Raw genomic sequence first — 52802 nt, 5'->3', positions numbered from 1 at the left:
TGCTTGGCCAGCTTGGCGCACTCGACAAGGACGGAGCGCTGACAGCGCGCGGCAAGGTGATGCGCGATCTGGCTTTGCCGCCGCGGCTTGCCGCCATGGTCGTCTCGGCGGGAGAAGCGGGACACGCTCGGGATGCGGCGATGATCGCCGTGCTTCTCACCGAACAGGGGCTTGGCGGAACGAGTGTCGATATCGAGGAGCGGCTGCGACGTTTCAAGGCCGAGCGGGGCGAGAGAGCAGAGGCCTCGCGGCGGCTGGCGGGGCGGCTGGCGAGTGGCCTCGACAGGGTTGCCTCAGCGGCGCCGGCGCTTGCCGGCCAGATGCTGCTGCATGCATTCCCGGATCGAATCGCACTTCAGCGCGGCGGGCGCGGCCGGTTCGTGATGGCGAACGGGCGCGGAGCAGAACTGCCGGAAACCGAGAGGCTGGCCGGCAGCCAGATGCTGGTGATTGCCGACCTGACCGGACGGGCGGCGCAGGCGCGGGTTCTGGCGGCAGCCGAGGTGACACGCGGCCACATCGAAGCCGAGTTGCCTGGTGAGATCCAAACCGGCGACCAGATATTCTTCGACCGGCAAAGCCGGCAAATCCGGGCGCGGCGAGCAACCCGGCTCGGCGCGATCGTCTTCGAAGAGACGCCCTTGCCGCGCCCTTCCGGGGCAGCGGTCACCCAGGCCCTGATGGAGGGAGTGCGCGAACTGGGGCTCGATCAGCTTGCCTTCTCGAAGGAAGCCATTCAGCTTCGCGAGCGGATCGGCTTCCTCCACAGGACGATCGGCGAGCCCTGGCCCGATGTCAGCGACGATGCCCTGCTTTCCCGGCTGGACGACTGGTTCGCACCCTTCCAGACGGAGGCGCGCGGCCTTTCGGAGATTTCCGCGGCCGGGCTTTCGAACGGACTGATGTCGCTGGTGCCGCACGAATTGCAACGCGACCTTAGCCGGCTTGCGCCGACCCATTTCGAATCGCCGACCGGCCAAAGGCATCCGATCCAATATGAGGGCGAGGAGCCGGTTCTGACGATCCGCGTGCAGGAGCTGTTTGGACTGAAGCAGCATCCGGCCATTGCCGGTGGCCGCCTGCCGCTGCTGCTCGAGCTCACCTCGCCGGCGCACCGGCCGATCCAAACGACACGCGACCTGCCGGGCTTCTGGGCCGGCTCCTGGAAGGATGTGCGTGCCGATATGCGCGGGCGCTATCCCCGGCATCCCTGGCCGGAGCGGCCGGAGGATGCGTTGCCGACGACACGGGCAAAACCGCGTGGTACATGAGGGCCATTCAAGGAGCCCTCGGCATGATCGATAAGCCTGACATGATCGACAAGACGGAAGGCTATACGCTGGAGGATCGGCATAATAGCCGCAGGCTGCGCCTGCAGACGCTGGTGCGGCTGCGCTGGCTTGCCGTCGGCGGACAGGCGCTGACGGTTTTCATCGTTGCCTTCTGGCTCAAATTTCCCCTGCCGCTGATTGCCAGCTCTTCGTTGATCGCCGCCCTGGCCTGGGTGAATTTCTACCTGACGATTCGTTATCCGCCGACGCATCGGCTGGAGCCGCCGGCCGCCTTTGCGCTGCTCGGCTTCGACCTTTTGCAGCTCTGCGCGCTGCTTTTCATCACCGGCGGCCTTGCCAATCCTTTCGCAGCGCTCGTCTGCGTGCCAGTCATCATCTCTTTTGCCTCACAGCCGATCCGCTATAGCACCGCGCTGATCGGCGTTGCGATGGTCTGCATTACGGTGCTTGCCTTTTCGCCCTTTCCGCTGCCCTGGTTCGACGGGGCCGAGATCAACGTGCACAACGTCATGCAGTTCGGTGTCTGGTGCTCGATCGCCTCGACCATGGCATTCGCCGCTTTCTATGCCTATCGGGTCTCGATGGAAGCGAGCCAGCTTGCCGATGCGCTGGCTGCGACCGAACTGGTGCTGCAGCGGGAAAAGCATCTGTCGCAGCTCGACGGACTGGCGGCGGCGGCGGCCCATGAACTCGGAACGCCGCTTGCGACGATCAGCGTCGTCGCCAAGGAAATGGAGCGGGAACTCAAGAATGACGATCGTTTCCGCGAGGATGTGATGCTGCTTCGTAGCCAGAGCGAACGCTGCCGCGACATCCTGCGGCGGCTGACGACGCTTTCTTCCGAAGGCGAGGCGCATATGCGCCGGCTGCCGCTTTCCTCGATGATCGAGGAGATCGTCGCCCCGCACCGGGAATTCGGCATCAGATTGGAGCTTATCGAAAAGAGCCCGCGCAAGGGCGAGCCGGTCACCGACCGCAATGCCGGCATCATGTACGGGCTCGGCAATCTGATCGAAAATGCCGTCGATTATGCGCGAGAGAAAGTGATCGTTACCGTCGAGCACGATCACGACAAAGTGCTGATCGTCATCGAGGACGACGGCAACGGTTATGCGCCCGATATTCTGACGCGGATCGGCGAACCCTATGTGACGAAGCGGCAGAAGGAGGATACGGCAGGCGGCCTCGGGCTCGGGCTTTTCATCGCCAAGACGCTGCTGGAGCGCTCCGGCGCATCGCTGGTTTTCGAGAACCGCGACCCGGAAAATGCGGGCGCACGCATCCGGATCGAATGGCCGCGCATGCTGATCGACGCAAATTCGACAAAATGACTTTGTCGGCATAAACAGGATATAAGCGGTTGACGCAGATCGGGCGCTCAACCGCCAGGACCGAGACGATGACAGAACAGAATCATGACAATTTCACCGCGTCGGACGAGGACCATATCGGTCCCGACGCCAGCCTGCTGATCGTCGACGACGACGGGCCGTTCCTGCGCCGCCTAGCGCGGGCGATGGAGACACGCGGCTTCCAGGTAGAGACGGCCGAATCAGTGGCGGAGGGCGTTGCGAAATCGAAAGGCCGGCCGCCGAAATATGCGGTGGTCGACCTTCGGCTCGGCGACGGCAATGGGCTCGACGTCATCGAGGCGATCCGCCAGCGGCGCGACGACACCAGGATCATCGTGCTGACCGGCTATGGCAATATCGCAACGGCGGTCACGGCCGTGAAGCTCGGCGCCGTCGATTATCTTGCAAAGCCTGCGGATGCCGACGACGTGTTTTCGGCGCTGACACAGCGGCCGGGCGAGAAGGCGGAGCTTCCCGAAAACCCGATGTCGGCCGACCGAGTGCGCTGGGAGCACATCCAGCGGGTCTATGAAATGTGCGAACGCAATGTTTCCGAAACGGCGCGCCGGCTCAACATGCACCGGCGGACGCTGCAGCGCATTCTTGCCAAACGCGCGCCGAAATAGACAAGCCATCTATTAAACGTCATCCACGGTGAACGGCTTTCCATTTGCCCACTCGGCGATCATCAGCCTTTGCGCGGCGGCGCGCGAGAAGTTGAGGGTGACGGATTTGCGCGTTGCCGGCGCCATGCGGTGTTCCGGCGCTTCGCGAATCATGTGGGCGCCATAACCATCCGACAGGAACAATCCGCATTCCTCGGGAAAGATCTCCAACGGCACATCCTGGTGAGTCGCGAAGAACAGGCGATCGCAATGCAGCCTGTATTCCGGCCATTTGCGATCCACCCTGAAATCTTCGATCGAGGTCTTGATTTCGATGATCCAGACCTCGCCCTTTTCCGAAAGCGTGATCAGATCGGCACGGCGGCCGCTGGCCAGCGGCAGTTCAGGCAGCACGGCGTGGCGCATTTCATGGAGCAATATCTGCGTTCCGCGCCGCACCATCATGGCCCTGTCCGATTGCCGGCCATCGATTAACGGATTGTTATTGTAAACACTCAAAATCGTCATGGATAACCATCAGAGGGGCTGGCGTGTTGTTGCAAAAAAACCATGCGCTTCTAATTTGCGCGGCAGACGGATTTGTCGCGCTGCAGTAGCCTTGCAAAGCGCAAGTTAATCGAAAATAAACCATAATCAACGATGGTCGAAAGACCGTTCTCCTTGCCCCAAAACTTCAAGAGTCATCCATGCGCATCCGCAATGCATTCCCTGTCTTTGGCCTGCTGGCGACATTCGCTCTGGCCGGTTGCTCGACGACCTCAGACAGCGCATCCGTCGACGACAAGGGCGCAGGCCCGACGGTTCAGACGGCACAGATCTTCAATGACGCCTACGGCCTGACGAAGGATGCCGGATACTCCCTACCGGCGATCCCGATCGACAGGGTCAAGCCGCAATTCCGCCGCCAGGTCGTCAGCTACCAGACCACAGAGCGTCCCGGAACGATCATCGTCAACACGCGCGAGCGCTTCCTCTATTACATCCTGGCCAACGGCAAGGCGATGCGCTACGGCATCGGCGTCGGCAAGCAGGGCTTCGCATGGGCCGGCACCGCCTACGTCGCCTGGAAGCAGGAATGGCCGAACTGGCACCCGCCGAAGGAAATGGCCGTCCGCCGGCCTGATCTCGCCAAATACGTCGAGGACGGCATGGGTCCGGGTCTCAGCAATCCGCTCGGCGCGCGCGCCATGTATCTCTTCAACGAGGACGGCAAGGACACGCTCTTCCGCCTGCACGGCACGCCGGAATGGGCTTCGATCGGCACCGCCGCTTCCTCGGGCTGCATTCGCCTGATGAACCAGGATGTCATCGATCTCTACAGCCGCGTCCGCCCGGGCAAGGGCACGTCCAAGGTCGTCGTCATTCAGTAAGCTAATTATCGAATTCGGTATAAAAAAGGCCGCCGAACTATCGTTCCGGCGGCCTTTTCGTATTCTCCGTCAGGCAGTCTGCTTCGCCTTGAGCTCGAGGCGGCGGCGGTGAAGCACCGGCTCGGTATAACCGTTCGGCTGTTCCCTACCCTTCAGGACGAGATCGAGGGCAGCCCGGAAGGCGATCGAATCGTCAAAGTTGCCGGCCATCGGCTGGTAGGTGGGGTCCGACGCATTCTGCCGGTCGACGACGGCGGCCATGCGCCTCATCGTCTCGATGATCTGAGCTTCGGTGACGACCTTGTGATGCAGCCAGTTCGCCATGTGCTGGGCCGAAATGCGCAGCGTCGCGCGATCTTCCATCAGGCCGACATTGTTGATGTCGGGCACCTTCGAGCAGCCGACGCCCTGATCGACCCAGCGCACGACATAGCCGAGGATTCCTTGAGCATTGTTGTCGAGCTCGCGCTGGATTTCGTCCGGTGTCCAATTCGGCCGCACCGCGACCGGCACGGAGAGAATATCGGAGAGTTTGGCGCGGGCGCGATCCTTCAGCCCCTGCTGCACACGGGCGACATTGACCCGGTGATAATGGGTGGCATGCAGGGTTGCGGCCGTCGGCGACGGTACCCAGGCGGTGTTGGCGCCGGCCTTCGGGTGGGCGATCTTCTGTTCGAGCATCGCCGCCATCAGATCCGGCATCGCCCACATGCCCTTGCCGATCTGGGCATGACCGGACAAGCCGCATTCGAGGCCGATGTCGACGTTCCAATTCTCATAGGCGGAAATCCAGGCCGCCTGGCGCATGTCGCCCTTGCGAATCATCGGGCCGGCTTCCATCGAGGTGTGGATCTCGTCGCCAGTGCGATCGAGGAAGCCGGTATTGATGAAGACGACGCGCTCGCGGGCGGCACGGATGCATTCCTTGAGGTTGACGGTCGTGCGGCGCTCCTCATCCATGATGCCCATCTTGATGGTGTTGCGCGGTAGGCCAAGCGCATCTTCGACCCGCGAGAAGATCTCGACGGCGAAGGCGACCTCTTCCGGCCCATGCATCTTCGGCTTGACCACATACATCGAGCCGGTCCGGGAATTCTTCCGCCGGCCGGAGGGACCAATATCATAAAGCGCGATCAGGCCGGTGATCGCAGCATCCATCATACCTTCAGGCACCTCGTTGCCGTCGCGGTCGAGGATCGCCGGGTTGGTCATGAGGTGCCCGACATTGCGCACCAGCATCAGCGAGCGCCGGTGTACCTCGAAGGCGGTACCATCCGGGCCGGCATATTGCAGATCCGGGTTGAGCGTGCGGATGAAGCTCGTTCCGCCCTTTGCCACTTCTTCCTGCAGATCGCCCTTCATCAGACCGAGCCAGTTGCGATAGACGACGACCTTGTCCTCGGCATCGACGGCGGCAATCGAATCCTCGCAGTCCATGATCGTCGTAATTGCCGATTCCAGCCAGACATCGGAAATATCAGCCGGATCGGCTTTCCCGATCGTCGTCGCCGCATCGATGACGATTTCAATGTGAATGCCGTTGTTCTTCAGGAGGATATGCGTCGGAGCGGCGAGATCGCCGCGATAGCCGGCAAAATGCTTGCCGTCCGTTAGCATGGCCTGCTCGCCATCGATCGATCTGACGACCAGCGCTCCATCCTTGACGGCGAAGCTTCCGACATCCTTCCAGCGGCAGTCCTGCAGCGGCGCTGATGCATCGAGGAAATCGCGCACCCAGGCGATGACCTTCTCGCCGCGCTTCGGATTGTAGCCCTTACCCTTCTCGGCGCCATCGCTCTCGGGAATGGCGTCCGTGCCGTAGAGCGCATCATAGAGTGAGCCCCAGCGGGCATTGGCGGCGTTCAAGGCGTAACGGGCGTTCATGACGGGAACGACGAGCTGCGGGCCGGCGATCGAGGCGATCTCCGGATCGACATTGTCGGTCGAAACCTGGAAGTCCGATCCCTCAGGCAAGAGATAACCGATTTCACGGAGGAAGGACTGGTATTCGTCCATATCCGCCGGCGCGCCATGCCGACGATACCAGTCGTCGATCTTTACCTGCAGCTCGTCGCGTTTTGCCAGCAGCGCACGATTTTTCGGGGCGAGATCGTGGACGATCGCGGAAAAATCGGCGAAAAACTTGTCCGCATCGACCGCCAGACCCGGCAGCACCTCCTTAACGAGGAAATCATGAAGGACGGTTTCGATGGCAAGACCGTTCTTATCAACGCGGCTCATGCGACATTCTCCCTGGCAACGACTTTCGAATGCTGCCACTTTGCCCGGCTTTCATTCACAGTCAATTCTGCAATAATTCGAAAGATTTATGCCTTCGTGGCAATTATGCGCGGCGTCACAAGCATCGGCAGTCCGTTCTGCGGCTGCGTCGTCAGCTTCTGCACCGGCCAAGGCTTGGTCTGATCGGTGGAATCGAAGCGATAACGATGCATTAGGACAGCAAGGGCGATCACCGCCTCCTGAAGCGCAAAGGTTGCGCCAATGCAGACACGCGGGCCAGCGCCGAAAGGCAGGAACTGAAAGCGGCCGATAGAGCCGCGATTTTCCGGCAGGAAGCGTTCGGGCATATAGGCACGCGGCCTGTCCCAGTGAAGTTCGTGGCGATGCAACGTCCAAGGCATGACGAGCACCGTGACGCCGGCTTCGATCTCGACCCGCTCGCCCTTGGGGCTTGTCCAAGAATCATCTGATATGGCGGCGCGATTGATCGATGGCGCCGGCGGATAGAGGCGCAAAGCCTCCTCGAAGGCGGCGCGCGTCTGCGGCATCATATCCAGCCATTCCACAGGTTTGGCCCCAGTGGCGAGCACCGCGTCGATTTCTTCTTCCATTGCCTCGCGGATATGCGGGCTGTTCGATACGCAATACAGGGTCCAGGCCAACGCTCGGGCTGTGGTCTCATGCCCCGCGCCGATGAAGGTCAGAATATTGTCTTCGATTTCCTCGTTGGTCAGCCCCTCAGGGCCAGCCTGCTCCAGGAGCAGGGTCAGGAAATCTTCGGGGGCGCTGTTGCGGTCTGCCTTCACCTTTGCGAGCCGCATATCCATGGTGTTGCGCACGATGGCGCGGAATTTCTCCAGCACTTTCTGACCGCCGATGCGTGTCACACGTGGAACCCAGGAGGGAGCGCGCATCAGATCCATCGGATCGACGCGGCCCATGCGATGCAGGAGTTCATTGACGTCGTCGGCGAAATGGCCGCTCGAGGTGACGATTTCGCCTGAAAATAATGTGTCGGCGAGAATTGCGAAGGTCAGCTCGGTCATGTCGGTGCTGATATCGAAAATTGCGCCTGCCTCGCCTGCGCTCTCATATTTGCGGGCATAATCTTCGGATTGGCGCAGCATCTGCCCGGCAAAGCCTTGGGCATGGCGGGGGGTGAAAATAGGCGCCACCGCCTTGCGCGATCTCTTCCAGACAGGACCTTCGGCGGTCAGAAGGCCGTCGCGGAGGATCGGACGCAGGACGAGTTGGCGTACATCCGACATGCGGTAATTATTGGCATTGTCGACCAGCACGTGCTTGATCAGGCCAGGATCGTTGACGATCAGCGTCCTCTGGCCGAAGAAATTGGTGCGGATCCACGGCAGCGTGTAGGACGGCTCGCCCCAGAGTTCGAGCGGATTGCGCAGGATGATGCGGATAATTTCCAGCCGGCTCGGCGGCACGGTACGCGGCAGCGGTGCTGGCGGTACGAAGGGGTCCGGACGCATGTCCATCGTAAAAGCCTTTCGGGGAAGATCTAGGCCTTCCCGGCAAGCTTGAAGCTAGAGCAGGCCCTTGAGTTCGTCCAGCTTGTCGTTGATCAGCCAGCCGTAATAATTCTCTTCCGGCCAGACCGTCGCCCCGGCGCCGCGGTTCTTCGCAGCAAGTGCTGCGGCGCGCTGGCGCGAATTGCCGACATTATAGAGCGTCGCCGTCAGGCCGGGATTGCCCGAGATATCCATGCCCGCGATCTCCTTGTAATCGTCGATCGACCTGCGGATTGAGGCCGCGACGAAGGCGAGCGAGATATCGGGATCCATGATGGCCCTGTAGACGGCGCCGGCATTCTTCTCATTCAGCTTCGGATAGCCGGACACGCGGGTCACGAGATCGGAGAGCATCAGCGCCGTCAGCGGATTGACCTGGCCGAGGCCGAAGGTCTGGCCGGCATAGAAGGGCTGGAAGAAGACCGCGCTGAAACGGTTGTTGGGAAAGCTCGTACCATCAACCGTCTTGCCGCGGAAATCGGTTTCCCAAACATCTTCGCGGCAGGACCAGAGCGTGTAGGAATCGTTCTTGCCCTTGCAGTCGGAAAATTGCGGCCGCGCCACAAATTCGTCGACGCTTTCGCCATCATAGGCGAAACGGAAGCTTTCTCCGGCGTAGGAGGCAGCCTTGACATAATAGGCCTGCAGCCGGTCGTAGGCATCGACATTATAGGTGTGTTCGCCGACGATCGCGCCGACGACATGGATGGGATTGATGCCGTAAGCGCTGGAAATCTTGCGGATCTTGCTCATCAGCTCGCGATCGGTCGCCAGAAGCTCATGAACCTTTTCGTATTTCAGATCGAAGCTGCTCTTGGTGCCTTTGGTGCGCCGGATGGAAGCGCCCGGAATATCGGGCTGCTCGGCATGACGATTGCCGGCCGGCACCGTCTGCATTGCGAAGGCAGGCGCCGAATTCACCAGGGCAACGGCAATCATAAGGCTTGTCAAAAGGCGTCGCACGATCCGTTATCCCGTCCGTTCCATCGTCCTGTTTGTGATGCGGCTGCCTGGACCAGAATCTTGGCCGAATAAAGCCGAGCGGAAACAAAACGGGCCTTCACTACAGCGGCGCGCGTCTTTTCAGACGCGCAAAGGACGCTGTAGCACTTTGAATTGCTGCATAATTTTATCCCTAAATCGAACCCGATTTAGGGAATTATGCAGTAGAAAGTAAAAGGCCCGTTGTCGAGAGTCGCGTTCGTTACAATCCGTCATTCATGCCGGGAAAGACATGAAGCGGTGCGCCGATATCACAGAATGAAGCGCGAGAGATCGGTATTCTGTGCGAGATCGCCGACATGTTCGCGCACATAGGCGGCATCGATCGTCACGGCCGTCCCGCCCCGATCCGGCGCGTTGTAGGAAATATCGTCCAGCACCCGCTCCATCACCGTCTGCAGACGGCGTGCGCCGATGTTTTCGACGGAGGAGTTCAGATGCACGGCGACATCGGCAAGCGCGTCGATTGCGTCGTCGGTGAATTCGAGGCTCAGGCTTTCCGTCTCCATCAGCGCGCGGTACTGGCGGATGAGGCTTGCTTCGGTCTCGGTCAGGATCCGGCGGAAATCATCCTTGTTCAGCGGACGCAATTCGACGCGGATCGGCAGGCGGCCCTGCAATTCCGGCAGAAGATCCGAAGGCTTGGAGACATGGAAGGCGCCGGAGGCGATGAACAGGATATGGTCAGTCTTCACGGGCCCGTATTTTGTCGAGACCGTTGTGCCTTCGACGAGCGGCAAGAGGTCGCGCTGGACGCCTTCGCGCGAAACGCCGGCGCCCATGCCGCCATCGCGGGCGGCGATCTTGTCGATTTCGTCGAGGAAGACGATACCGTCATTCTCGGTGGAGCGAACGGCTTCACGCTGGATCACTTCGTTGTCGATCAGCTTGTCGGATTCGTCGCGGATCAGGTCACTATACGAAGCCTTGACTGTGGTGCGGACCTTCTTGGTACGGCCGCCCATCGCCTTGCCGAACATTTCCGACAGGTTCAGCACGCCGATATTGGCGCCCGGCATGCCGGGAATTTCGAAGCCACCCATGCCGGAACCGGCATCGGCCACCTCGATATCGATTTCCTTGTCGTCAAGTTCGCCGTCCCGGAGCTTCTTGCGGAAGTTTTCACGCGTGGCAGGCGATGCTGTCGTGCCGACCAGCGCATCGAGAACACGCTCCTCGGCACTCACATGCGCCTTGGCCTGTACCTCGGCTCGCTTCTTCTCGCGCACCAGGCCGATGCCGACCTCGACCAGATCGCGGATGATCTGCTCGACGTCGCGGCCGACATAGCCGACTTCGGTGAACTTTGTCGCTTCCACCTTGATGAAAGGTGCGCCGGCGAGCTTTGCCAGGCGGCGGGAGATTTCCGTCTTGCCGACGCCGGTCGGGCCGATCATCAGGATGTTCTTCGGCATGACTTCGTCGCGCAGGCTCGGGTCGAGCTGCTGGCGGCGCCAGCGGTTGCGCAGCGCAATCGCAACGGCGCGCTTGGCGTCATGCTGGCCGATGATATAGCGATCGAGCTCGGAAACGATCTCGCGGGGGGAAAAAGTGGTCATTGCGTATCATTCTCCTGGCGGTCCAGGGCCATCAACAGCGCCCGGCCGTAATTAGTCGTTGTTTCGCCAAGTCCTTGAAAGCCCGCCTTGGTATAGGCTCTGATTGCGAATGCATTGTCAGGATGCGGATCGACGAGGATCCGCTGCGCGCCCTTTGCAAAGAGCATATCGCAGAACCCTATCATAAAGGCTGGTCCGTGACCTTTGCCCGCGAATTCCTCGATGCCGATGAACTGGTCGATGCCGTAGGTGCCCTTCGGCTGACCGGCGAGCGCTTTATCGTCCTCGTCGTCGAGATCGGCCGCCTGGATAAAGGCGAAGTCCTTTCCATTCAGCGTGACGATGAAGCACGAGACGGAGGCCGCATCGATATGCTTTTCCATCGAAGCCAGCGCCTGGGCCGGATCGCCCCACCAGCGCCTGACATGCCGGCTTTCCAGCCATTTGGCGAGGAGCGGCAGGTCAACCGCGGCAAGCGGCCGGAAGGCATAGGGTTCAGCCTTCGGCATCCAGCGATTCCACCACGACGTTGTGGTTCGTGTAGACGCAGATGTCGGCGGCGATATCGAGAGCACGGCGAGCGATCTCCTCGGCCGATTTGTCGGTATCCATGAGTGCGAGGGCGGCGGCGAGGGCAAAATTGCCGCCGGAACCGATCGCCGTCGTGCCGTGCTCCGGTTCCAGAACGTCGCCATTGCCGGTGATCGCCAGCGTGATCGACTTGTCGGCGACGAGCATCATGGCTTCGAGATTACGCAGGTATTTGTCGGTGCGCCAGTCCTTGGCGAGCTCGACGGCGGCACGCATCAATTGACCGGGATATTGCTCCAGCTTCTTTTCAAGCCTTTCGAGCAGGGTGAAGGCATCGGCGGTGGCGCCGGCGAAACCGGCGACGACTTCGCCCTTGCCGATACGGCGCACCTTGCGGGCATTGCCTTTCATGACGGTCTGGCCAAGGCTCACCTGGCCATCGCCCGCCATCACCACCTTGCCGCCTTTTCGAACTGTAATGATTGTTGTCATAAAACACCTGTCTGCCGGGCCGCATGCCGGCCCTGTTGAGCCCTATGTAAGTGGACTGGCGCCGATTGCAAATGGGCCGGCTTTTCTCTTCCCCGGCTTCTGGATATTTCCGGATGCGCCTGATAAGGAACGGCCTTATTCCCGATGGAGGGCCACATGGCCGAGACCGCAGCAAGCCGCACGGGCAGCGTTTCCCGCAAGACCAACGAAACCTCGATTTCCGTTTCCGTCAATGTCGACGGCACCGGCAAATCGACGATCTCGACGGGCGTCGGCTTCTTCGACCACATGCTCGACCAGCTTTCGCGACATTCCCTCATCGACATGGAGATCGATGCCAAGGGCGACCTGCATATCGACGACCATCATACGGTCGAAGATACCGGCATCGCCATCGGCCAGGCGATCTCCAAGGCACTCGGCGACCGGCGCGGCATCACCCGCTACGCTTCAATCGATCTCGCCATGGACGAGACGATGACCAAGGCTGCGGTCGATCTTTCCGGCCGACCGTTCCTCGTCTGGAATGTCGCCTTCAGTGCGCCGAAGATCGGCACTTTCGACACCGAGCTCGTTCGCGAATTCTTCCATGCGCTCGCCCAGAATGCCGGCATCACCTTGCATATTTTCAACCATTATGGCGCCAACAATCACCATATTGCCGAGACATGCTTCAAGGCCGTTGCCCGTGCATTGCGCACGGCGACAGAGATCGATCCGAGACAGGCGGGCCGTGTTCCCTCGACCAAGGGCACGCTCGTCTGAGCCCTTCAAGGGAGCGGCGGCAATGACGTCCAGCTATATCTTCTTGACACCGCCCGGCAGTACGAGCGCCACGGCCGATGAGACGCGAACCATCCGTGACGGCTTCACGCTGCTCGGCTTCCTATTTCCATGGGTTTGGCTGCTGGCGCATCGGCTTTGGCTGCATGCGGCCGCGGCCTTTCTGCTGCAGGGGATTGGTGGTGCGCTGATGGACGAACCCGGCCTCGGGCCGGCGGGAGCGGCAATCCTGTTGGGCGTGAATATGCTGGTCGGTCTTGAGGGCCAGAATGTCCGTGTCCGCAACTTTGCTGCGAAGGGCTGGAACGAAGACGCATTCATTGCGGCCGATACGATCGGCATTGCCGAGCAGGTCTATTTTTCGGACAGGGCGGCTATCGCAGTTAGTGACGACGCCCCGGCACCGGACTGGCAGAACAAAGCCCGTCCGAACGGCCCGCACGGCGATGCAACATCGCTTGGTCTCTTTGGTTTTGATGGAGGACGCTGACGATGCGCGTCGCGATTATCGACTATGGCTCCGGTAACCTGCGCTCGGCGACTAAGGCTTTCGAGCGTGCCGCCCACGAAGCTGGCATCGATGCCCATATCGATCTCACCGACAGGGCGGAGGATGTTGCCGCGGCCGATCGTATCGTGCTTCCCGGTGTCGGCGCCTATGCCGATTGCCGGCGCGGCCTCGATGCCGTGCCTGATATGGCCGAGGTGCTGATCGAGGCTGTCGGGAAGAAGGCCCGGCCGTTCCTCGGCATTTGCGTCGGCATGCAGCTCATGTCCTCGCGCGGCCTCGAGAAGACCGTGACGCACGGTTTCGGCTGGATCCCCGGTAACGTCGTCGAGATGACGCCGGATGATCCGGCACTCAAGATCCCGCAGATCGGCTGGAACACGCTCGACCTGAAGCGCGAACATCCGCTCTTCGAAGGAATTCCGACGGGGTCGCAGGGACTGCACGCCTATTTCGTGCATTCCTACCATCTTGCAGCCGAAAACGCCGAGGACGTTATAGCGACGGCCGACTATGGCGGTCCAATGACCGCTTTCGTCGGGCGCGACAACATGGTCGGGGCACAGTTTCACCCGGAAAAGAGCCAGAAGCTCGGCCTGGCCCTGATCGCCAATTTTCTGCGCTGGAACCCGTAGAGCCCGAACCCGTCAAGCATTGTTCACGCAGTCCCGAAGCAAAACGGTTACACGGTTTTGCTGGAATTTTTCCAAGGGCTGGCTTTTAATAGAGCTGCCTTATTTCCCTAGAGCATGATGCCGAAAAGTGTGAGCGGTTTTCGGGCGACATCATGCTCTGACTGTATAATGTAGAACAGGATTCAGATTTTAGGCCGACCCGGCCTAAAATCATCCTGTTCTAGTATGGAAACGGCGGAACAGGAGTGCGCTCGATGCCGGCTTCACGGAAATCAGGCAAGGTGTTCTACACGTTGCGGCCCTCCAGGGAAGGCTTGCCCCCCTTTTCTGATATCAAGCTTCCCGGCGGCACGGTCATCCGCCGTGTCGATGAAGCCATCCACAGGAAGGCGCTTTCCAATGCAGCCAAGGCGCTGAAAGAAAGGCTGGACCGATGATCCATGACTCTTTCCCCGCAAACGACGGTTCGAGCCGGCGGCAAAACGGGGTCAGCGCCGGCGATATCGCCGAGGCCGTGCTGGAATTCTATATCGAAGGTGAGGACGATCTGATCGGCCTGCTCGCCTACGCACTCTACGAGCGGCAAAAGCGCGATTTCGTTCTCAGCCATCGCAAGCGAAATGCCGGCCGTTCGCCCGATGAGGCCGAGCTTGCCGCCGTCAACAGCAATTATCTCTCGACCGACCTGCGCAACACGCTACGCGACCGCGCCTCGCAGATCCTTTCGAGTTATGCCGAAACCTATGTCGAGGCGATGGAGCCGCAGATCCGGCTGACCGCCGTCAACAGCGATGCGTTGCGCCAGGTGCGAAACATCGAGAAATCGATCAAGAGGCGCCTGGGCTTCTGGCGTCAGGTCCGGGCCGGCTTTGCCGTCACCCTGCTCCTCCTTCTGCTTTTCGGCGCGGCTGCCATTGCCGCTGTCTTTTTCCGATCGGATATCGTAGATGCGTGGAATGCGCTGATGGTACCGACAACTCTACGGACGTAAGACGACATGATCCTTTTTCCCGCGATCGACCTGAAAGGCGGCCAATGCGTCCGCCTGAAGCTCGGCGACATGCAGCAGGCGACGGTCTACAACACCGATCCGGCCGCCCAGGCAAGATCCTTCGAAGATCAGGGTTTCGAATGGCTGCATGTGGTCGATCTCGACGGCGCCTTTGCGGGACATTCGGCCAATGGCGATGCCGTCGAAGCGATCTTGAAGGCAACGGACAATCCCGTGCAGCTCGGCGGCGGCATTCGCACGCTCGATCATATCGAGGCCTGGCTGTCGCGCGGGCTGCGGCGCGTCATTCTCGGCACCGTCGCGGTCAGAAATCCGGCGCTGGTGATCGAGGCCTGCCGGAAATTTCCTGATCATGTCGCCGTCGGCATCGATGCCAAGGGCGGCAAGGTGGCCGTCGAGGGTTGGGCGGAAGCCTCCGAACTCGGTATCATCGAGCTCGCCAGGAAATTCGAGGGCGCCGGCGTCGCCGCGATCATCTACACCGATATCGACCGTGATGGCATTCTGGCCGGCATCAACTGGAGTTCGACGCTGGAACTTGCCGACGCCGTTTCCATTCCCGTCATCGCCTCGGGCGGCCTTGCCTCTCTCGACGATATCCGCCGCATGCTGGAGCCCGATGCGCGGAAGCTGGAAGGGGCGATTTCAGGCCGTGCGCTTTATGACGGCCGTATCGATCCCAAGGAAGCGTTGGCGCTGATCAAGGCGGCCCGGGCCAAGGAGACCGCATAAATGACCCTCAAGGCCCGTGTCATTCCCTGTCTCGACGTCAAGGACGGCCGTGTCGTCAAGGGCGTCAACTTCCTCAATCTCGTCGATGCCGGCGATCCCGTCGAAGCCGCGAAGGCCTATGATGCGGCCGGCGCCGACGAACTCTGCTTCCTCGACATCACCGCTTCCTCGGACAATCGCGAGACGATCTTCGATGTCGTGTCGCGCACGGCCGACCAATGCTTCATGCCGCTGACGGTCGGCGGCGGGGTGCGCACCATCGCCGATATCCGCAAGCTGTTGCTGTGCGGTGCCGACAAGGTCTCGATCAATTCGGCAGCCGTCAGCAATCCCGACTTCGTCACCGAGGCAGCCGACAAGTTCGGCGACCAGTGCATCGTCGTTTCGATCGATGCCAAACGCCGCCGCACCCAGGCGGTCGGCGGCGACAATCTCAGCGCCTGGGAAATCTATACCCATGGTGGCCGCAACGCGACCGGCATCGATGCCGTCGAATTCGCGGAGAAGATGGTGGCGCGCGGCGCCGGCGAGCTCTTGGTCACGTCGATGGACCGCGACGGCACCAAGGTCGGCTACGATCTGGAGCTGACGCGGGCGATCGCCGATGCGGTGCGTGTGCCGGTCATCGCGTCCGGCGGCGTCGGCGATCTCGACGATCTCGTCGCCGGGGTGAAGGAGGGTCATGCCAATGCCGTCCTCGCCGCGTCGATCTTCCACTTCGGCACCTATTCTGTCAGCGAGGCGAAGCACTATATGTCGAAGTGCGGCATCGACATGCGTCTCGACTGAACTTTGAAAGCGGACCTATGAGCGGATTTTCCCTTTCCGATCTCGAAAGCATCGTCGCAGAACGATCGAAAGCCTCGCCGGAGCAATCCTGGACAGCCAAGCTCGTGGCCGCCGGCCAGACGAAAGCGGCAAAGAAGCTCGGTGAAGAGGCGATCGAAGCCGTGATGGCGGCGGTGACCGGCGACCGCGACAATCTGACCTATGAGGCTGCCGATGTTCTCTATCACCTATTGGTCGTATTGAAGATTGCTGAAATACCGTTAGAGAATGTCATGGCCGAGCTCGAGCGCAGAACCGCGCAGTCCGGCCTCAAGGAAAAGGCCAGCCGGCAGAGTTCATGAGTATCGCGACTGAGATTATCGGGGTGCCGGAAACGTTGGATCACTTCCAGTCGGAATCCTATTCGCCCTACCACTTCTTCTCTTCCGAACAATGGGCGAAATTCCGCGCCGACACGCCGTTGACGTTGACCAGCGACGAGGTCAAACGGCTGCGTTCGATGGGCGATCCAATCGATCTAGACGAGGTCCGGCGCATCTATCTGTCGCTGTCGCGGCTGCTCTCGGCACATGTCGAATCCTCGCAGATGCTGTTTGAACAGCGCAACCGCTTCCTCAGCCTGTCCGATGTGACGAAGACGCCCTTCGTCATTGGCATCGCCGGTTCGGTCGCCGTCGGAAAATCCACCACCGCCCGTATCCTCAAGGAGCTCCTGGGGCGTTGGCCTTCCAGCCCGAAGGTCGATCTCGTCACCACCGACGGCTTCCTCCATCCGAACGCCGTGCTGCAGCGGGAAAAGCTGATGCAGCGCAAAGGCTTTCCGGAAAGCTACGACACGGGTGCGATCCTGCGTTTCCTCTCGGCGATCAAGGCCGGGCGGCCGGATGTGAAGGCCCCCAGCTATTCCCACCTCGTCTACGACGTGCTGCCGGACGAATTCAAGATCGTCGACCGGCCGGACATCCTGATCTTCGAGGGCATCAATGTGCTGCAGTCGCGCGACCTGCCGGCCGGCGGCAAGATCGTGCCGATGGTCTCCGACTTCTTCGACTTCTCGATCTATATCGATGCCGCCGAAGACGAGATCCACAACTGGTATGTCACGCGCTTCATGCGGCTGCGCGAAACCGCCTTCCGCGATCCGAATTCCTATTTCCATCGCTATGCCTCGATCAGCGACGCGGAAGCGCTCGAAATCGCCGAGGATCTTTGGGCAAACATCAACCTGAAAAACCTGCGGCAGAACATTCTGCCGACTCGTCCGCGCGCCGATCTCATCCTGAAAAAGGGCAAGGATCACCTGATCGAGCAGGTCGCACTGCGAAAACTATAGCGGCGCCTATATTTTAGGGATTGACGCGGCGAAGCGTCAGATTAATGCGGCCGCCATTCTTCAGCAGCGTCGACGTCGCCGGATGGATACGGTCGACGCCGTGGAAACAAAGCCTCCCCTCGCCACCCAGCACGACCAGATCACCGCTCGAAAGCTTGAAAGATAGCGTGCGATCATTGCGGCTGAGGCCGCCGACGCGAAAGAGGCAGCTGTTGCCGAGCGAGATCGAAACGACCGGGGCTTTGAGATCCTGTTCGTCCTTGTCCTGATGCAAGCCCATGCGCGCTTCGTCGGAGTAGAAATTGACGAGGCAGGCTTCCGGCGGCTTGTCATAACTCGAAACGTCATTCCAGATATCGAGCAATTGCTGCGGCATATCGGGCCAGGGTCTGCCGGTTGCCGGGTGCAGCGGCTGGTAGCGATAGCCGCGCTCTTTGTCCGTCACCCAGCCGAGCGGCCCGCAATTGGTCATGCGCACGGACATCGGCTTGCCGGTACCGGGCATGGCGGGCACATAAAGCGGCGCTTCGGCGACGACGGTGCGGATCACCTCGACCAATGCTTCCTGACGCGCTCGGTCGAGGTAACCGGGGAGATGGCGGATGCCGCTAAAGAGCTCCGGCATATCACTCACCGCTGCCGCCGCCGGGGCGGCCGCGCATTTTCTTGACTTCCGAGCGACCGGATTTTTCCTTCAGGCGGCGTTCGACCGAACCCTTGGTCGGCCTGGTCTTCTTGCGCGGCGGCGGTGGCGGCTTGGCGGCCTCGAGGATCAGTTCCTTCAACCGGTGGCGCGCATCCTCGCGGTTGCGGTCCTGGCTGCGAAACCGGCTCGCCTCGATCATCAGCACGCCCTCCTTCGACAAACGCCGGCCGGCGAGCTTGATCGCATTGGTTTTGACACGATCGTTCAGGGACGGCGAATTCGCGATGTTGAAGAACAGCTGGACCGCGGTCGAGACCTTGTTGACATTCTGCCCGCCGGGACCGCCCGCCAGAACGAACTGTTCCGTCAGCTCCCATCCCGCGATGGTGATCCTGTCATCGATATAGAGTGCGTCGCTGGCCATGCGGCGTTCTATCTCACATCGGCGGCGAATTGAAAATATCGCTGTGACATGGAAAACCCGGCGATCTTGCGATGCCGGGTTTCACGTGAGTCAGAGGTTTGATCTGCTTATTCTGCGGCGACCTTTACGCCCGGGGCTGCATCGCGGACGCCGCCGTCGACATGATTTTCGAACTTGGCGAAGTTCGCGATGAACATCGAGACCAGCTTTTCGGCCTGCGCGTCATAGGCTGCCTTGTCGGCCCAGGTCGAGCGCGGATCGAGAATGCCGCCATCGACACCGTCGACGGAGACCGGCACGGCGAAGCCGAAGTTCGTGTCAGCACGGAATTCCGCCTGTCCAAGTTCGCCGCTCAGGGCGGCAGCGAGAAGCGCACGCGTCGCCTTGATCGGCATGCGCTTGCCGGTGCCGTGGGCGCCGCCGGTCCAGCCGGTATTGACAAGCCAGCACTGGACGCCATGACGGCCGATCAACTCCTTGAGCAGATTGCCATATTCGGCCGGATGCCGCGGCATGAAAGGAGCGCCGAAGCAGGTGGAGAAGGTCGCTTCCGGCTCGACGACACCCTTTTCGGTGCCGGCCACCTTGGCGGTGTAGCCGGAGAGGAAGTGATACATCGCCTGATCAGGCGTCAATCGGGCGATCGGCGGCATGACGCCAAAGGCATCGGCGGTCAGCATGATGATCGTCTTCGGATGCCCGGCACGGCCCGTTTCCGAAGCATTCGGGATGAAGTCCATCGGATAGGCGCAACGGGTGTTCTCGGTCAGCGACCCGTCGTCGAAATCCGGCTCGCGGCTTTCGTTCAGCACGACGTTTTCCAGCACGGTGCCGAAGCGCTGCGTCGTCGCATAGATTTCCGGCTCGGCTTCGGCCGAGAGGCGGATGGTCTTGGCGTAGCAGCCGCCTTCGAAGTTGAAGATGCCGTTTTCGCTCCAGCCGTGTTCGTCATCGCCGATCAGCGTCCGGGCCGGATCGGCCGAAAGCGTCGTCTTGCCCGTGCCGGAAAGGCCGAAGAAGACCGCCGCGTCACCGTCCGGGCCGACATTGGCCGAGCAGTGCATCGGCATCACGCCCTTGGCCGGCAGCAGGTAGTTGAGCACGGTGAAGACCGATTTCTTCATTTCGCCGGCATAGGAGGTGCCGCCGATGAGGACGAGGCCGTTGGTGAGATCGCAGGCGATCACCGTTTCCGATCGGCAGCCGTGGCGGGCCGGATCGGCCTTGAAGCTCGGCAGATCGATGATCGTCAGCTTCGGCACGAAGCTCGACAGCGCTGCGGTGTCAGGGCGGATCAGCAGATTGCGGATGAACAGCGAATGCCAGGCGAATTCGGTCACGACGCGGGTCGGCAAGGCATGGCCCTCCTCGGCGCCGCCGACGAGATCCTGGACGAAAAGCTCCTTGCCCGCGGCATGCGCCAGCATATCGTCGCGCAGCACGGCGAAATGCTCCGGCGAGATCGGCTTGTTGTTGTCCCACCAGATTTCGCCATCGGTGTTGATATCGCGAACGACGAACTTGTCGCGCGGCGAACGGCCCGTGTGCTGGCCGGTAATAGCCCGAAGTGCGCCTTGAGCGGTCAGTTCGGCTTCGCCCCGGCGGATCGCTTCTTCATAGAGCGCGGCGGCGGAAAAGTTGTAGCGAACGCTGGCTGCGCCGCCCAATCCAACCGTTGCCAGCTCTATTGCCGGGTTATGAACTCCGAACATTTCCATGGCTAGTTCCCTTCACTCAGACTCGTTGCCGTTAAAACTAACCGCGAAAATACGGGCGAAAATTTTAAAAAACAAGATGGAAAACTTTAGAAAATGCAGTGATATCAAACAATTAATCGATTTAAATTTATCACCTTAATTTTAAATCGTTTGAATAGGTCGGGTTTAAAGATTCGCAAGCGCCACCTAAGATTGCCGGCGAATTTTACGACAATCCTCCCCTTTATCTTTGCCACAATTTGTTCCACCTTTATCCTCCATAAGCGCATCCGGTCACTGAGACCGCCTGGGGAGAGCAAATCCGGGAGATTGCGCACTGATGACGGAGACCAACACCATGCCGACAATCGCGCTCGTTGATGACGACCGCAACATCCTCACCTCGGTGTCGATCGCACTGGAGGCCGAAGGATATAAGGTCGAGACGTATACGGACGGTGCTTCGGCGCTCGACGGCCTGCTGGCGCGACCGCCGCAGCTGGCGATCTTCGACATCAAGATGCCGCGCATGGACGGCATGGAACTGCTGCGCCGCCTGCGGCAGAAGTCGGATATTCCCGTCATCTTCCTCACCTCCAAGGATGAGGAGATCGATGAACTCTTCGGCCTGAAGATGGGCGCCGATGATTTCATCACCAAACCTTTTTCGCAGCGTCTGCTGGTGGAGCGTGTGCGCGCCGTCCTGCGCCGCGCCTCAAGCCGCGAAGCCGCCGCCGCCGGCACCGGCCCCAGCGGCGCGCCGAAGACCGGCGCGGTGCAGCAGGCCCGCTCGCTGGAGCGCGGGCAGCTGGTCATGGACCAGGAACGCCATACCTGCACCTGGAAAGGCGAGGCCGTGACGCTGACGGTGACCGAATTCCTGATCCTGCATTCGCTGGCGCAGCGCCCCGGCGTCGTCAAAAGCCGCGACGCGCTGATGGACGCAGCCTATGACGAACAGGTCTATGTCGACGACCGGACCATCGACAGCCACATCAAGCGGCTGCGCAAGAAATTCAAGATGGTCGACACCGACTTTGATATGATTGAAACACTCTACGGAGTGGGATACCGCTTCCGCGAAGCAGCCTGAGCCCCGAGCGGCACAGCGCGCTCCTGCATAATCTCCTAAATCGGCATCGATTTAAGGATCAAATTATGCAGCAGTTCAAAATGTCACAGCGTCCCTTGCGCATCTGAAAAGACGCGCGGCGCTGTTAGAAATGTTGAGGGCTGCGGGCCGGTCCATCCGGCCCCGCCCTTCGAAAGGGCCTGTCATTGGCACAGTTGGTGCAGGAAAGGGATCTGGACGATGCGGAGGGCGTGAGCACCCGTCGCGTCCGAGGCCGCCGTTGGTCGCATCCCTTCACGCTGATCCGCCGCATCTTCGGCAATGCCGTCTTTTCGAGCCTGACGCGGCGCATCCTGTTCTTCAATCTCGTCGCGCTGGTGGTGCTCGTCGGCGGCATCCTCTACCTTAACCAGTTCCGCGAGGGATTGATCGACGCCCGCGCCGAAAGCCTGTTGACCCAGGGCGAAATCATCGCCGGCGCCGTTTCGGCCTCCGCGTCGGTAGATACGAACTCGATTACCATCGATCCGCAGAAGCTGCTCGAGCTGCAGGCCGGCCAGAGCATCACCCCGGTGCCGAACGACGAGGATCTTGAATTCCCGATCGATCCCGAAAAGGTCGCGCCGGTTCTGCGCCGGCTGATCTCTCCGACGCGCACGCGCGCCCGCATCTTCGATGCCGATGCCAACCTGCTGCTCGATTCGCGCCATCTCTATTCGCGCGGCCAGGTGCTGCGCTTCGACCTGCCGCCGGTGGAGGAAGAGAAACAGACCTGGAGCGAGTGGTTCGCCACCCTGTTCAACAAGGCGCTGCAGCCCGGCAATCTGCCGCTCTATAAGGAAGCGCCGGGCGGCGACGGCTCGATCTATCCCGAAGTGATGAACGCGCTCACCGGCGTGCGCGGCGCAGTCGTGCGCACCACCGAAAAAGGTGAGCTCATCGTTTCCGTCGCCGTACCGATCCAGCGCTTCCGCGCCGTGCTCGGCGTGCTGTTGTTGTCGACGCAGGCGGGCGACATCGACAATATCGTCCATGCCGAGCGGCTTGCCATCATGCGCGTCTTCGGCGTGGCGACACTCGTCAACGTGCTGCTTTCGCTGGTGCTGTCGTCGACCATTGCTAATCCGCTGCGCCGTCTTTCGGCAGCGGCCATCCGCGTCCGCCGCGGCGCCAAGACGCGTGAGGAAATTCCCGACTTCTCTGCCCGCCAGGATGAAATCGGCAACCTTTCCATCGCATTGCGCGAGATGACGACGGCGCTCTACGACCGCATCGATGCGATCGAGAGTTTCGCGGCCGATGTCAGCCACGAGCTCAAGAACCCGCTGACCTCGCTGCGCAGCGCCGTCGAAACGCTGCCGCTTGCCAGATCCGACGATTCCAAGAAGCGGCTGATGGACGTCATCCAGCACGATGTCCGCCGCCTCGACCGGCTGATCAGCGATATCTCCGACGCCTCCCGTCTCGACGCCGAACTCGCACGTGTCGATGCCGGCTCCGTCGACATGGAGGTGCTGCTGCGCGACCTCATCGAGGTTTCGCGCCAGGTCAGGAGCACCAAGAAGCAGGTGGAAATCGAATATGCGATCGAACGCAAGCCGAACGTCAAGACCCGCTTCGTCGTCAACGGCCACGATCTACGCATCGGCCAGATCATCGCCAACCTGATCGAGAATGCCCGCTCTTTCGTGCCGGAAAAGGGCGGCAAGATTACCGTGCGGCTGGTGCGGACACGCTCGCGCTGCGTCACCACGATCGAAGACAACGGCCCCGGCATCCAGGCGGAAAATATCGACCGTATCTTCGAGCGCTTCTATACGGACCGGCCGGAGGCGGAAGGCTTCGGCCAGAATTCGGGGCTCGGCCTTTCGATCAGCCGCCAGATCGCCGAAGCGCATGGCGGTTCGCTGAGAGCCGAAAACATCGCCGATGCCGAGAGCGGGCATATACTCGGCGCCCGCTTCATCCTCTCTTTGCCAATCGGCGCCGCAGCATGACCGAGGCAGGTTTCAACGTCCATGCGACGGCGATCGTCGTCGGCAAGACCGGGCTGCTGTTCAGCGGCCCCTCCGGCTGGGGAAAATCGATGCTGGCCTTCACCTGCATGACCGAGGCGCGCCGGCTCGGGCTTTTCACGGCGCTGGTCGCCGACGACCAGGTTCTTCTCTCAAGAGAGGCCGGCGCGGTGATCGCCACGTGCCCGCCGTCGATCACCGGGCTGATCGAACTTCGCGGCACCGGCATCGTTCGTCAGGACCATATTCCCAGGGCGGCCATGCATTATGCCGTGCTTCCGGGCAGCGCCACCGGTGAAGACCGGGTGCCTCCCGAGGGCGAAGTGGTGAGCCTTGCCGCCGGTTTTTCGCTTCCCGCATTGCGGTTGCTCACAGGCGTTTCCTCACCCCTTGCGATCCTGATGGCAAAAGTGCCGGATATCGGGCGCTGAGGCCTTCCGGATTGGTCAATCTGCCTTATATATTCGCATTTTTATCTTGCACTTCGGCTTTTCATAGCCAAGATGTGCCCCCACCGGTGGACGTAATTGCTGCATTGCGATATTGGGGCCACCGTTTGCGTATATGGGAGCAGTAATATCATGATCGGACTTGTGCTTGTCACTCATGGCAAGCTGGCTGAAGAGTTTCGTCATGCTGTCGAGCACGTCGTCGGTCCTCAGAAATTCATCGAGACGGTCTGTATTGGCCCCGAAGACGACATGGACCAGAGACGGCAGGACATTCTGGAAGCCGTTTCCGGTGCCGATGATGGCCACGGCGTCGTCATCCTGACCGACATGTTCGGCGGCACACCGTCCAATCTTGCCATATCAGTCATGAGCAGCGGCCATACCGAGGTCATTGCCGGCGTCAACCTGCCGATGTTGATCAAGCTTGCCGGGGTGCGCGGCGAGAACAACATGGAGAAGGCACTGGTGGAGGCATCCGAAGCCGGGCGGAAATATATCAATGTCGCGAGCCGTGTGCTCAGCGGAAAATAACGGGCATTCATGACATCGCTCTCCCGGGAACTCCTTATCATCAACAAGCGCGGTCTTCATGCGCGCGCTTCCGCCAAATTCGTGCAGATGGTCGAGACCTTCGATGCCGCCATTACCGTTTCCAAGGATGGAATGACGGTCGGCGGAACCTCCATCATGGGCCTGATGATGCTTGCGGCAAGCCCCGGTTCGAGCGTCGTCGTTTCGGCGAGCGGCAGCCAGGCCGAGGAAGCGCTGGAGGCGCTGGACCAGCTGATCCAGAACAGGTTCGGCGAAGAGATGTGAGCTCCGATCGCGTTCATATAAACATATAAAGACTTCTTTATATCCTTATTGCCATCATCGGCGAAGCCTGCTAAACGGCGGACATGCCGTGCGCTTGCACGTGGGTCATCTTCGCGCCTGCGCCAATTTTGAGACGTTTTTCAGCCTGGAGGCCTCTATGAGCACTGAAAAAGATTATGTCGTCGCCGATATCGGGCTTGCGGATTTCGGCCGCAAGGAAATTACGATCGCCGAAACCGAAATGCCGGGGCTGATGTCCTGCCGCACCGAATTCGGCCAGACAAAGCCGCTGAAGGGCGCGCGCATCACCGGCTCGCTGCACATGACTATCCAGACGGCCGTGCTCATCGAAACGCTGGTCGCGCTCGGCGCCGAAGTCCGCTGGGCCTCGTGCAACATCTTCTCGACGCAGGATCATGCCGCTGCCGCGATCGCCGCTTCCGGCGTACCTGTCTTCGCCATCAAGGGCGAATCGCTCGAAGATTACTGGGTCTACACCGACAAGATCTTCCAGTGGGCCGATGGCGGCCTTTCCAACATGATCCTCGATGACGGCGGCGACGCCACCATGTACATCCTGCTTGGCGCCCGCGCAGAAGCCGGCGAGGACGTGCTGTCTCATCCGCATTCCGAGGAAGAGGAAATCCTCTTCGCACAGATCAAGAAGCGCCTTGCCGCTTCGCCTGGCTGGTTCACCAAGCAGCGCGACGCGATCAAGGGCGTCACCGAGGAAACGACGACCGGCGTCAACCGCCTTTACCAGCTCAGCCAGAAGGGCCTGCTGCCCTTCCCGGCGATCAACGTCAACGACTCGGTCACCAAGTCGAAGTTCGACAACAAGTATGGCTGCAAGGAATCGCTGGTCGACGGCATCCGTCGCGGCACCGACGTCATGATGGCCGGCAAGGTTGCCGTCGTCTGCGGATACGGCGACGTCGGCAAGGGTTCTGCCGCTTCGCTCTCCGGCGCCGGCGCCCGCGTCAAGGTGACCGAAGCCGATCCGATCTGCGCATTGCAGGCTGCGATGGACGGTTATGAAGTCGTTCTGCTCGAGGACGTCGTTTCCTCGGCCGATATCTTCATCACCACCACCGGCAACAAGGACGTCATCCGCATCGACCATATGCGGGCGATGAAGGATATGGCGATCGTCGGCAACATCGGTCACTTCGACAACGAGATCGAAGTCGCTGCATTGCGCAATCTCAAGTGGACCAACGTCAAGCCGCAGGTCGACCTGATCGAATTTCCCAAGGGCAACCGCATCATCCTTCTTTCCGAAGGCCGTCTGCTCAACCTCGGCAACGCCACCGGCCATCCGTCCTTCGTGATGTCGGCTTCGTTCACCAACCAGACGCTGGCGCAGATCGAGCTCTTCACCAAGCCCGACCAGTATTCCAACCAGGTCTATATCCTGCCGAAGCATCTCGACGAGAAGGTCGCACGCCTGCATCTCGACAAGCTCGGCGTGAAGCTGACTGAGCTTTCTGAGGAACAGGCTGCCTATATCGGCGTCTCGCCGAAGGGCCCGTTCAAGTCCGACCACTACAGATATTGATTTGATCGTTAATATCCACAAGATGTAGAAGCCGCGGCATTGACAAATGCCGCGGCTTATTTTTTGGACGCTCCCTTCCCGCAGATTCCCTTCCGAAGTATTGTTTTAAGACTTGATTCGTGGCGCCGGACCCTGTCCGACCGCTGCGAAAATGGGATGTCTTGTCGTAATGCGGCACATTGAAGGACGGAGACATACCGCGGATGTCGGAAATAAGAAGCAGCCTGCCCGGTCAGGCGGATGATGGCGTTCGCGCCGATCACCGCCCGCTCATGGCAGGCCGAGGATATAAATCTGCAACGGCACACGAGGCCGCAAAGCAAGAGCACGGACCACTGGCGCGCTTCCTGAAAAGCTGCGCCGCCGGCACGGCGCTTGCCGCGCTGGCGCGGCCGGCTCTGGCACAGGCGGAGCAGCAGGCGGCGGCCTCGGCTCACCTCTTCACATCCTCGCAGGTGATCGGTGTTTCCGTCGTCATCGGCGTCATATCGGCAGCGCTTCTGTCGACGCTGTGGCTGGTGCGTCAGCGCGGCAATCTGGAAAACGAGAGCCGGGAAATCCGCTCGGCGCTCTCCGATGCCCAGCAGCGCATTTCGCAATACCAGGCTCTGATCGCCGACAAGAACCGGCGGATCGTCATATGGGACGGCAATGCGCGCCCCGAACTGCTCGGCCAGCTTCCGCCCGAGACCGGCGCGCCGCAGGACGGCGAATTCCTGGCCTTCGGCCTGTGGCTGAAGTCACGTTCGGCTTCCGAGTTGGAAAAGGCGATCGACCGGCTGCGCGACGAGGCGCAGAGCTTCGACATGGTGGTCGAAACCATCCGCGACGAAATCCTGGAGGCGCAGGGCAGGGTTTCCGGCGGGCGCGCGTTCGTCCGTTTCGTGGCGCTCAACAATCTGCGCGCCGAGCTCGCAGAGCTCAGGATCGAGCGCGACCGGCTGATGACCTCGATCTCTGCCTTCCAGACCATGCTGGACGCGATCGATATGCCGGCCTGGCAGCGCGATCCGGTGGGCCGCCTGACCTGGGTCAACCAGGCTTATGGCGAGGCGGTCGAAGCGCGATCGCCGCAGCAGGCGATCAATGAAGGCCGCGAGATGCTGACGACCGTCGCGCGCGAACGCATTCGCGCCACGACGACGCCGGAATCGCCCTTCCACGACAAGATCTCGACGGTCGTGCACGGCAACCGCACATTCTTCGACGTCGTCGACGTCAGGGTTCCCGGCGGCTCGGCCGGCATCGCGATCGATGTATCCGACATAGAGGCAGTGCGCGCCGAGCTGGAACGGACGCTGAAGAGCCATGCCGAAACGCTCGACCATCTGGCCACGCCGGTTGCCATCTTCGACGGCGAGCGCCGGCTGCAGTTCTACAATCAGGCCTTCGTTGCGCTTTGGGAGCTGGATATCGCCTTCCTCGAAGGCCGGCCGGACAATAGCGAGTTGCTCGAGCGGCTGCGCGCAGCCAAGAAGTTGCCGGACCAGCTCAACTGGAAAAGCTGGAAGGACGCCGCGCTTTCCGTCTATCGCGCGCTCGACACGCAAACGGATCTCTGGCACCTGCCCAACGGGCAGACGTTGCGGGTCTTCGCCACCGCTCATCCGCAGGGCGGCGCCACCTGGGTGTTCGAAAATCTGACCGAGCAGGTCGATCTCGAAACGCGCTACAACACGCTGGTCAAGGTGCAGGGCGAAACGATCGACCACCTTTCCGAAGGTGTGGCGGTGTTCGGTCCTGATGGACGCATCCGACTTTCCAACCCGGCCTTCCGTGCGCTCTGGGGGATCACCGAAACCGAAGCCAAGCCCGGCACCCATATCCGTGCGCTGGGCGAGGCCTGCGCCCCGTCCTATGACCGGCCGGACGGTTGGAAGACGTTCGCGGAACTGATCACCAGCTTCGACGACGAACGCCGCTCGGGCCAGGGAACGCTGGAACTCTTCTCCGGCCTCGTGCTCGACTATGCCGTCATCCCGCTGCCGAACGCGCAGACCATGCTGACCTTCGTCAACATGACGGACAGCGTGCGTGCCGAGCGCGCGCTGACCGAGAAGAACGAAGCGTTGCGCAAGGCCGACGAGCTGAAGAACGACTTCGTCCAGCACGTTTCCTATGAACTGCGTTCACCACTGACCAACATCATCGGCTTCACCGATCTCCTGCGCACGCCGGGCGTCGGGCCGCTTACCGAACGGCAGGCCGAATATATCGACCACATCTCGACCTCGTCCTCGGTTCTGTTGACGCTCGTCAACGATATTCTCGACCTTGCGACCGTCGACGCCGGCATCATGCGCCTCAATTATGCGGATATCGATCTCAACGATCTGCTCGACGACGTCTCGATGCAAATCGCCGATCGCCTCCACGAAAGTGGCGTCGCGCTTGAAATCACCGCTCCTGCCTATCTCGGCTCGATCGTCGCCGATCCGCAGCGGCTGAAACAGATCCTTCTGAAGCTTCTGTCCAATGCGGCGAATTTCTCGCCCGAGGGCACGTCGATCTCGCTGGAATGCCATCGCGAAGGCACGGATTTCGTCTTCGCCGTCAGTGATCGCGGCCCCGGCATCTCACCCGACATGATCGCGACCGTCTTCGACCGTTTTGCCACGGGAGCGAAAAGCGGCAAACGCGGCGGCGCCGGCCTCGGCCTCTCGATCGTCGACAGCTTCGTCAGTCTGCATCATGGCGACGTGACGATCGACAGCGAGCCGGGCAAGGGCACGACCGTCGTCTGTCGTATCCCCTCGGTCGATGTACCGCATTCCGCCGCCGCCGAATGACGACCAGCGATGCAATCTCGCTTTTCCTGAAAGACGAGGCGGCCACCATCCGCCTCGGCGAAGACTTGGCGCTGGCCCTGAAGGCCGGCGATTGCCTTGCCCTTTCCGGCGATCTCGGCGCGGGGAAATCCTCGCTCGCCCGGGCGATCCTGCGCGCCATGGCCGATGACGAGGGGCTTGAGGTCCCGAGCCCGACCTTCACGCTGGTGCAATCCTACGATCTGCGCATCGCCGTTTCGCATTTCGATCTCTACCGGCTCGGTGATCCGGCCGAACTGACCGAGCTTGGCTTCGACGAGGCCCTGCAGAACGGTATCTGTCTCGTCGAATGGCCTGAGATGGCGCAGAGCGAACTGCCCGCGCAGCGCATCGCGCTGACGCTGGCGCATGAAGGCAGCGGCCGCCGGGTAATAATCGAAGCCGCTGGCGCCCAAAATACACGCATCCGCCGCGTCCTGGCGATCCGCGATTTCCTCGATACCGCCGGTTACCCCGCAGCGAAACGCCGATTCCTGACCGGTGATGCCTCGCTGCGCGCCTATGAGGCGATCTATCCGCAAGCCGGGAACCAACGCGTCATCCTGATGGACTGGCCGCCGCTTGCTGAAGGCCCGCCGGTTCTCGACGGCAAACCCTATCCCAAAGTCGCGCATCTTGCCGAAAACGCTTATCCCTTCGTGGCGATCGCCGATACGCTGCGCAAGGACGGTTTTGCGGCGCCCGAAGTCTACAAGGTGGATTATAACAAGGGTATCCTGCTGATCGAAGATCTCGGCAGCGAAGGCGTGCTGGATGCCTACGGACAGCCGGTTATCGAACGCTATCGCGAAAGCGTTGCCTTCCTGGCCAGGCTGCACGCCCTGAAATTTCCGCAGGACATCCCCGTTGGAAAGGGCCATATCCACCATATTCCTGATTTCGACCGCACGGCGATGAAGATGGAGGTGCGGCTGGTGCTCGACTGGCACCTGCCCTGGAAGCGTCAGGGCGCACCCGCAACGGAAGCCGAACGGGCGGAATATCTGGCGATCTGGGACGCGCTCATCGACGAGCTCGCAACGGCCGAGAAGAACCTGCTGCTGCGCGACTTCCATTCGCCGAACATCATCTGGCGCGAACATGAAAGCGGTATTCGTAAGATCGGCCTCATCGATTTCCAGGACGCGATGATCGGCCCCACTGCCTATGACCTTGCCTCAATCGTCCAGGATGCGCGCGTAACGATCGAGCCGGACCTCTTCCGGCAGCTGATGGATGATTATCTGACGCTTCGCCGCGCGCAGGGCGGTTTCGACGAAGCCGGATTTATGAAGGCCTGGGCGATCATGTCTGCCCAGCGCAACTGCAAGCTTGCTGGCCTCTGGGTGCGCCTCTTGCAGCGCGACGGCAAGCCGGGCTATCTGAAACATATGTCGCGCACGCTTTCCTATCTGAACGTCGCGCTCGAGCATGAAACGCTTGCCCCCTTGCGCGATTGGTGCGCAAGGGCTGGAATAGGCCAGAGCGAATCATAAGTTCCGGATCAGAATGACCATCAGACAAGCCATGGTACTGGCCGCGGGTCTCGGAACCCGCATGCGCCCGATCACCGACAAGATCCCAAAGCCGCTGGTGAAGATCGACGGCAAGCCGATGATCGACTACGCGTTGGATTCGCTGGTGGCGGCCGGCATAAAACGCGCCGTTGTCAACGTTCACCATCACGCCGACCAGATGCTCGAACATCTCGGGAATTATCACGGCCTCGACATCGCCATATCGGACGAGCGGGACGCACTGATGAATTCCGGCGGCGGCCTGGCTAAGGGGCTGAGGCTGCTTAGCCGCGACAATATCTTCGTCATGAATGCCGATCTCTTCTGGATCGGCGAACAGCCGGGGCGGCCGACGAACCTGGAACGCTTAGCCGGATTCTTCGATGCCGAACGCATGGATATGGCGCTGCTTTGCGTTGGGATCGAGCATACGACGGGTCACAATGGCAAGAACGACTTCAGTCTCGCGGCCGATGGCCGGCTGACGCGTTATCGAGACAATCCTTCCAACCCCGTCGTCTATGCCGGCGCGATCGCCATGAACCCGTCGCTGTTCGACGATGCACCGAAGGATGCCTTCAACCTCAATATCTATTTCGACAAGGCGATCGCGCGTGGACGGCTTTTCGGCATGGTGCTCGAAGGCCATTGGCTGACGGTCGGCACGCCCGAGGCGATCGGCGAGGCGGAGGAAACGATCCGGCGATTGCGGACGTTTGCGTAAGCCATGGCGGAGCGGCACCAGCCACGCATCTTGACGATCCCGGCGGGACTCTCCTTCCTGAAAACGCTGGCGACCACACTTTGCGACGGCCGATTGACGTCGATTTTCCGGCACGACGCCGATGATCCGCTATCGCTTGCAAAAGTAACGATCTACCTGCCGACCCGGCGCGCCGTGCGTGTGCTGCGGTCCGAATTCGTCGACCTGCTCGGCGGCCGCTCGGCGATCCTCCCCGTCATCCGCCCGCTCGGTGAAACCGATGACGATAGCGGCTATTTCGACGAGGCGCTGCCGGCAACGATCGATCTCGCTCAGCCGCTGTCGAATACCGCCCGTCTGCTGGAGCTTGCGCGTCTGATCCTCGCCTGGCGAAACAAGCTGCCGGAGATCGTTCGCCACATTCACTCGGACTCGCCGCTCGTCGCGCCGGCAAGCCCGGCCGATGCGATCTGGCTCGCCCGCAATCTTGCCGAACTGATCGATTCCATCGAAACCGAAGATCTCGACTGGTCGGAACTGTCGAAACTCGATACCGGCGATTATGCCGCCTGGTGGCAGCTGACGGTGGAGTTCCTGCAGATCGCCAGCGCATTCTGGCCGGAACGGCTGTCCGAACTCGGCAAATCCTCGCCGGCGCGGCACAGAAACGCCATTCTCCGGGCCGAAGCAAGCCGGCTTTCGGCAACGAAACCCGCCGGGCCGATCATCATCGCCGGTTCGACGGGTTCCGTTCCCGCCACCGCCGATCTCATTACCGCCGTCGCCCATCTGCCGGAAGGCGTAATCGTGCTTCCGGGTCTGGATCTCTCCATGCCCGAAAGGCACTGGCAGATGGTCGCGCCGGAACCGGCGCCAGGCCAACATGCCAATCCGGCAAGCCGGAGCCATCCGCAATATGGTCTGTCGTCGCTGCTCAAGCGGCTGAAGCTGACGCGGGCCGACGTCACGCTGCTCGACAGACCGGAGGCCGATCTTGAGCGGCGTGCCGAAATCCTGTCGCGGGCCCTTGCCCCGGCGGAGGCGACCAGCGACTGGGGAGCTTGGAAAAACGACCTACCCGCAGGCGCACTGTCTTCGGCCATCTCTGACATCTCGCTGATTGAAGCCGCCAATGAGCGCGAGGAAGCAACCGCAATTGCCATCGCGCTCCGGCTGGCGCTGGAAAGACCGGGACAGGACAGCGAGAGCCGGGCAGCACTCATCACTCCGGACCGCAATCTCGCGCGGCGGGTGATGGCCGAGCTTTCCCGCTTCGGCATCCTCGCCGACGATTCGGCGGGCACACCACTTTCGGCCATGCCGCAGGGCACCTTGCTGCAATTGCTGCTGGAGGCAGCGCTGCGGCCCCGCGATCCGGTGGCGATCGTCTCGCTGCTCAAACATCCGCTTGCCCGCTTCGGCCTGGAGCGCGGTGCGTTGATTTCCGCTACCGAAGCGCTCGAGCTGCTGGCACTGCGCGGCGGCGTGGCAGAGGTGGATATCAGTACGCTGGAACCGCTACTCACGCACCAACTTGCCGAACAGGCGCTGGACAGGCACGCGCCGCAATGGCGAAAAGCGCTTTCCCGTGAGGCCGCCGACGCCGCATACGACCTTGCCCGGCGGGTCACACAAGCGACCGCGCCTCTGGCTTCAGCGTTGATGCGGGAGCGGCCGGAAGATCGTGGAAGAACAGCGCGCTTCACATTGTCCGAATGGGCGGAGCGCACCGGCCGTTCGCTTGAAGCGGTCGCGGTCGATCCGCAAGGCAATCTCGCCGATCTCTGGTCGAACGAAGCGGGAGATGCCCTCGCCGCCCTGCTCGGTGAAGTGATCGACACGGACGGCCAGATGGAGGCCGACGGACCGCAATGGATCGACATCATGGCAGCACTCGCCGCCGGTCATGCGGTGAAACCACGGGCGCTCAGCCATCCGAGGCTTTTCATCTTCGGCACGCTGGAAGCCCGCCTGCAGGGCGTCGATACGCTGATCCTCGGCGGCCTGAACGAAGGCACCTGGCCGGGACAGACCGCCAACAATCCCTTCATTCCGCGAATGATGAAGACGGAAATCGGCCTCGAGCCGCCGGAGCGGCGCATCGGCCAGCTGGCACATGATTTCGAGATGGCAAACGGCACACGCCATCTGATCTATTCGCGCGCGCTGCGCCAGGGCTCGACGCCGACCGTTGCCTCGCGTTGGCTGCAGCGGCTGCTGGCGCTCGGCGGAGAGGCGCTCGAAAAGGAATTGAGGGGTCGCGGCAACCGGTTTCTCCAATGGGCCGCTCTCATCGATCGGGGCGAGGTCCAAGCGCCGGCGCAACGCCCCTCGCCGAAACCGCCACTGGCGCTGCAGCCAAAATCCTATTCCTTCAGCGAAGTCGGCCGCCTGCGCCGAGATCCCTATGCCATCTATGCCCGCCGTGTCCTGCGGCTCGACCCCGTCGACCCGTTCAATCGCGATCCTGGGGCGGCCGAACGCGGGACGCTCTACCACAAGATCATCGACCGGTTCATCCGCGAAACCCATATCGCCGGCACGCCGGATGCGGCAGCAGCGATGGAGCACGTCCTTTCCGAGCTTTTCGACATGGAAAAGTTGCCGCCGCATATCGATGCCGTGTGGCGGCCGCGCTTTCGCGCGGTGGCCCTCGCCTTCCTCGAATGGGAGGCTGGACGGCGGCATGGCATCCTGAAAACGTTGACGGAGGTACGGGGCGGTATGGAGCTGGAGCCGATCAATATCCGGCTCACCGGCGTCGCAGACCGGATCGACGTCACAGGACCAAACTCGGCCGATATCATCGACTACAAGACGGGCTACAATCCCTCACCGGCGCAGGCGCGCGTGCTTCTCGATCCGCAGCTTGCGCTCGAAGCGGCGGCCCTGAGTGCCGGCGCCTTTCGCGATGCCGGCAGCCTCTTGCCGCAGGATCTTCTCTATGTGCGTCTGCGTCCGGGAAGCCGCTTTCAAGTCGATACCGTCAACAACGAGAGCTCGGCGCGCAGCGACAAGGCGAAATCGGCGATGGATCTCGCAGCCGAATCGATCGACCAGCTGGTCAAATTCGTGGGCTTGCTGCAATCCAGCGAAAGAGGCTTTACCTCGCGGCTGATCCCGGCCCTGCAGTTCGATTTCGGCGGCGACTACGATCATCTTGCCCGCGTCTCCGAATGGTCGACGGCCGAAACCGAAGAGGGCGGCGATGAGTGATGTGACCGCCCTTCCCAACGACGACGATCCGGGCGCCTGGATCGGCTGGACGACGATCCAGCAGGCGATTGCCTCCGATCCGCTGCGATCGGCCTGGGTCTCGGCCAATGCCGGTTCCGGCAAGACGCATGTGCTGACACAGCGCGTCATCCGGCTGCTGCTATCAGGCGCGCGGCCTTCCGCCATTTTATGCCTCACCTATACCAAGGCTGCGGCGTCGGAAATGTCGAACCGCGTCTTCGAACGGCTGGCGGAATGGGTGGTGCTTGACGATGAAGACCTCGGCCGTCGCATCACACAGATCGAAGGCATGGCTCCCGACGGACTGAAGCTTGCCGAGGCTCGCAGGCTGTTTGCCAAGGCGCTGGAGACGCCCGGCGGACTGAAGATCCAGACGATCCATGCCTTTTGCGAGGCGCTGCTGCATCAGTTCCCGCTGGAAGCCAACGTTGCCGGGCATTTCTCGGTTCTCGACGATCGCGCGGCGGTGGCGTTGCTTTCCGATGCGCGCCGGGCGCTGCTGACGGCAACGGCGCCTGACGAAGACGGCGCCCTTGCCGAGGCATTCGCCTACGTGCTCAATCTCGGCGACGAATCCGGACTGGAGAACCTGCTCGGCGACATCGTCGCCAACCGCAATGCCATTCGTCGTTTCACCGCGACGGCCGAACAGCAGGGCGGCGTGGACAAGGTTCTGCGCAAAAGGCTCGGCCTTGCCGTCGGCGACACGGAAGACAGGATCGCGGCGCAATATTGGCCTTTGCCGGAGCTTTCGGGCAGCACACTGGAGCTCTATCTCTCGCTTGCCGACCAGAAGGGCGGCACGAAGGCGCAGGAAGTTGCTTACGGCCTCAGGCTCGCCGGGCGGGAGCGCGATGACGCAAGGCGTGCGCAATTTCTCGAGAAGATCTTTCTGACCGTGAAGGGCGAGCCCAAGGCGGACTCGCAATTTCTCGTCAAGTCCATGCTTGCCGAGGCACCGCGTCTGGCGGAGGCCATCGCCATTGCCCGCGCGCATGTCGCAGCAAGCCGCGACCGGCTGAAGCTGATGCGGATGTACGGCGCTACGCATGCAGCGCTCGTGCTCGCCGATCGGCTGAATCACGACTATGAGGAGTTGAAGAAGCAGCGCAGCCAGCTCGATTTCGAGGACCTGATCACCCGCACTGCCGACCTCCTGACGAAAAGTGGGGTCGGCCCCTGGATCCACTACAAGCTCGATCGGGGCATCGATCATATCCTCGTCGACGAGGCGCAGGATACCAGCCCGATCCAGTGGAGCGTCATCCAGTCGCTCGCCGAAGATTTCTTCTCCGGCGAAAGCGCCCGGCCGATCGTGCGCACGCTGTTTGCCGTCGGCGACGAAAAGCAGTCGATCTATTCCTTCCAGGGCGCGCGGCCCGAGCGTTTTTCCGAGGAGAGCGACCGGACGCGGCGGCGCGTTTCCGATAGCGGGCAGAGTTTTTCCTCCGTGCGGCTGCCACTGTCGTTCCGCTCGACCTCAGACGTGCTCGAGGCGGTCGACCACATTTTCAAGACACCTGAGAATGCGCGCGGCCTCAGCGCGCTCGGCGAACCGGTCGTGCATCGTTCCAGCCGCATCGGACATCCCGGCGCCGTCGATCTCTGGGAGATGGTTGCGCCGGAAGCGGTGGTGAAGGAGGAGGACTGGACGGCGCCCTTCGATGCGACCCCGGAAAGCGCGCCGGCAGCGATCCTCGCGCGGCGGATCGCCCATTCGATCGGCACGCTTGTTGGCCGCGAAACGATCGTCGACAAAGGCAAGGAGCGCCTGATCGAGGCGGGCGACATCCTGGTGCTGGTGCGCAAGCGCGACGCCTTCGTCAATGCGTTGACACGCGCGTTGAAGCGCCGCGGCGATATTCCCGTCGCCGGTGCGGACAGGCTGGTGCTGACCAGCCATATCGCCGTGCAGGATCTGCTGGCGCTCGGCCGTTTCCTGCTTCTGCCGGAAGACGACCTTTCGCTCGCCGCCGTGCTGAAGAGCCCGCTTTTCGATCTCTCCGAGGACGACATCTTTGCGGTCGCCGCGTTGCGCGGCGACAATCAGAGCGTCTGGAGCCATCTCAAAAGCTTCGCCACCGACGGCACCGAGCGTTTCCGCGCTGCCGTCGAGAGGCTGGAGCTGTTTCTCCGGCAGTCCAGGAGCCTGTCGGTCCATGATTTCTATGCGCGTGTGCTGGGCAGCTATGGCGGGCGGCGGCAATTCCTTGCCCGTCTCGGCACCGAGGTCAGCGATATTCTCGACGAATTCCTGACCTTCACGCTCGACCACGAGAACTCCGGCCTTCCCGGGCTGCAATCCTTCATCTCGACGCTGGAGCTCGAAGCCCCCGTGATGAAGCGCGAGCAGGACAAGGGGCGCAACGAGGTGCGGATCATGACGGTGCATGCCTCCAAGGGTCTTGAAGCACCGATCGTTTTCCTTGTCGACGGCGGTTCGAAGGCCTTCACCCATACCCATCTGCCGAAGCTTCGCCTGATCGAGACCGGCCCCGACGAGCCGCCGATGCCCGTCTGGGTTCCTGTCTCCGATCTGGCCAATTCGCTGACCCAGGACGATGCCACACGTATCCAGATGCTGGCGGAAGAGGAATACCGCCGGTTGCTCTATGTCGCTATGACGCGCGCCGCCGACCGGCTGGTCGTCTGCGGCTATCGTGGCGTGCGTGTGAATAACGACACCTGGCATATGATGATTTCGACGGCACTGCGCGACGACCATCCGCATGTGGAGGCGACCACATTCTCCGGTCCCGATGGGGAATGGCCGGGCGTCGAATGGCGCGTGCCGCGGGTGGAACGACGCTTCGAGCGTATCGATAGCACCGAAGAGCGCGGCAGCGAGGAGACCTTGCCCGACGGTCTGTTGCGGCCACTGCCGCCGCAGGCTGAGCTGCCCCGGCCGCTCAGTCCTTCCGGCGCCGGGACGATCATCGATGAAGACGAGGGCGGTCTGCTGGTTGTCTCGCCGCTGTTCGGCGAAAAGGAGCGCAGCGATCGTTCGCTGGAAAAGGGCAGGCTGATCCATCGCATGCTGCAGGTGCTTCCCGAAATTCCACTTGGCGAACGGCCTGACGCGGCGAGCCGTTATGCCGACAGGGCGGCTCGATTCTGGCCGGAAGCCGAACGGCGCAAGCTTGTCGATTCGGTTCTGAAACTATTGGACGAGGAAGGCCTGCAGGCTGTTCTCGGTGCGCAGGCCCAGCCCGAAGTCTCGATCATGGGAACATTGACGCTCGAAGACCGGCGCTATGCCGTCTCCGGCCGTATCGACCGGCTTGCCGTTCTTGCCGATCGTGTCGTCATTCTCGACTACAAGACCAATCGGGTACCGCCGGCAACTGAAGAAGCCATCCCCTTCGCGCACCGGGCACAGCTGGCGATCTATCGCGAGATCCTCGCGCCGCTCTATCCTGATAAGCGTATCGATTGCATGCTTGTCTATACCGAGAACGCTTCGCTCTACACGCTGAGCGAAAAGACGCTCGGTTTGGCGCTTGCAGCGGTCAAGACAAAGTGAAATACCGGACATTGAAAGTTCGGCACCGCACCATCACATGTGGTTCAACACCCAATTCCGTTAAAGGAGCAGCCCATGGCTACCGTGAAAGTCGATATCAATAACTTCCAGTCGGAAGTTCTGGAATCCGCAGAACCCGTCGTCGTCGATTTCTGGGCCGAATGGTGCGGCCCGTGCAAGATGATTGCTCCGAGCCTCGAAGAAATCGCCGTCGAGATGGAAGGCAAGGTCAAGGTCGCCAAGCTGAATATCGATGAGAACCCGGAACTCGCTGCACAGTTCGGTGTGCGCTCCATTCCGACCCTTGCAATCTTCAAGGGCGGCGAAGTTGCCGATATCTCGGTCGGCGCAAAGCCGAAGACGGCTCTTTCGAACTGGATTTCGAGCGCTGCCTGATTAATATCGACGAATTTATATCACATTGACGAAAAAGCCCGGCTCGACCGGGCTTTTTTCATTTCGCAGCCTTCATTTTGGGGGCGTGTCGTTGTCGGCAAGCACGTCGCCGACAAGATAGAGAGAGCCGCCGACCAGGATGCGCGGCGGCAATGCCTCCGGATCGGCGACGGCTTTTATCGCTTCCAGCGCATCGCCGACCGTCGACATCGGTTCGGCAACCAAACCGGCATCATAAGCGGCATGCGACAATATTACCGGGTCGATCATCGCTTCGCTGCCGCGGATCGGCACGCAGAAAACCTTTTCGACCAAGCCGGTAAAGGCCTTGAAATAACCGACCGGATCCTTGGTGTTGATCATGCCGATAATTAGAAAAAGCGGCCGCGACTGGCGCTCCTCGAAAGTGGCCATGGCTTCGGCGATCACTTCGCCGGCACCCGGATTATGCCCGCCATCGATCCAGATCTCGGCGCCGGCGGGCGCATGCGACAGCAGCCGGCCCTCGCTCAGGCGCTGCAGCCGGCCCGGCCATTCGACCGAACTCATTGCCTTTTCCATCATCGTCTCGGTGACGGTGAAACCCGCCGCCTTGACGGCACGAATGGCGGCGGCGGCATTGGCATATTGATGGCGGCCGGGAAGACGCGGCAGCGGCAGGTCGGCAAGCCCGAACTCATCCTGGTAGACGAGCCGGCCATATTCCTCATGCGCCATGAAATCCTGCCCGAAGACGGCGCTCGGGCAATGCAGCCTCTCAGCGGTCGACATCAGCACGTCGAGCGCTGCGTCATATTCCTGATGACCGATGATAACGGGAAATCCCGGTTTCATGATGCCGGCCTTTTCGGCCGCGATCAGCTCGACCCTGTCGCCGAGATAGGGCTGGTGATCCAGCGAAATCGGCATGATCACCGAAACGGCCGGATCGGAAATGACATTGGTGGCGTCGAACCTGCCGCCGAGACCGACTTCGATGATCGCGGCATCGGCCGGATGTTCGGAAAACAGGATGAAGGTGACCGCCGTCAGGATTTCGAAGACGGTGATGTGCTGTCCTGCATTGGCATCGGCCACGCGACGCACGGCCCCGGCAAAGACGGCGTCGTCGACAAGCTGTCCGCGTCCGCCCTTGACGCCAATGCGATAACGCTCGTGCCAATTGACGAGATGCGGGGAGGTGTGCACGTGAGCGCTGTAGCCGCCGGCTTCGAGCAAAGCGCGGCAGAAGGCGGTGACCGACCCCTTGCCATTGGTGCCGGCGACATGGATCACCGGCGGCAGTTTCCTGTGCGGATTGCCGAGTTGATCGAGAAGACGGGTGATGCGATCGAGAGACAGATCAAAGCCCTTGGGATGCAATCCCATGAGCTTGTCGATCTCCTGTGCTGCCTCGCTCACCGCGGTTTGGCCTCTGGGTATCAATTCGGCACCCCGCCTGCTTGTCGGTTATCAGGCGCTCGCCGCCAGGGCAATCGCGCCGCCATTCATGTCGTTCGCCGCCGAAACCGGCTTCTTCGTCAGGATCTTCAGGAGACGCGCCAGCGTTTCCGGAATATCGTGTCGCTTGACGACCATATCGACCATACCATGCTCCAGCAGATATTCGGCGGTCTGGAAGCCTTCGGGCAGTTTTTCACGCAACGTCTGCTCGATCACGCGCTTGCCGGCAAAGCCGATTTCGGCGCCGGGCTCGGCCAGATGAATATCGCCAAGCATGGCATAGGAGGCCGTGACGCCACCCGTCGTCGGGTTGGTCAGCACGACGATATAGGGCTGGCCGGATTCTTTCAGCATGTCGACGGCAACCGTCGTGCGCGGCAGCTGCATCAGCGACAGGATGCCTTCCTGCATGCGCGCACCGCCGGAAGCGGGGAACATCACCAGCGGGCACTTTTCAGACGTCGCGCGCTCGAAAGCCTTGACGATCGCCTCGCCGGCGGCCATGCCGAGCGAACCGCCGATAAAGTTGAATTCGTGCACGACGGCCACGAGTTTCAGTCCCTGCACCTTTCCGACACCGGCGAGGATCGTATCCTCCTGTTCGGTCTTCAGGCGGCTGTCGCGCAGGCGATCGCTATATTTCTTCGAATCGCGAAACTTCAGCGGATCCTGCGCGACCTTCGGCTGCGGCAGCGATTCGAACTCGCCATTATCGAAAAGATCGGTCAGGCGCGCCTTGGCCGGCATCTTCATGTGATAACCGGACGCCGGAATGACCCATTTGTTGCCTTCCAGGTCCTTGTGGAAGACCATCTCGCCCGTTTCCGGGCACTTGATCCAGAGGTTCTCCGGCACTTCGCGACGGCCCAGCATGGAATTGATCCGCGGGCGAACGTAGTTGGTGATCCAGTTCAACTCGAATACTCCTGATAGTCTAAAGCGCGCCTTGATCTTTCAGATTCGCTGCCACGCTTTAGGTCCTAGTTTCCCGCATGCCGTTGCCGCAAACTGCTGCACACTTTTGCGCCACATGCTTTATTGCCAATGTGGGCAAACTATTCGGCAGCAACAAGGCGCGCCGAACGTGTTCCCGTGGAAAGGCCGCGCACCAGCGTGGCAACGGCCTGAACCGTGTCCGCCGTTGCCTTTCCGTCATGCGTCAAGCTCGTCGCAACCTGATTGACGATCGCGGTGCCGACGACGACGCCGTCGGCCGAACCGCCGATGACCTTTGCATGTTCCGCCGTCTTGACGCCGAAGCCGACGCAGACGGGCAGCTTGGTATGCTGCTTGATGCGCTCGACCGCGCCCGAAACCAGCGACGGATCGGGCAGCGCCGAACCGGTGATGCCGTTCATCGAGACGTAGTAGACGAAGCCTGAAGTGTTCTTCAGGACCTTCGGCAGGCGCTTCTCATCGGTCGTCGGCGTCGCCAGGCGGATGAAATTGATGCCTTTGCGGATCGCCGGAATGCAGAGCTCGTCATCCATCTCGGGCGGCAGGTCGACGACGATCAGGCCGTCGATACCGGCGGCGAGCGCGTCGTCGAGGAATTTTTCGACGCCGTAAATATAGATCGGGTTGTAGTAACCCATCATCACGATCGGCGTCGCATCATTGGTCTTGCGGAAATCGGCCGCCAGCTGCAGCGTCTTCTTCAGCGTCTGGCCGCCTTTCAGCGCCCGCTGACCGGCCAGCTGGATCGCCGGGCCGTCGGCCATCGGATCGGAAAAGGGCATGCCGAGCTCGATGATGTCGGAGCCTGCCTCCGGCAGCGCCTTCATGATGCCGAGCGAGGTGTCGTAATCGGGATCGCCGCCCATGAAATAGGTCACAAGCGCCGGACGGCCCTCGGCCTTCAGCTCGGCAAAGCGTTTGTCCATGCGTGCGGTCATCTCTTACAGTCCCATTCCCAGAATCTTGCCGACGGTGAAGATATCCTTGTCGCCGCGGCCGGAGAGGTTCATCAGGATGATCTCGTCCTTGCCCATCGTCGGTGCGCGTTTGATCACCTCGGCAATCGCATGCGAAGGCTCGAGCGCCGGGATGATGCCTTCGAGGCGGGTCAGGGTCTGGAAAGCCTCGAGCGCTTCGTGATCCATGATCGGCACATAGTCGACGCGGCCGGTATCGTTCAGCCAGGAATGTTCGGGGCCGATGCCGGGATAATCGAGGCCGGCCGAAATCGAATGGCCTTCCTTGATCTGACCGTCACCGTCCTGCAGCAGGTAGGTGCGGTTGCCGTGCAGCACGCCCGGCGAACCGGCGGTGATCGAGGCGCAATGTTTGTCGCCCTGCAGACCCTTGCCGCCAGCTTCGACGCCGACGATCTTGACAGAGGGATCATCCAGGAAAGGATGGAAAATGCCGATGGCGTTCGAGCCGCCGCCGACGGCAGCGATGACCAGATCCGGAAGACGGCCTTCGGCTGCCAGCATCTGCTCTTTCGCTTCGATGCCGATCACCGACTGGAAATCGCGGACCATCTCCGGATAGGGATGCGGACCGGCTGCCGTTCCGATCAGGTAATAGGTATCCTCGACATTGGTGACCCAGTCGCGAAGCGCCTCGTTCATGGCGTCCTTCAGCGTGCCGCTGCCTGCCGTGACCGGCTTGACTTCCGCGCCGAGCAGCTTCATGCGGAAAACGTTCGGGGCCTGACGCTCGACGTCGGTGGCGCCCATATAGACGACACAGGGAAGGCCAAAGCGGGCTGCAACGGTCGCGGAGGCGACGCCGTGCTGGCCGGCACCGGTTTCGGCAATGATGCGGGTCTTGCCCATGCGCTTGGCGAGCAGGATCTGGCCGATGCAGTTGTTGATCTTGTGCGAGCCGGTATGGTTCAGCTCCTCGCGCTTGAAATAGATCTTTGCGCCGCCGAGTTCGGCCGTCAGTCGCTCGGCGAAATAGAGCGGGCTCGGGCGGCCGATATAATGCGCGCCGAGATGCTTCAATTCGGCCTGGAATGCAGGATCGTTCTTTGCCCTGTTCCACTCGTCCTGCAGATCAAGGATCAGCGGCATCAGCGTTTCGGCGACGAAACGACCGCCATAAATGCCGAAACGGCCATCTTCATCGGGGCCGGAACGGAAGGAATTCGGTTTAGGCGTCTCGTTCACTCTCAACTCCCTGAGGCCATCATCGGCGCATTCGCCTTTTCGACCGCGTCAAAAAATTCATCGATCTTCGCGACGCTTTTCACGCCAGGCGCAGTTTCGACTCCCGAGGAGACGTCGATACCCGGTGCCTTGGTGACGAAAAGCGCCTCGGCGACATTGTCCTTGTTCAGCCCGCCGGAAAGCATGTAGTCGACGCTGCCGTCAAGCCAGCTGAGAAGGCCCCAATCGAAGGAAACACCATTGCCGCCAGGCAGTTCCGAACCCTTCGGCGCTTTGGCGTCGAAGAGGAAACGGTCGGCGATACCTATATAGGCCTCGACGCGCTTCAGGTCGTCTGCCGTGCGCACCGAAAAGGCCTTCATCACCGGCAGACCATAGACCGCCTTTATGGTCAGCACATGTTCGGGGCTCTCGTTACCATGAAGCTGGAGCATATCCGGCTTCAACAACGATACGATCTCGTCGAGTTCGTCATTGGTCGGATCGACGACGACGGCGACGATCTTCGCCTTGCCGCGCGCAGGTTCGGCCAGTTTTGCCGCCAGGTCCGGCTCAATATAGCGCGGGCTCTTTTCGAAGAAGATAAAACCGATATGGGTCGCGCCGCGTTTCAGCGCGCGATCGACAGCGTCAGGCGTCTTCAAGCCACAGATTTTGATATCCGGTTTCATGGCAGCGAAGTGACACGAAATGCGGAAAGAGTCGAGCCAATTTGCGACGGACGCTGAATTTAGCGCGGCTCTCGGCTGGAGCGCCGCGCGTCCAAAGGACGCTCTAACACTTTAAATCTGCGCATGATCCTTTCCGAAAAACCGATTCCGATTTTCGGGGTTTATGCGCTAGTCGAAATCGATGGCATGCAACTGGCTGCCATGCCGCTTGAGCCAGGATTTCGCCTCGTCCACGCCGGGGCAAAGTTTGCCACAGAGGGCCCAGAAGTGCGGGCCGTGATTCATTTCCTTGAGGTGGGCGACCTCATGGGCGGCGAGATAATCGATCACCGACGGCGGCGCCATGACGATACGCCACGAAAAGCTCAGATTTCCTTCAGACGAACAGGAGCCCCAGCGGCTACGGGTATCCTTCATCGAGATCGAACGGATCGGCGCCCGGATCGTTGCGGCATGCATCGTCGCCAGTCTTGCGAGATCGGCGCGCGCCTCCTTCTTGAGAAAGGCCGCAATGCGCCGTCCGACATGTTCCGGCATGCCGCTGACGCGCAACACCGGGATGCCGTCTATGGAAACCACCTCCGTCAGCCCGCGCAAGCTGCCGCTATGCTGGATGCGGTGAGAAACGCCGCGAAGGAGGATTTCGCCGCCATCACGCAGGCCGGTATCGGTCGAAAACTTGGCAAGCTTGGTAAGCAGCCAGCCCTGGTGACGATCGAGGAAGGCATTGACCTCACGCGTCGCAAGGCCTTTCGGCACCGTCATCTTCAAGGCGCGGCCACCCGGTTCGATACGCAGCGTGATGCGTGTCGCCCGGTCATGCTGCTTGATCGTCAGCGGCATGAGCCGGCCGGCGACATCGAGCGTCCGCATTTCGGGCGGAGCCGGCTTTCGCGCCTTCGACCTTGTTTTCAGAAGCGAGAACATGCGTGTTTTCTATACGATTCGCCGGCAAATCTAAATGATCGCCGGAAGGGCAGACATGGAAAAACCGGCATCGAGAGATGCCGGTCATCAATTCATCGTTCAGGCGTTTACGGCGTCTGATATTCAGCCACCGGGCCGTTGTCATCGCGCTTGGCGTTCCTGCGGTCGCGCATGAAGCGGTCGAACTCTTCCTGATCCTTGGCGCGGCGGAGCTCGCGCAGATAGGAGTCGAATTCCTCGCGCATTTCGTCAAGCTTGCGGCGCTCTTCCTCCATCCGGTCGAGTTCGGCCTTGCGCCAGTCGTCAAAGGCGACGTTGCCGGTCGAAAAATGCGGGCGGTGACGGCCATGCGGTCGGCGGCAGGAGGCAAAGAAGCCATCGGTCGCCTGGTTGACGTCACGCTTGAAGCCGCGCAGACGGTCGCCGAAGATGATGTAGGCAAGCATGGCAAGACCCAGAGGCCAGAAAACCATGAAGCCGAGAATCATCAGGGCAATGGTAGCCGGAGTCCAATCCGGTCGAAGCAATGCTGACTGGTTCATCGTGCGGGTATCCCTCGCTTTCCGCGCCCGGCAGAATACCGAACGCTGAAATCGATGTGGTTACCGCAATAACCGCCTTCAAGACGATTGCCCGCGAAATCGGACAAGGCCTTGAATCCGTTTTGCTAATTCAGCTACCTCTGATTCAGCCCGTGCGGCCGCCCTTGATGACACGCGGGATTGGAGGCTTGATGGCGGAACGGGAATGCTGGCGGACGAAATTGATGATGCGCGGCGCGATCTCGCGGCGGAAACGTGAGCCGTTGAAAACACCATAATGGCCGACATCCGGCTGAAGATAATGCATGCGCATATCTTCGGGAATGTTCACGCAGATGGTCTGCGCCGCCATTGTCTGGCCAACCCCGGAGATATCGTCATTCTCACCTTCGACGGTCAGCAGCGCCACATTGCGAATTGCCGCCGGATCGACGCGTTTGCCGCGATGCATCAGTTCGCCCTTCGGCAGCGAATGCTTAATGAAGACCTCCTCCACCGTCTGCAGATAAAATTCGGCGGTCAGATCCATGACCGCGAGATATTCGTCGTAGAAATCGCGATGTCTTTCCGGCTCGCCGTCGTTCTTCACGAGATGCATGAAGAACTCCTTGTGCGCGACGAGATGGCGATCAAGATTCATCGACATGAAGCCCGAAAGCTGCAGGAATCCTGGATAGACCGGGCGCATGAAGCCCGGCTGCGGCCAGGGCACGTTCATGATGACATTGTCGGAGAACCACTGCAGCGACCGCTCCTGAGCGAGCTTGTTGACCGCCGTCGGGTTGATGCGTGTGTCGATCGGGCCGCCCATCAGTGTCATCGACGCCGGCGAAAGCGGATCCCTGGCTTCTTCCATCACGGCAGCGGCAGCCAGCACCGGGACGGAAGGCTGACAGACGGCAATGACATGCGTGTCCTGACCGAGGAAATGCAGCATCTCGATGACGTAGTCGACGTAATCGTCGAAATCGAACGTGCCTTCCGTCATCGGCACCATGCGGGCGTCGATCCAGTCGGTGATGTAGATATCGGCACTCGGCAGCAGCGCCTCGACCGTGCCGCGCAGCAGCGTGGCATAGTGGCCGGACATCGGCGCGACGATCAGAATGCGTGGATCATTGCCGCGGGCGGCGGGAACACTGCGGGCGAAATGCAGAAGATTGCAGAAGGGTCGCGACCAGACGATCTCTTCGCGGACGGACACCGTCTTGTCACCGATCGTCGTCTGCTTCAGTCCGAATTCCGGTTTCCCGTAGCGGCGCGTCGTGCGTTCGAACATTTCTAGACTTGCCGCCATCGTGCGACCGAATGGCGTATGGGAGAACGGATTCAGCGGATTGGCATAGGCAAATCGCATGATATCGGCCGCGGCGCGAAACGGCGCCATGGCGGCATGGTTCAATTCATAAAGCTGATAAAACATTGGAAGGCGCCACCTTTCTCTATCGAAAAGATAACACCGATTGAGAGGCATCGACTCTTTTCGTAACGCGGGCACGTAGCGCAGACTAACAGGTTTTTGTTGCACAGCAACATTGACGCACCAGACCCACACAAGAAATGCCGGAGAATTGATCCCCGGCATCATAATCGACCTGAAAACTTAAGTTTCTCAACAGGAAGCGTCGTTAACGATCCGCTACAAAGGTCTGTTTCTGCGTGCCGAGACCTTCGATGCCGAGTTCGACCACGTCGCCGGCCTTGAGATAACGCGGCGGCTTGAGGCCCATGCCGACGCCCGGGGGCGTGCCGGTCGAGATCACGTCACCGGGATGCAGCGACATGAACTGGCTGAGATAGGAGACGAGGAACGCAACCCCGTAAACCATCGTTTTCGATGAGCCGTTCTGCATCTTCTGGCCGTTGACCGTCAGCCACATGCCGAGGTTCTGCGGTTCGGCAATTTCATCCTTGGTCACAAGCCAGGGGCCGATCGGGCCAAAGGTGTCGCAGGATTTGCCCTTGGTCCACTGACCGGAACGCTCGGTCTGGAAAGCGCGCTCGGAAACGTCATTGGAAACGCAATAACCGGCGACATAATCCAGCGCTTCGGCTTCCGTCACATATTTGGCGGTTTTGCCGATGACGACGCCGAGCTCGACTTCCCAATCGGTCTTTTCCGAACCGCGCGGGATGATGACGTTGTCGTTCGGTCCGACGATTGCGGATGTTGCTTTCATGAAGATGATCGGCTCGGGCGGCACGGTCGCACCGGTTTCGGCAGCATGATCCGAATAATTCAAGCCGATGCAGATGAACTTGCCAGTGCCCGCGACGCAGGCGCCGATGCGGCCGGGGACAAGTTCCGGAAGGCTCTTCGGATCGATCGCCGCTATCTTTGCAAGGCCTGCCGGTCCGATCGCTTCACCGCCGATATCGGCGACATGACCGGAGAGATCGCGGATCTTGCCATCGGCATCGAGAAGTGCTGGTTTTTCACTGCCTGCTTCGCCAACACGCATCAGCTTCATGGAATTCCTCCTCATCGAAAACGGATTTGCAGCCACCTATGAACGAATTATTCATCGGTGTCATTACGGCTTTGCCGGGAAGTGGTACGGCTTCGCCGCGATTCGGATGATTTTCTGCCGAAAGCCGCCCGTACCCGCCGGCATCATGCTCTAAAAAATTTCCGCCAGATCCGGGCCGGAGGGAATGATCTTCGTCGGATTGAGGCTTTCGATCGAATAGTAGCCGCGCTTGATATGATCGAGATTCACCGTTTCACCGATGCCCGGCCAATCCAGCATTTGGTGACAGAAGGCGCGCAGATTGGCATAGTCGGAAAGCCGGCGCAGATTGCATTTGAAGATGCCGTGATAGGCGACGTCGAAGCGCACCAGCGTTACAAAAAGCCGGATATCCGTCTCGGTGGGGTGATCGGCAAAGAGAAAAGACCGGCCCTCGAACTGCTGCTCGACCCAGTCGAGACAGGCAAAGACATCGGCAAAGGCTTCTTCGTAGGCGATCTGCGTGGTGGCGAAACCGGCGCGGTAGACACCGTTGTTGAGGGCAGGATAGATGCGATCGTTGAAAGCATCGATCTCGGTGCGCCTCTCCGCTGGGTAAAGATCGATCGGATTTTTTGCCAGACCGCCGAAGCCGCTGTTCAGTATACGCAGAATATCGGCGGATTCATTGTTGACGATGGTTTTTTTCTGCTTGTCCCAGAGAACCGGCACGGTGGCCCGGCCGGTGAAATCGGGTGCTGCCCTGGTATAGATTTCATGCATATAGGTTACGCCGTTGACGTGATCCTCCGTCGCGCCGGGATAGTCACCGAAGCGCCAGCCCTGCTTGCCCAGCAGCGGCTCGACGACCGAGACCGAGATGATATCTTCCAGGCCTTTGAGCTTGCGGCCGATCAGGGTGCGCGAGGCCCAGGGGCAGATATAGGCGACATAGAGATGGTAACGGCCGGCGCTGGCTTCAAAGCCGCCTTCGCCCGTCGGCCCGGCGCTACCATCCGGGGTCACCCAATTGCGGAAACTCGAGGTCTGGCGGACGAAGCCGCCCTTTTCGTCCTTTGCCTGAACGGGCTGCCAGTCTTCCGTCCATTTTCCGTTCACCAGCATGCGCAACTCCCCGATCGATTGACGAAATGGTTGATTACCCTGCTTCGACGCGGGCGTGAGGCCGCTTTTATGAAGACAGTCTGTACACCCAAACTGCGACGATGCTGCGCTTGCCAAGCCGGTGAAGCAGGAAATATGTCTCTGCTATAAAAATGACGTGGAGTTCGAAATGCATCTCTCGAAGGCCGTCGTACGGACCGAACATGCGGGCCGCTACCTGCAGCAGCTCTGCAAACACTGGAGCCATAAATTCAGCGTCGAATTTGATCCTCTGAAGGGCCGGGTGCCGTTCAGCGATACGGCCGAGGTGACATTTGCGGCCGACGATGCGGCGCTGACCATGACACTTTCCGTCGCCGATCCCTCGCAACAGGAAAGGATGCAGCACGTCATCGACGATCATCTGAAGCGCTTCGCCTTCCGCGAAGAACTCGACATCGTCTGGACGAACTAAGCCGAACCCGATCCAAATTCTTCCCCAAACCATGGAACAAGCATGACGAAGAGCAATAGCCGCGAATCGGACTATCCTATCGATTCGATCTTTCTCGACCGCTGGTCGCCGCGCGCCTTCACCGGCGAAATCATTGAGGAAAAGCAGCTGCTCAGTCTGCTCGACGCCGCCCATTGGGCGCCGTCCTCTTTCAACCAGCAGCCCTGGCGCTTCATCTATGGCCTCAAGGGATCTGAGCATTGGGAGAAATTCGTCGCGTTGCTCAACGAATCCAACCAGGAGTGGGCCAGGCATGCATCAGCGCTGATCTTCGTCGTGTCGCGCGCCTTCACTGGGGCCGCCGGCTCAGCTGAGGAAAAGCCGAGCTACACCCATTCCTTCGATGCCGGTGCGGCCTGGGGATACTTGGCGCTGCAGGCGCGCCTCTCCGGTTTTTATGCCCATGGCATGGGCGGCATCAAGCATGAGGAGATCAGGAAAGCGTTCGCTATTCCGGAGGGTTACCGTGTCGAAGCCGGGATCGCCGTCGGTCATCTGGCCGACAAGAGCGTCCTTTCCGAGCGCTATCAGGCGCGCGAATTCCCGAGCCAGCGAAAGCCGCTCTCCGAGGTCGCCTTCAACGGGCGCTTCGTCGCGAATTGAGCGAAGCCAAGGCAGATATCGGGCAAACGAAAGCCCCGCCATCCTAAAGATAGCGGGGCCATTTATTTCTGCAATATCAACTAGATATCGAGGTTTGCAACGCTCAGCGCATTCTCCTGGATGAATTCGCGCCGCGGCTCGACTTCGTCACCCATCAGGCGGGCGAAGAGACCATCGGCGTCGGTGGCGTCGTTGACCCTGACCTGCAGCAGCGAGCGAACATTCGGATCAAGCGTCGTTTCCCAGAGCTGCTCGGCATTCATCTCGCCAAGACCCTTGTAGCGCTGCATGGTGAGGCCCTTGCGGCCGCTTGCGAAGATCGCATCCAGCAAGGCGCGCGGGCCAGAGATTTCGACGTCGCCTTCGCGGCGATGCAGCGACGGCGGCGTCTGATAGATTTCCTTGAGGCGTGCCGTCAGCTGGTCGATGTGACGGGCATCCGAGGAACCGATCAGCGCCATGTCGAGCACGACGAGTTCCCTGACGCCGCGGACCATGCGCTCGAGGCGCAGGCCGCCATCACTTGTCAGATCGCCCCGCCAGCCGCGCTCGGTTTCCTCGGCGATGATGTCGAGGCGTCCAGCCACTTCGTTTGCCAGCGCCAGCGCTCTCCCCGGGTCGCTGGCGAGCTCGGCGTTGAGGGCGCCAGCAATCGCCGCTTGTTCGACGGCGGAACGATTGTAGCGCGAATGGAGATTGTCGAGCAGCGTGCGCATACGCAGAGCATCGAGGATGACCTCGCGCAGATCCTGGCCGGCGCGAACTTCGCCGCTACCAAGCCTCAGCGAAGCATCTTCCAGGCCCTGGCTGATGAGATATTCTTCGAGCGCCTTCTCATCCTTCAGATACTGCACCGACTTGCCGCGCGAGACCTTATAGAGCGGCGGCTGGGCGATATAGAGATGACCGCGCTCGATCAGTTGCGGCATCTGGCGGAAGAAGAAGGTCAGCAGCAGGGTGCGAATATGGGCGCCGTCGACGTCAGCGTCGGTCATGATGATGATCTTGTGGTAGCGCAGCTTTTCGACATTGAACTCGTCTTTGCCGATGCCGGTACCGAGCGCAGTGATCAATGTGCCGATTTCCTGGCTCGACAGCATCTTGTCGAAACGGGCGCGTTCGACGTTCAGGATCTTGCCGCGCAGCGGCAGGATCGCCTGGTTCTCGCGCGAGCGGCCCTGCTTGGCCGAGCCGCCGGCAGAATCGCCCTCGACGAGGAAGACTTCGGATTTTGTCGGATCACGCTCGGAGCAGTCGGCGAGCTTGCCCGGCAGCGAAGCGATATCGAGTGCGCCCTTGCGGCGTGTCAACTCGCGGGCCTTGCGGGCGGCTTCGCGTGCGGCGGCTGCCTCGACGACCTTGCCGACGAGGATTTTGGCTTCGCTCGGATGTTCTTCGAACCAGGTGTTGAGCGCCTCGTTGACGAGACTTTCGACAACAGGACGGACTTCCGAGGAAACCAGCTTATCCTTGGTCTGCGAGGAGAATTTCGGATCCGGCACCTTGACCGACAGAACCGCCGTCAGGCCTTCGCGGCAATCTTCGCCCTGCAGCGTTACCTTTTCCCTTTTGGTGATGCCGGAACTGTCGGCATAGGAAACGACCTGGCGCGTCAGCGCCGCCCGGAAGCCGGCCATATGCGTGCCGCCGTCGCGCTGGGGAATGTTGTTGGTGAAGCAGAGCACGTTCTCATGATAGCTGTCGTTCCACCACATCGCGACCTCGACGGTGATGCCGTCCTTTTCGCCGCGGATGGCGACAGGCTTGTCGACGAGCGACTTCTTGGCGCGGTCCAGATAGGCGACGAAAGCCTCGAGACCGCCGTCATAACGCAGTTCTTCCTGCTTGATATCGGAATGGCGCTTATCGGTCAGCAGGATGCGAACGCCTGAATTCAGGAAGGCAAGTTCGCGAAGGCGATGCTCCAGCGTGCCGTAGTCGAACTCTGTCATGGTGAAGGTGTCGGTGCTCGGCATGAAAGTTACTTCCGTGCCGGTCTCATTCGGCGCGTCGCCCGTAACCTTCAGCGGAGCATCGGCCACACCATGGGTGAAGCTCATTTCGTGGATCTTGTCGTGACGGCGGATCTTCAGCTTCAACCAGACGGACAGGGCGTTGACGACGGAGACGCCGACGCCATGCAGGCCGCCGGAAACCTTGTAGGAATTCTGGTCGAACTTACCGCCGGCATGAAGCTGCGTCATGATGACTTCGGCCGCCGACACGCCTTCACCGGTGTGAATGTCCGTCGGGATGCCGCGACCGTTGTCGGTGACGGTCACCGAACCATCCGGATTGAGAGTGACGGTGACGACGTCGGCATGGCCGGCAAGCGCTTCGTCGATCGCGTTGTCGACGACTTCATAAACCATATGATGAAGGCCGGAGCCGTCGTCTGTATCGCCGATATACATGCCGGGGCGTTTGCGCACGGCATCGAGGCCCTTCAGAACCTTGATGGAATCTGCGCCATATTCGGTGCTTACGCCGTTTTCCGTCGCGGATGTATCGCTCATTCTGTCGAGATTTTCCCTGTTGTCGTAAAGCTGCGGCGCGCCTTGCGAATCACCGGCTTTCTTCACTCTCGTATATAGGTTTTTTGAACCCACTTCCCAATGGCAAGCCCCTAAAACAAGGCATAAAACAGGGGATTATGACGCTTTTCCGTCGCCTTTGCCGCCTTTTTCGAGAAGAGCCGATAACCGGCCTATCTCTGCACTGTCAAGGTTGCGAATCCGCCGGGCCAGCCGGTTGGCAAATTCGGTATATTCCGGCGG

49 protein-coding genes (2 of these 49 cut by a window edge) are annotated in these 52802 nt (G+C 60.9%); 27 read left to right on the top strand and 22 right to left on the bottom strand.

Annotation, left to right across the window (positions count from 1 at the left end; all coding sequences use genetic code 11):
* The 3 genes from hrpB to BA011_RS19945 form a co-directional block, all read left to right on the top strand.
* Positions 1-1271: the 3' portion of an ATP-dependent helicase HrpB gene (gene hrpB / locus BA011_RS19955; protein ID WP_065281717.1), read on the top strand. It extends 1195 nt beyond the left edge of the window; 1271 of the gene's 2466 nt are visible here — the last part of the coding sequence; its start codon lies beyond the left edge, outside the window; the stop codon is at positions 1269-1271.
* Between the two features lie 23 nt (positions 1272-1294).
* A complete protein-coding gene (locus tag BA011_RS19950; RefSeq protein WP_186806467.1) occupies positions 1295-2623 on the top strand; it encodes an ActS/PrrB/RegB family redox-sensitive histidine kinase in 1329 nt (442 codons plus the stop codon).
* A 68-nt stretch (positions 2624-2691) separates the two neighbouring features.
* Positions 2692-3270 (top strand): ActR/PrrA/RegA family redox response regulator transcription factor, encoded by a 579-nt coding sequence (locus BA011_RS19945; protein ID WP_027682291.1) that lies wholly within the window; start codon positions 2692-2694, stop codon positions 3268-3270.
* Between the two features lie 12 nt (positions 3271-3282).
* Here the strand turns inward: BA011_RS19945 and BA011_RS19940 are convergent, their stop codons facing one another.
* Complete coding sequence (locus BA011_RS19940; RefSeq protein ID WP_065281716.1) at positions 3283-3777, bottom strand: MmcB family DNA repair protein; 495 nt, start codon at positions 3775-3777, stop codon at positions 3283-3285.
* Positions 3778-3956: 179 nt separating this feature from the next.
* Between BA011_RS19940 and BA011_RS19935 the strand changes: the two genes are divergently transcribed.
* Positions 3957-4640 (top strand): L,D-transpeptidase, encoded by a 684-nt coding sequence (locus BA011_RS19935; RefSeq protein WP_017962671.1) that lies wholly within the window; start codon positions 3957-3959, stop codon positions 4638-4640.
* Positions 4641-4709: 69 nt separating this feature from the next.
* Here BA011_RS19935 and BA011_RS19930 read toward each other — a convergent pair whose 3' ends face one another.
* From BA011_RS19930 to hslV, 6 genes are all read right to left on the bottom strand, one after another.
* Positions 4710-6881, bottom strand: coding sequence for a malate synthase G (locus BA011_RS19930; protein ID WP_065281715.1), 2172 nt, complete (start codon positions 6879-6881; stop codon positions 4710-4712).
* Positions 6882-6967: 86 nt separating this feature from the next.
* Positions 6968-8380, bottom strand: coding sequence for a cytochrome P450 (locus tag BA011_RS19925; RefSeq protein ID WP_065281714.1), 1413 nt, complete (start codon positions 8378-8380; stop codon positions 6968-6970).
* Between the two features lie 48 nt (positions 8381-8428).
* Positions 8429-9376, bottom strand: a complete 948-nt coding sequence (locus BA011_RS19920; RefSeq protein ID WP_065281713.1) for a DUF1402 family protein — start codon at positions 9374-9376, stop codon at positions 8429-8431.
* Positions 9377-9666: 290 nt separating this feature from the next.
* Positions 9667-10974 carry an ATP-dependent protease ATPase subunit HslU gene (hslU, locus tag BA011_RS19915; protein ID WP_011649875.1) on the bottom strand — a complete coding sequence of 436 codons (1308 nt, stop codon included), beginning with the start codon at positions 10972-10974 and terminating at the stop codon, positions 9667-9669.
* Complete coding sequence (locus BA011_RS19910; RefSeq protein ID WP_065281712.1) at positions 10971-11483, bottom strand: GNAT family N-acetyltransferase; 513 nt, start codon at positions 11481-11483, stop codon at positions 10971-10973. Before BA011_RS19910 ends, hslU begins: the two co-directional genes overlap by 4 nt.
* On the bottom strand, positions 11470-11997 hold the full coding sequence (gene hslV, locus BA011_RS19905; RefSeq protein ID WP_017962666.1) for an ATP-dependent protease subunit HslV: 528 nt from the start codon (positions 11995-11997) through the stop codon (positions 11470-11472). Before hslV ends, BA011_RS19910 begins: the two co-directional genes overlap by 14 nt.
* 156 nt (positions 11998-12153) lie before the next feature.
* On the opposite strand from hslV, the gene hisB reads away from it, so the two are divergent.
* From hisB to coaA, 9 genes are all read left to right on the top strand, one after another.
* Positions 12154-12762 (top strand): imidazoleglycerol-phosphate dehydratase HisB, encoded by a 609-nt coding sequence (gene hisB, locus BA011_RS19900; RefSeq protein WP_065281711.1) that lies wholly within the window; start codon positions 12154-12156, stop codon positions 12760-12762.
* A 22-nt stretch (positions 12763-12784) separates the two neighbouring features.
* The gene (locus BA011_RS19895; RefSeq protein ID WP_065281710.1) at positions 12785-13270 is read left to right on the top strand and encodes a DUF2628 domain-containing protein; all 486 of its coding nucleotides are present in this window, start codon (positions 12785-12787) and stop codon (positions 13268-13270) included.
* Positions 13271-13272: 2 nt separating this feature from the next.
* Entirely contained in the window at positions 13273-13923 is a 651-nt protein-coding gene (gene hisH, locus BA011_RS19890; RefSeq protein ID WP_065281709.1) for an imidazole glycerol phosphate synthase subunit HisH, read from the top strand.
* Positions 13924-14177: 254 nt separating this feature from the next.
* Positions 14178-14360, top strand: a complete 183-nt coding sequence (locus tag BA011_RS19885) for a hypothetical protein (protein ID WP_003544173.1) — start codon at positions 14178-14180, stop codon at positions 14358-14360.
* Complete coding sequence (locus BA011_RS19880) at positions 14357-14914, top strand: hypothetical protein (protein WP_017962662.1); 558 nt, start codon at positions 14357-14359, stop codon at positions 14912-14914. The genes BA011_RS19885 and BA011_RS19880 overlap by 4 nt, the downstream gene beginning before the upstream one ends.
* A gap of 6 nt (positions 14915-14920) precedes the next feature.
* A complete protein-coding gene (gene hisA, locus BA011_RS19875) occupies positions 14921-15667 on the top strand; it encodes a 1-(5-phosphoribosyl)-5-[(5-phosphoribosylamino)methylideneamino]imidazole-4-carboxamide isomerase (protein WP_065281708.1) in 747 nt (248 codons plus the stop codon).
* Positions 15668-16456 (top strand): imidazole glycerol phosphate synthase subunit HisF, encoded by a 789-nt coding sequence (hisF, locus tag BA011_RS19870; RefSeq protein WP_017962660.1) that lies wholly within the window; start codon positions 15668-15670, stop codon positions 16454-16456.
* A gap of 17 nt (positions 16457-16473) precedes the next feature.
* Positions 16474-16797, top strand: coding sequence for a phosphoribosyl-ATP diphosphatase (locus BA011_RS19865; protein WP_065281707.1), 324 nt, complete (start codon positions 16474-16476; stop codon positions 16795-16797).
* The gene (gene coaA / locus BA011_RS19860) at positions 16794-17789 is read left to right on the top strand and encodes a type I pantothenate kinase (RefSeq protein WP_065281706.1); all 996 of its coding nucleotides are present in this window, start codon (positions 16794-16796) and stop codon (positions 17787-17789) included. Before BA011_RS19865 ends, coaA begins: the two co-directional genes overlap by 4 nt.
* Positions 17790-17802: 13 nt before the next feature.
* Here coaA and BA011_RS19855 read toward each other — a convergent pair whose 3' ends face one another.
* The 3 genes from BA011_RS19855 to BA011_RS19845 all read right to left on the bottom strand — a co-directional run bounded on the left by BA011_RS19855 (position 17803) and on the right by BA011_RS19845 (position 20577).
* Positions 17803-18414, bottom strand: coding sequence for an alpha-ketoglutarate-dependent dioxygenase AlkB family protein (locus BA011_RS19855; protein ID WP_065281705.1), 612 nt, complete (start codon positions 18412-18414; stop codon positions 17803-17805).
* A 1-nt stretch (position 18415) separates the two neighbouring features.
* On the bottom strand, positions 18416-18859 hold the full coding sequence (gene arfB, locus BA011_RS19850) for an alternative ribosome rescue aminoacyl-tRNA hydrolase ArfB (RefSeq protein ID WP_065281704.1): 444 nt from the start codon (positions 18857-18859) through the stop codon (positions 18416-18418).
* Positions 18860-18966: 107 nt separating this feature from the next.
* Positions 18967-20577 carry a phosphoenolpyruvate carboxykinase gene (locus BA011_RS19845; protein ID WP_065281703.1) on the bottom strand — a complete coding sequence of 537 codons (1611 nt, stop codon included), beginning with the start codon at positions 20575-20577 and terminating at the stop codon, positions 18967-18969.
* Between the two features lie 337 nt (positions 20578-20914).
* Here BA011_RS19845 and BA011_RS19840 point away from each other — a divergent pair, with 337 nt between their 5' ends.
* The 12 genes from BA011_RS19840 to trxA all read left to right on the top strand — a co-directional run bounded on the left by BA011_RS19840 (position 20915) and on the right by trxA (position 38652).
* Positions 20915-21649, top strand: a complete 735-nt coding sequence (locus BA011_RS19840; protein ID WP_198293334.1) for a response regulator transcription factor — start codon at positions 20915-20917, stop codon at positions 21647-21649.
* 185 nt (positions 21650-21834) lie between these two features.
* Positions 21835-23625 (top strand): sensor histidine kinase, encoded by a 1791-nt coding sequence (locus tag BA011_RS19835; protein ID WP_065281702.1) that lies wholly within the window; start codon positions 21835-21837, stop codon positions 23623-23625.
* Positions 23622-24074 (top strand): HPr kinase/phosphorylase, encoded by a 453-nt coding sequence (locus BA011_RS19830; RefSeq protein ID WP_065281701.1) that lies wholly within the window; start codon positions 23622-23624, stop codon positions 24072-24074. The genes BA011_RS19835 and BA011_RS19830 overlap by 4 nt, the downstream gene beginning before the upstream one ends.
* Before the next feature lie 150 nt (positions 24075-24224).
* A complete protein-coding gene (locus tag BA011_RS19825) occupies positions 24225-24626 on the top strand; it encodes a PTS sugar transporter subunit IIA (RefSeq protein WP_003544139.1) in 402 nt (133 codons plus the stop codon).
* Between the two features lie 9 nt (positions 24627-24635).
* Positions 24636-24911, top strand: a complete 276-nt coding sequence (locus tag BA011_RS19820; protein WP_003544133.1) for an HPr family phosphocarrier protein — start codon at positions 24636-24638, stop codon at positions 24909-24911.
* A gap of 157 nt (positions 24912-25068) precedes the next feature.
* Positions 25069-26469 carry an adenosylhomocysteinase gene (ahcY, locus tag BA011_RS19815; RefSeq protein ID WP_011649859.1) on the top strand — a complete coding sequence of 467 codons (1401 nt, stop codon included), beginning with the start codon at positions 25069-25071 and terminating at the stop codon, positions 26467-26469.
* A gap of 203 nt (positions 26470-26672) precedes the next feature.
* A complete protein-coding gene (locus tag BA011_RS19810; RefSeq protein WP_065281700.1) occupies positions 26673-29258 on the top strand; it encodes a sensor histidine kinase in 2586 nt (861 codons plus the stop codon).
* Positions 29255-30772: a tRNA (adenosine(37)-N6)-threonylcarbamoyltransferase complex ATPase subunit type 1 TsaE gene (gene tsaE / locus BA011_RS19805; RefSeq protein WP_065281699.1), complete on the top strand. Its 1518-nt coding sequence runs from the start codon at positions 29255-29257 to the stop codon at positions 30770-30772. Before BA011_RS19810 ends, tsaE begins: the two co-directional genes overlap by 4 nt.
* Positions 30773-30785: 13 nt before the next feature.
* Positions 30786-31517 (top strand): nucleotidyltransferase family protein, encoded by a 732-nt coding sequence (locus BA011_RS19800; RefSeq protein ID WP_065281698.1) that lies wholly within the window; start codon positions 30786-30788, stop codon positions 31515-31517.
* A gap of 3 nt (positions 31518-31520) precedes the next feature.
* Positions 31521-34712, top strand: a complete 3192-nt coding sequence (gene addB / locus BA011_RS19795) for a double-strand break repair protein AddB (RefSeq protein ID WP_065281697.1) — start codon at positions 31521-31523, stop codon at positions 34710-34712.
* A complete protein-coding gene (gene addA, locus BA011_RS19790) occupies positions 34705-38256 on the top strand; it encodes a double-strand break repair helicase AddA (protein WP_065281696.1) in 3552 nt (1183 codons plus the stop codon). The genes addB and addA overlap by 8 nt, the downstream gene beginning before the upstream one ends.
* A gap of 75 nt (positions 38257-38331) precedes the next feature.
* On the top strand, positions 38332-38652 hold the full coding sequence (gene trxA / locus BA011_RS19785; RefSeq protein WP_003544118.1) for a thioredoxin: 321 nt from the start codon (positions 38332-38334) through the stop codon (positions 38650-38652).
* A gap of 72 nt (positions 38653-38724) precedes the next feature.
* Here the strand turns inward: trxA and BA011_RS19780 are convergent, their stop codons facing one another.
* From BA011_RS19780 to BA011_RS19735, 10 genes are all read right to left on the bottom strand, one after another.
* On the bottom strand, positions 38725-40077 hold the full coding sequence (locus BA011_RS19780) for a bifunctional folylpolyglutamate synthase/dihydrofolate synthase (protein ID WP_186806466.1): 1353 nt from the start codon (positions 40075-40077) through the stop codon (positions 38725-38727).
* Between the two features lie 27 nt (positions 40078-40104).
* Positions 40105-41010 carry an acetyl-CoA carboxylase, carboxyltransferase subunit beta gene (gene accD / locus BA011_RS19775; RefSeq protein ID WP_065281695.1) on the bottom strand — a complete coding sequence of 302 codons (906 nt, stop codon included), beginning with the start codon at positions 41008-41010 and terminating at the stop codon, positions 40105-40107.
* A gap of 140 nt (positions 41011-41150) precedes the next feature.
* A complete protein-coding gene (trpA, locus tag BA011_RS19770; protein ID WP_029874599.1) occupies positions 41151-41990 on the bottom strand; it encodes a tryptophan synthase subunit alpha in 840 nt (279 codons plus the stop codon).
* A gap of 3 nt (positions 41991-41993) precedes the next feature.
* Positions 41994-43214 carry a tryptophan synthase subunit beta gene (trpB, locus tag BA011_RS19765; RefSeq protein ID WP_065281694.1) on the bottom strand — a complete coding sequence of 407 codons (1221 nt, stop codon included), beginning with the start codon at positions 43212-43214 and terminating at the stop codon, positions 41994-41996.
* Between the two features lie 2 nt (positions 43215-43216).
* Positions 43217-43885, bottom strand: a complete 669-nt coding sequence (locus BA011_RS19760; protein WP_065281693.1) for a phosphoribosylanthranilate isomerase — start codon at positions 43883-43885, stop codon at positions 43217-43219.
* A gap of 168 nt (positions 43886-44053) precedes the next feature.
* Complete coding sequence (locus BA011_RS19755; RefSeq protein ID WP_065281692.1) at positions 44054-44812, bottom strand: M48 family metallopeptidase; 759 nt, start codon at positions 44810-44812, stop codon at positions 44054-44056.
* 107 nt (positions 44813-44919) lie between these two features.
* Positions 44920-45354, bottom strand: a complete 435-nt coding sequence (locus BA011_RS19750; protein ID WP_017962639.1) for a DUF2852 domain-containing protein — start codon at positions 45352-45354, stop codon at positions 44920-44922.
* 145 nt (positions 45355-45499) lie between these two features.
* The gene (locus BA011_RS19745) at positions 45500-46777 is read right to left on the bottom strand and encodes a polyhydroxyalkanoate depolymerase (RefSeq protein ID WP_065281691.1); all 1278 of its coding nucleotides are present in this window, start codon (positions 46775-46777) and stop codon (positions 45500-45502) included.
* A 205-nt stretch (positions 46778-46982) separates the two neighbouring features.
* Positions 46983-47825: a fumarylacetoacetate hydrolase family protein gene (locus BA011_RS19740; protein ID WP_065281690.1), complete on the bottom strand. Its 843-nt coding sequence runs from the start codon at positions 47823-47825 to the stop codon at positions 46983-46985.
* A gap of 150 nt (positions 47826-47975) precedes the next feature.
* Positions 47976-48929, bottom strand: a complete 954-nt coding sequence (locus tag BA011_RS19735; protein ID WP_151343502.1) for a glutathione S-transferase family protein — start codon at positions 48927-48929, stop codon at positions 47976-47978.
* A gap of 169 nt (positions 48930-49098) precedes the next feature.
* Here BA011_RS19735 and BA011_RS19730 point away from each other — a divergent pair, with 169 nt between their 5' ends.
* Together BA011_RS19730 and BA011_RS19725 are read left to right on the top strand one after the other, a co-directional pair.
* A complete protein-coding gene (locus BA011_RS19730) occupies positions 49099-49383 on the top strand; it encodes a DUF2218 domain-containing protein (RefSeq protein ID WP_065282601.1) in 285 nt (94 codons plus the stop codon).
* A 42-nt stretch (positions 49384-49425) separates the two neighbouring features.
* Complete coding sequence (locus tag BA011_RS19725) at positions 49426-50025, top strand: nitroreductase family protein (RefSeq protein ID WP_065281688.1); 600 nt, start codon at positions 49426-49428, stop codon at positions 50023-50025.
* 80 nt (positions 50026-50105) lie between these two features.
* On the opposite strand, the gene gyrB is transcribed toward BA011_RS19725, so the two are convergent.
* Together gyrB and BA011_RS19715 are read right to left on the bottom strand one after the other, a co-directional pair.
* A complete protein-coding gene (gene gyrB, locus BA011_RS19720; RefSeq protein WP_065282600.1) occupies positions 50106-52541 on the bottom strand; it encodes a DNA topoisomerase (ATP-hydrolyzing) subunit B in 2436 nt (811 codons plus the stop codon).
* A gap of 135 nt (positions 52542-52676) precedes the next feature.
* Positions 52677-52802, bottom strand: partial view of a helix-turn-helix domain-containing protein gene (locus BA011_RS19715; RefSeq protein ID WP_017962632.1) — the 3' portion only. It continues 252 nt past the right edge of the window; only the last 126 of its 378 coding nucleotides appear in the window; its start codon lies off the right edge, out of view; it ends in the stop codon at positions 52677-52679.

This window comes from Rhizobium leguminosarum, assembly GCF_001679785.1.
GTDB lineage: Bacteria > Pseudomonadota > Alphaproteobacteria > Rhizobiales > Rhizobiaceae > Rhizobium > Rhizobium leguminosarum_R.
This window is presented reverse-complemented; position numbering and strand designations above follow the sequence as displayed.

What these genes read in the sequence shown, in the direction of transcription:
- BA011_RS19950 (WP_186806467.1), top strand. Translation starts at nt 1,295, where the DNA reads ATGATCGATAAGCCTGACATGATCGACAAGACGGAAGGCTATACGCTG.
- BA011_RS19945 (WP_027682291.1), top strand. Translation starts at nt 2,692, where the DNA reads ATGACAGAACAGAATCATGACAATTTCACCGCGTCGGACGAGGACCAT.
- BA011_RS19940 (WP_065281716.1), bottom strand. Translation starts at nt 3,777, where the DNA reads ATGACGATTTTGAGTGTTTACAATAACAATCCGTTAATCGATGGCCGG.
- BA011_RS19935 (WP_017962671.1), top strand. Translation starts at nt 3,957, where the DNA reads ATGCGCATCCGCAATGCATTCCCTGTCTTTGGCCTGCTGGCGACATTC.
- BA011_RS19930 (WP_065281715.1), bottom strand. Translation starts at nt 6,881, where the DNA reads ATGAGCCGCGTTGATAAGAACGGTCTTGCCATCGAAACCGTCCTTCAT.
- BA011_RS19925 (WP_065281714.1), bottom strand. Translation starts at nt 8,380, where the DNA reads ATGGACATGCGTCCGGACCCCTTCGTACCGCCAGCACCGCTGCCGCGT.
- hslU (WP_011649875.1), bottom strand. Translation starts at nt 10,974, where the DNA reads ATGACCACTTTTTCCCCCCGCGAGATCGTTTCCGAGCTCGATCGCTAT.
- BA011_RS19910 (WP_065281712.1), bottom strand. Translation starts at nt 11,483, where the DNA reads ATGCCGAAGGCTGAACCCTATGCCTTCCGGCCGCTTGCCGCGGTTGAC.
- hslV (WP_017962666.1), bottom strand. Translation starts at nt 11,997, where the DNA reads ATGACAACAATCATTACAGTTCGAAAAGGCGGCAAGGTGGTGATGGCG.
- hisB (WP_065281711.1), top strand. Translation starts at nt 12,154, where the DNA reads ATGGCCGAGACCGCAGCAAGCCGCACGGGCAGCGTTTCCCGCAAGACC.
- BA011_RS19895 (WP_065281710.1), top strand. Translation starts at nt 12,785, where the DNA reads ATGACGTCCAGCTATATCTTCTTGACACCGCCCGGCAGTACGAGCGCC.
- hisH (WP_065281709.1), top strand. Translation starts at nt 13,273, where the DNA reads ATGCGCGTCGCGATTATCGACTATGGCTCCGGTAACCTGCGCTCGGCG.
- BA011_RS19885 (WP_003544173.1), top strand. Translation starts at nt 14,178, where the DNA reads ATGCCGGCTTCACGGAAATCAGGCAAGGTGTTCTACACGTTGCGGCCC.
- BA011_RS19880 (WP_017962662.1), top strand. Translation starts at nt 14,357, where the DNA reads ATGATCCATGACTCTTTCCCCGCAAACGACGGTTCGAGCCGGCGGCAA.
- hisA (WP_065281708.1), top strand. Translation starts at nt 14,921, where the DNA reads ATGATCCTTTTTCCCGCGATCGACCTGAAAGGCGGCCAATGCGTCCGC.
- hisF (WP_017962660.1), top strand. Translation starts at nt 15,668, where the DNA reads ATGACCCTCAAGGCCCGTGTCATTCCCTGTCTCGACGTCAAGGACGGC.
- BA011_RS19865 (WP_065281707.1), top strand. Translation starts at nt 16,474, where the DNA reads ATGAGCGGATTTTCCCTTTCCGATCTCGAAAGCATCGTCGCAGAACGA.
- coaA (WP_065281706.1), top strand. Translation starts at nt 16,794, where the DNA reads ATGAGTATCGCGACTGAGATTATCGGGGTGCCGGAAACGTTGGATCAC.
- BA011_RS19855 (WP_065281705.1), bottom strand. Translation starts at nt 18,414, where the DNA reads ATGCCGGAGCTCTTTAGCGGCATCCGCCATCTCCCCGGTTACCTCGAC.
- arfB (WP_065281704.1), bottom strand. Translation starts at nt 18,859, where the DNA reads ATGGCCAGCGACGCACTCTATATCGATGACAGGATCACCATCGCGGGA.
- BA011_RS19845 (WP_065281703.1), bottom strand. Translation starts at nt 20,577, where the DNA reads ATGGAAATGTTCGGAGTTCATAACCCGGCAATAGAGCTGGCAACGGTT.
- BA011_RS19840 (WP_198293334.1), top strand. Translation starts at nt 20,915, where the DNA reads ATGCCGACAATCGCGCTCGTTGATGACGACCGCAACATCCTCACCTCG.
- BA011_RS19830 (WP_065281701.1), top strand. Translation starts at nt 23,622, where the DNA reads ATGACCGAGGCAGGTTTCAACGTCCATGCGACGGCGATCGTCGTCGGC.
- BA011_RS19825 (WP_003544139.1), top strand. Translation starts at nt 24,225, where the DNA reads ATGATCGGACTTGTGCTTGTCACTCATGGCAAGCTGGCTGAAGAGTTT.
- BA011_RS19820 (WP_003544133.1), top strand. Translation starts at nt 24,636, where the DNA reads ATGACATCGCTCTCCCGGGAACTCCTTATCATCAACAAGCGCGGTCTT.
- ahcY (WP_011649859.1), top strand. Translation starts at nt 25,069, where the DNA reads ATGAGCACTGAAAAAGATTATGTCGTCGCCGATATCGGGCTTGCGGAT.
- BA011_RS19810 (WP_065281700.1), top strand. Translation starts at nt 26,673, where the DNA reads ATGTCGGAAATAAGAAGCAGCCTGCCCGGTCAGGCGGATGATGGCGTT.
- tsaE (WP_065281699.1), top strand. Translation starts at nt 29,255, where the DNA reads ATGACGACCAGCGATGCAATCTCGCTTTTCCTGAAAGACGAGGCGGCC.
- BA011_RS19800 (WP_065281698.1), top strand. Translation starts at nt 30,786, where the DNA reads ATGACCATCAGACAAGCCATGGTACTGGCCGCGGGTCTCGGAACCCGC.
- addB (WP_065281697.1), top strand. Translation starts at nt 31,521, where the DNA reads ATGGCGGAGCGGCACCAGCCACGCATCTTGACGATCCCGGCGGGACTC.
- addA (WP_065281696.1), top strand. Translation starts at nt 34,705, where the DNA reads ATGAGTGATGTGACCGCCCTTCCCAACGACGACGATCCGGGCGCCTGG.
- trxA (WP_003544118.1), top strand. Translation starts at nt 38,332, where the DNA reads ATGGCTACCGTGAAAGTCGATATCAATAACTTCCAGTCGGAAGTTCTG.
- trpA (WP_029874599.1), bottom strand. Translation starts at nt 41,990, where the DNA reads ATGACCGCACGCATGGACAAACGCTTTGCCGAGCTGAAGGCCGAGGGC.
- BA011_RS19760 (WP_065281693.1), bottom strand. Translation starts at nt 43,885, where the DNA reads ATGAAACCGGATATCAAAATCTGTGGCTTGAAGACGCCTGACGCTGTC.
- BA011_RS19755 (WP_065281692.1), bottom strand. Translation starts at nt 44,812, where the DNA reads ATGTTCTCGCTTCTGAAAACAAGGTCGAAGGCGCGAAAGCCGGCTCCG.
- BA011_RS19750 (WP_017962639.1), bottom strand. Translation starts at nt 45,354, where the DNA reads ATGAACCAGTCAGCATTGCTTCGACCGGATTGGACTCCGGCTACCATT.
- BA011_RS19745 (WP_065281691.1), bottom strand. Translation starts at nt 46,777, where the DNA reads ATGTTTTATCAGCTTTATGAATTGAACCATGCCGCCATGGCGCCGTTT.
- BA011_RS19740 (WP_065281690.1), bottom strand. Translation starts at nt 47,825, where the DNA reads ATGAAGCTGATGCGTGTTGGCGAAGCAGGCAGTGAAAAACCAGCACTT.
- BA011_RS19735 (WP_151343502.1), bottom strand. Translation starts at nt 48,929, where the DNA reads ATGCTGGTGAACGGAAAATGGACGGAAGACTGGCAGCCCGTTCAGGCA.
- BA011_RS19730 (WP_065282601.1), top strand. Translation starts at nt 49,099, where the DNA reads ATGCATCTCTCGAAGGCCGTCGTACGGACCGAACATGCGGGCCGCTAC.
- BA011_RS19725 (WP_065281688.1), top strand. Translation starts at nt 49,426, where the DNA reads ATGACGAAGAGCAATAGCCGCGAATCGGACTATCCTATCGATTCGATC.
- gyrB (WP_065282600.1), bottom strand. Translation starts at nt 52,541, where the DNA reads ATGAGCGATACATCCGCGACGGAAAACGGCGTAAGCACCGAATATGGC.